This is a genomic window from Neobacillus niacini (assembly GCF_036961885.1).
GTDB classification, from domain to species: Bacteria; Bacillota; Bacilli; order Bacillales; family Cytobacillaceae; genus Neobacillus; species Neobacillus niacini_H.
In genome coordinates this window covers 120440-178110 of sequence record NZ_JBALNQ010000010.1, presented here as the reverse complement: position 1 = coordinate 178110, position 57671 = coordinate 120440, and the positions used below count along the sequence as shown (strand labels likewise).

The following is a 57671-nucleotide window of genomic DNA, read 5'->3' as shown; positions in this document are numbered from 1 at the left end:
CATTTTACAGCCGTTAACCTTCATCTTAGCAGGCAGATGGGCGAAAAAAGTAGATCGGGTAAAAGTGTTAAGAATCGGAGTTTCCTTTTTAGCTGTTTTTTATTTAATGGTGTTAATAACCGGTAAAAACGCTTCAACCTATTTACTCCTTTTAGGAAGTCTGCTGGGGATTGGGTATGGGTTTTACTGGCTTGCCTATAATGTATTGACGTTTGAAATAACGGAGCCAGAAACAAGAGATTTTTTTAACGGATTTTTAGGAATTTTAGGATCAATTGGTGGAATGATTGGACCGATTGCAGCTGGTTTTATTATTACTCGGTTTGAAAAATTCACTGGGTATTCCATTGTATTTGGGATTTCATTAGCCCTTTTTGCACTTGCTGTTTTCCTGAGCTTTTCATTGAAGCCACGACCTGCAAATGGTAAGTACTGTTTTAAAAGAATTCTGGACGAGCGAAAGCATAATGAAAACTGGCGTCTTATTACCAATGCACATTTTTTTCAAGGTCTAAGAGAAGGTACATTTATATTTATTATTTCGGTATTTGTCTACCTTTCAACAGGAAGTGAACTAGCTCTAGGGACGTTTGGATTAATTAACTCGGGAATATCCTTTATTGCTTATTATGCTGCATCTAGGTTAATTAAAAAAAACAAACGGAAAAAGGCCATTCTGCTTGGTGGGATCATTCTTTATTTAGCTGTTTTGTTAATCGTCTGGGATATTAATTATATAAAACTTTTAATTTATGCAGCAATGATTGCAGTTGCCTATCCAATCTTGCTTGTGCCATATATGTCAACCACATATGATATTATTGGAACTGCTTGGAAAGCTGCGGAAATGAGAATAGAATATATTGTTGTCCGAGAAATTTATATTAACATGGGGAGAATTGTTTCGATTTTGTCATTTTTGGCTGCAGTGACCTGGTTTGATGAGAAGCAAAGTATCCCAATCTTGCTTTTATTTCTTGGTGCAGGGCATTCATTCATTTATTTCTTTATTAGAAAAGTCGAAATGCCTACATGATCATGCAATGAGTAATTCATATTACTCATTGCATTTTTTTTATTTATGAGTTTTGTGTGGTTTTTCGTTAATTGTTGTTAATTGGTAAGAGTTTTTCATAGATAGCGGGGGGATTTTCCGCTAAAATAGACCGTATGATGTCGAAAGGACAAGGAAGTGATAAATATGAATAATAAGAAGAAAAAGAAAGCACATGTTACGACTCGCTTAAACATTGTTTTCTTTGTTGTATTTTTGCTGTTTTCTGTTCTTATTTTACGTTTAGGTCTAGTTCAAATCGTCTATGGGGAAGATTTTAAACGGGAAATTGAGCGTACTGAAGATATAACGGTTAATAATCCAGTACCTCGTGGGAAAATGTTCGACCGTAACGGTAAAATTATCGTTGATAATACTCCGTTAAATGCAATCACGTACACAAAATTTCAAGATTCCAGCACAGAGGAAATGCTTGAAACTGCTGAACGATTGGCACTACTGATCGATAAAGATACATCAAAAGTTCGGGAACGAGATAAAAAGGACTTTTGGATATTAAAAAACCCAGAGAAAGCTAAGGAGAAAATTACAGATAAAGAATGGGATTTATACGACCAAGATGAATTAGATGATAAGGAAATATATAATCTTCAGTTAGATAGAATAGATCCTAAAGTAGACTTAGCAAGTTTATCTCAACAAGACATAGAAACTTTAGCTATATTTAGGGAATTTAACTCTGGTTATGCTTTAACCCAACAAATTGTAAAAAATGATAATGTCACTCCTGAGGAATTTGCAGTTGTCAGTGAAAATCTTGAGGCTCTGCCTGGTGTCGATACCACTACTGATTGGGAACGATATTATGCATTTGGAAACACTTTAAAAACAGTACTTGGAAATGTAACTTCTTCTGATGAAGGCTTACCAAAGGATAAACTAGAGGAATATCTAGCTCGTGATTATAGTCGAAATGATCGTGTCGGGAAAAGTTATATTGAACTGCAATATGAAGATGTCCTACATGGGCAAAAAGGCAAAGTGAAAAACGTTACGGATAAAGGCGGAAAGATCCTGTCCACGGAAGTCATTTCAGAAGGTCAGCGCGGAAAAGATCTAGTCCTAACGATTGATATGGCTCTACAACTAGAAATAGAAAAAATCATTGAAGAAGAGCTGTGGAATGCCAAACAAAATCCTAAATCTGCCCTGCTAGACCGTGCCTTTGTTGTCCTAATGGATCCACATACTGGAGAAATATTAACAATGGCTGGCAAACAAATTGGGAAAAACAAGGATACAAATAAACCAGAAATGAATGACTTCGCTCTTGGGAATATAACAACCTCTTATGCAGTTGGATCTGTTGTCAAAGGGGCAACGATATTAACTGGCTACAATACTGGAGCAATCAAGCCTGGTTCAACTCAATATGACTCACCTTTATTAATAAAAAACACACAGCCTAAGTCTTCGTGGAAGAACTTTGGAACCATTAATGATCTTAGAGCCCTCCAGGTATCATCGAACGTATATATGTGGAAAACAGTGATTGAAATGGCGAATGGAAATTATGCTCCGAACAAGCCGCTGCCATTAGACTTAACTGCTTTTGACACCATGCGTCAATCTTTCAGTCAATTTGGTCTTGGGTCAAAAACGGGAATTGATTTACCGAATGAGAGTACTGGTTATGTTGGTCCCTTAAAACAGTCAGGTTTGCTTCTTGACTTGGCGATTGGTCAGTATGATACCTATACGGTTATGCAGTTAGCGCAATATGTTTCAACGATTGCAAATGGGGGATATCGGGTTCAACCTCATCTTGTAAAGGAAGTTCGTGAACCTGTACTTGAAAATAACGAATTGGGTCCGATTATTCAGGAAATAGCACCTAATATTTTAAATCGAATTGATGGTAAGGATGAATGGATTGACCGTGTACAGGAAGGCTTTAGAATGGTTATGCAGGTAGGGGATGGCACCGGTGTTAATACTTTTAGGGGTGCTGAATACAATCCTGCAGGGAAAACAGGAACGGCCCAAGCTTTTTATGATGGTCCAGAACGGAAAAACTTTGGAAAAATACCACCTGAAGTAATGAATCTGAGCCTAGTTAATTATGCACCATTTGATAATCCGGAGGTTGCTATGGCTGTTTTAGTTCCATGGGCATATCAGGGAAACAATGGTCCTGCTACAGCTAATATTATTGGCAGAAGAGTAATGGATACCTATTTTAATCTTAAAAAACAAGATCAAACAGTTGAAGCCGAAAATGTAGAACAAACGAACGAAGCTACAGGAGAATAGTTTGAAAAACATCTGTCTCAGAGAATTGGGCAGGTGTTTTTTTTATATAAAAGGGTATCCTACCTTTAGGAATAAATTATTTATGATTTACAAAAGTCATACACGGATTTACAAAACCTTTACAATTCGTTAAAACAAGCTTTACAGAAGGGGTATATTATTAGTCTTGTAAGGAAAACGAACACAATTCGACAAACCAAATTCTTAGGGGGAATAAAGCAATGAAAAGCTTTAAAAGATTAGCACTAACAGCAATGATGACTGGAGTGCTTGCAGTTACTGCAGCTTGTGGCGCACAAGGAACTGAAGGCGACAAAGAACAAGCTGGTGAAGAAGTAAAGCAACTTCAAGGTGAAATTAAAATAGACGGTTCATCTACAGTTTTCCCGATTATGGAAGCTATTGTTGAAGAATATGGTGCAGTGCAACCTGGTGTTAAAGTTCCTGTTGGTTCATCTGGAACTGGTGGCGGATTTAAAGCTATGATTGCAGGTGAAACTGACTTAGCTAATGCTTCTCGTCCAATTAAAGATGAAGAGCAAGCAGCACTTACTGAAAAAGGAATTGATGTTACTGAATTTAAATTAGCATATGATGGACTTTCAGTAGTAGTTAATAAAGATAATGACTGGGTAGAAAGCTTAACCATTGATGATTTAAAGAAAATTTGGATCGAAGATGGAACAGTAAAAAAATGGTCTGATATCAATCCAAAATGGCCAGCTGAAGAAATTAAACTATACTCTCCAGGTGCAGACTCAGGAACATTTGATTATTTCGATGAAGTAATTCTTGAAGAAGCTCCAATCGTTGAAAAAGCTACTCTTTCTGAAGATGACAACACATTGGTTTCAGGTGTTAAAGGTGACAAGTACGCAATCGGTTACTTCGGATATGCTTATTATGCAGAGAATAAAGACTCATTGAAAGTTGTTAAAATCGATGCAGGCAAAGGTGCTGTTGAGCCTACTAATAAAACAATTGAATCTGGTGAATATGCTCCACTTTCACGTCCATTATTCACATATGTAAAGAACTCTGCTATTAAAGATAACGAAGCAGTATATGATTTTGTTAAATTTGCTATTGAAAATTCAGGAACATTATCAGAGGATGTTGGTTACGTGAAATTACCTGAAGAAGAATACAAAAAAGATTTAGAAAAACTAGAAGCTCTTAAATAAGAATTAGAATAATTCTATAGATGAGAAGCGCGAAAAATGTGCTTCTCATCTTGTCATGCTAATGAAAGGGGTTTTCATTTTGGCTACTCAAAATAAAAATACATTCTCTGTTCAGAAAATGATTCAAGAGAAGAAAAAAAGAAAGAGCGCTGGAGGAATTACCGAAAAAATCATGCCTTATATTTTGTTTTTTACGGCAGCGGTCTCTGTTTTAACAACAATAGGTATTGTTTTTACGCTCATTGTTGAAACGTTCTTATTTTTTGATGTTGTATCGATTAAAGAATTTTTGTTTGGTAAAAAATGGTATCCTTTTTCCGAAACCAATGGTTCATTTGGTATTCTGCCGTTAGTAATGGGAACGCTAAAGGTATCATTTATTGCAGCTGTTGTTGCTGTTCCAATCGGATTAGCTTCAGCCATTTATTTGAGTGAATATGCATCAGATCGAACTCGCAGAATTATTAAACCGATATTAGAAGTGTTAGCTGGAATCCCAACGATTGTTTATGGTTTTTTTGCACTAACCTTTGTTACTCCAATATTACGTGACATTATTCCATCCCTTGAAATTTTTAATGCATTAAGCCCTGGTATTGTCATAGGAATCATGATCACGCCGATGATTGCTTCTCTCTCAGAGGATGCGATGACTTCTGTTCCTAATGCAATGCGTGAAGGTGCCCTCGCACTGGGTTCAACTAAGTTTGAAGTAGCAATCAAAGTTGTATTACCTGCTGCTGTTTCAGGAATAGTTGCCTCCATTGTGTTGGCGATATCTCGGGCGATTGGTGAGACAATGATTGTGGCAGTTGCAGGTGGTTCTACTCCAAATATGGAATGGAATTTGACAGGCTCGATTCAAACGATGACGGCTTATATTGTCCAAGTCAGCCAGGGTGATGTAGGTTATGGGACGACAATCTACTATAGTATTTACGCAGTTGGAATGACGCTTTTTGTATTTACGTTAGTGATGAATTTATTCGCTCAATACATTACCCGTCGTTTTAGGGAGGTATATTAATGAATTTAATTAATCATGAATCTGTTGTTAAGCGGATGAAATCAAGGTTAACAAAAAATATATTTTCAAAATGGATATTTCTTGCATTAACCATGTTTATATTATTAATATTAGGAGTATTATTATATCGGATATTCTCTCAAGGATTTGGCTATTTAGATTTACAATTTTTACAAAGCCTGCCTTCAAGGAAGCCTGAAAATGCAGGTGTTTATGCTGCATTAATCGGAACCATGTGGCTTATGGCTGTTGTTGCACCTGTTTCATTATTGCTGGGTGTGGGGACTGCCATTTATCTCGAAGAATATGCAAAAGATAATTGGATAACCAATTTTATTAAAGTTAATATTTCTAATTTAGCAGGTGTTCCATCTATTGTATTCGGGTTACTCGGATTAACTGTATTTGTACGTGCTTTAGCGCTTGGGACAAGTGTTTTAGCCGCAGGTCTAACCATGAGTCTACTCGTTTTGCCGGTCATTATTGTTGCTGCACAAGAAGCTATTCGCGCTGTGCCTAGCCAATTAAGAGAGGCTTCATTTGGGTTAGGGGCTACTAAGTGGCAAACAATTGTTCGTATCGTACTGCCTGCTGCTATTCCAGGAATACTAACTGGGGCAATTTTGGCACTTTCTCGTGCAATAGGAGAAACAGCACCACTTGTTGTCCTTGGTATGCCATTATTCCTTGCTTTTTTACCAAGAACAGTTTTAGATAGCATGACTGTTCTTCCATTGCAAATTTACAATTGGACTAGTCGTCCTCAAGTAGAGTTTCATGCTTTAGCTGCAGCGGGTATTATCGTTCTACTGTTCATGTTAATTGTTATGAACTCAATTGCTGTATTAATTCGAAATAAATTTCAGAAAAGATATTAAAGGTATGGATTAGGGAGGCAACACTTATGGAATCTACAACAGCTACTGCAAAAATATTAAATACACAAGAAAAGCAAATTGTGTATAAGACAAGCAATTTAGATTTATGGTACGGTGAAAACCAAGCTCTTAAGAATATTAACCTTGATATTATGGAAAATGAAGTTACAGCTATTATCGGCCCTTCAGGATGTGGAAAGTCTACTTATATTAAGACATTAAATCGAATGATTGAATTAATTCCTGGGGTTAGAACCTCTGGGGAAATTATCTATCGAGGAAAAAATATCCTCGATAAATCCTACCAAGTAGAAGAATTGAGAACAAAGGTAGGAATGGTGTTTCAAAAGCCGAATCCATTTCCAAAATCCATTTATGAAAATGTCGCATATGGACCAAAAATCCATGGGATTCGCGACAAGAAAATCTTAGATCAAATTGTTGAAAAAAGCTTAAGAGGAGCCGCTATTTGGGATGAGGTAAAGGACCGTCTTAACCAAAATGCTTATGGGTTATCTGGAGGACAGCAGCAACGTCTTTGTATCGCTCGCTGTCTGGCGATTGAACCAGATGTTATTTTAATGGATGAACCAACTTCTGCACTAGATCCTATCTCAACTTTAAAAGTAGAGGAACTTATCCAGGAATTGAAGAAAGAATTTAGTATCATAATCGTTACCCATAACATGCAGCAGGCTGCACGAATATCTAAAAAAACTGCTTTCTTTTTAAATGGAGAAGTGGTAGAATTTTCAGAAACTAACAAAATCTTCTCGACTCCTAATGATAAGAGAACAGAGGATTATATTACAGGAAGATTTGGATAATGAGGTGAAGAGATGAGTACAAGATCAAAATTTGATAGTAGATTAGCGGATTTAAAAGCAAAACTGTTAGAAATGGAAAGTTTAGCTGAGGCAGCAGTTCGAAATTCACTTAGTGCCCTTCTTAATCATGATATTGAGAAAGCGAATCAGGTAATTGAGGGTGATGATAAAATTGATGAGTTAGAACATGAGATTCACGATCAAGTTTTGATATTGATTGCGAGAGAATCACCTGTTGCAAAAGATTTACGAACACTTAATGTAGCGTTAAAGGTTTCATCCGAAGTGGAACGTATGGCAGATATGGCGGTTAATATTGCAAAAGCAGCCATCCATATTGGCGATGAAAAGCATTTTAAAGAAATATTAGACATCCCGAAAATGATGGACCATGCACTTGAGATGGTGACCATGTCGGTGAAGGCATATATTGATGAAGATGTGATGCTTGCACAGAAATGCGCTGAAAAAGATGATGAAGTGGACAATATGTTTGGAAGATTGGTTCATGAACTTATTACCATGGTCCCGACCAATCCGAACGCTACGAACCAAATCATTCAACTTTCCTTTGTTTGCCGGTTTATTGAAAGAATAGCTGATCACTCAACCAATATTTCAGAAAATGTAATCTACCTAGTTACAGGAAAAAGATTTAACTTAAATGAGTAAGTAATCATATACATTTACTTGAAGATGAGACAATCAAATTGTCTCATCTTTTTATATTTCGACAATTTGCGTTTATTGTACAGTTTGTTTTCTGGTGTTACCATTATATTATCTATGAAAGAATATTTAGATTACTTTTGCATATAGTATTGGTTGCAGATAGGGAGGAGAACAATGAAAGAAGAATTTGTTAATCAGCCAACAATTGATTATTCCCCGCTAAAAGGTGAACTCCAAGTGAAACTTGTAAATCCAAACAAGGTTATCGTATATTGGGAGGCTTCTAAGATTCCTGTGAATATCTTTCATTTATTTTATAATAGAAAATTTGAGGATTTGGTACATATTGTCCGGATTTATGACGTCACAAATATTCATTTCACAGGAAAAAATGCACATCATTACTTCGATATTACTGTACCGTATAAAAAGGGCTATTGGTTTATAAAAGGTTTAACGGCAAATCGGAGCTTTATGGCTGAATTAGGTGTTAGGTTTAATGAAAAAGATTTCTTTCCAGTTCTTCGTTCGAATTCAGTTCAAACCCCTGCTATGGAAGGCAGTGATATTTACAATAATTTAGTACTCATTCAACAAATCGACCATTCTTCACCTAAATGGATTGACCATGTAAGTACGTACAGCTATTATGAAGAATCCGAAAATATGGGGCAGAAAAATGAATAACAATCAAATGAATGGGATGAACCAACAACACCACTACGAGTGGAAATTAAACATACTAATTCTAACCTGGGAATACCCTCCGAACGTCATTGGCGGGCTCTCTAGGCATGTGTATGGTCTTTCTATTCACTTGGCCCAACTAGGTCACGAGGTGTATGTCGTGACCGCTGGGAATGGACGTCTTCCTGTTTATGAAAGGGTAAATGGTGTTCATGTTCATCGAGTTATACCTCTAAACAACCAAGACGATGTTTTTTTAGCTTGGGTAGCTGGACTTAATCTAGCTATGAGCTACCAAAGTGAAAAAATAGCTGAAGAAGTAAAATTTGATATTGTCCATGCTCATGATTGGCTTGTAGGAACCTCCGCGATTACGTTAAAGGACATTCTGTCGATTCCGTTATTGTCAACCATTCATGCAACAGAACATGGCAGGAATAATGGGATCCACACTGATATGCAGCGTTTTATTCATGAAAAAGAACTCCAGTTGGCTGCAGATTCAGATCAAATAATTGTTTGCAGTCATTATATGCGAGAGGAACTTCTAACAGCCTTCCGTCTTTCTGAGAAAAAAATGACTATTATCCCTAACGGCATTGAACAGGTCGACGTGAAGGTAGATCCAAGTGAGATTTATCCATTCATAAAGGACAGAAAATATGTTTTTTCTGTGGGTAGAATTGTGAAGGAAAAAGGATTTAAGACTATTATTGAGGCAGCACAAGTGGCAAAGGATAGTGGGAGAGAGATCTTTTTTGTCATTGCAGGAAAGGGACCGATGCTGGAAAGATATCGAAGGATGGTGTCGGAAAAAAACTTAGATCATTTTGTTGCGTTTATTGGTTATGTTTCCGATGTCCAAAGGAACTCCTTATTAATGAACTGTGAAATAGCTGTTTTTCCAAGCCTTTACGAACCATTTGGAATTGTTGCACTTGAAGCAATGATTCTAGGTAAACCAACGATTGTTTCAGAAACTGGTGGACTAAAAGGAATTATCCATCATTCGATAACTGGTCTGCTGATGGTTCCTGGAGATGCAGAAAGTCTTATTAAGAATATCGACATCCTAATGCAAAATCCAAATAAAGCAGCGGAGATTGGCGCCAAAGGAAAGCAAATAGTCAAGAGCCTTTATGGGTGGAAACGAATTGCTAAACAAACAGAAAAAATCATAGAGGAAACGCTATTAAACAAACGAGGAAATCTAAACGAAAACGCTGAGAAATAAGATGGATTTCGTACTTTAAAAAAACAACTAGCATTTCCTTTTGAAAAATGATATTATAGAAAAGTCGTATGAACGAACTAGCTTAATCGTTTGGAGGGAAATTGACATGCGTGTAAATATTACGTTAGCTTGCACTGAGTGTGGAGATCGTAACTATATTTCAACAAAAAATAAACGTAACAACCCTGATCGTCTTGAGCTTAAGAAATATTGCCCAAGAGAGAAGCGTTCAACAGCACACCGTGAAACAAAATAAGCAGTAGGGCTTCCTGCTGCTTTTTTTGTTGTCTAAAAATAAGGAGATGATGATTTACATGAATGAAAAAAATCTCATCCGTAATCAAATGAAAGAGAGACTTTCGAAACTTCCGAAACCCTATTATGAACATTATTCTTATAAAATAGCTAGCGCACTATATAATCATGAGGACTGGGTGAATGCGAAAGTAATCGGAATTACCATTTCGAAGGAACCAGAGGTTGATACCTATCAAATTATACGAACAGCCTGGGAATCTGGTAAACAAATTGTTGTCCCAAAGTGTCATCCAAAAGAAAAAACACTATCCTTTCATACATTAACGGAATTTTCACAATTAGAATCTGTTTTTTATGGCTTGTTCGAACCAATCGTGGAGAAGACGATTGAGGTAAAACCTGAAGACATCGATCTTTTGATTGTGCCAGGGCTTGCTTATACAATTGAAGGCTATCGGTTAGGATTTGGTGGAGGATATTATGATCGATTTTTAACTGATTTTGATGGAAAGACCATGTCTCTTGCTTTTAACTTTCAAGTTATTTCACAATGTGTATTTGAAAAGCATGATATACCAGTCTCTAAAATAATCACTAATGACGAGGTAATAACTACAAAATGACTCAAACTCTAATTCTTATTGCAATTATTATTTTTGGAGGTTTTGCAGGTTATTTGGAGCGATCTTTAAGTATCAATGGTGCGATTGCTGCTGTATTAGTAGGTTTAGCTGTCTATTTCGGATTTGGTGTTAAAGGGCTTATCCTTCTTGGAATATTCTTTGCTACATCTAGCTACTGGTCAAAATATAAAAGCTCCGCAAAAAAGGAAATCGAAGACAAATTAGCAAAAGGAACGACAAGAGATTGGCGTCAGGTTTTAGCCAATGGCGGCGGTGCTGCATTGTTAAGCATTATCTACTTTTTTCAACAGGACATAACTTGGCTGATTGGTTTTCTTGTTTGTATTAGTAGCTCTAATTCGGATACATGGGCTTCAGAAATTGGTACCTTAAGTAAAAGTAAACCGGTATACATACGTACGTTTAAAAGAATAGATAAAGGAACCTCCGGCGCGGTCAGTTGGTTAGGAACTACAGCTGCATTACTTGGATCAATGTTAATCGCTGTGTCAGGTACTTGGCTTTTTCAATTGGAGGTCTATCACTTCATTATTATTTTCATTTTTGGCTTTCTAGGTAATATCATCGATACGATATTTGGTGCCTATTATCAACAGGTCTATCACTGCAATATATGTGGGATAGAAACCGAGAAAAAGGTCCATTGTAAAACATCTGCTAAAAGAATAAAAGGTTATCAATTAGTGGATAATGATATGGTGAATTTCTTATCTGGATTTATTGCAGCATTTTTAGCAATGACATTCATTTTTATTGTTAATATATAGTTAATTATTAAGATGGATTACGATTCAAAGGAGGAAATAGTATGGTAAAAGTGAATAGAGTTGTCCTCGTTGGAACTGGTTTTGTAGGCTCAAGCTATGCCTTTGCACTATTAAATCAAGGAATAACAGAAGAATTAGTTTTAGTAGATTTAAATGAAGCAAAAGCAGAAGGAGATGCAATGGATTTAAATCATGGTCTCCCTTTTGCTCCTTCTAGTACTAAAATTTGGTATGGCAGCTATGCTGATTGTGATCAAGCTGACCTCGTTGTAATCACGGCTGGTGCTAACCAAAAGCCAGGGGAAACACGCCTTGATCTAGTTGAGAAGAACACCAATATTTTTAAAGGTATTGTTGAAGAAATTATGGCAAGTGGATTTGACGGGATATTCCTAGTTGCAACAAATCCAGTCGACATATTAACCTACGCAGTCTGGAAATTTTCTGGTCTTCCGAAGGAGAGAGTAATTGGCTCTGGTACCATTTTAGATACGGCTCGATTTCGCTTTTTACTTGGGGAATATTATGATGTTGATACCCGTAATGTCCATGCTTATATTATTGGCGAGCATGGAGACACAGAACTTCCGGTTTGGAGCCATGCAGATATTGCAGGAATGAAAATATCGGAATGGACAAATAAACATGAAACAAACCAAGAAGATTTGGATCAAATATTTATTAATGTACGAGATGCTGCCTATCATATTATTGAACGTAAGGGTGCAACCTATTATGGGATTGCGATGGGACTCGTTCGTTTAACAAAAGCCATTTTACGAAATGAAAATTCAGTTTTAACAGTCTCAGCTTATTTAGATGGTGAATATGGGCATAAAGATGTCTATATTGGTGTACCTGCAGTAGTAAATCGCAGTGGAATCAGAGAAGTGGTTGAGTTAGATTTAAATAAGAAAGAAAAGGAAAAATTTGCACACTCTGTTCATGTACTAAAAGAAACCATGGATCCTGTGCTAAGCAAGTTTTAAAAAGGCTGGATAAAAATTGAATTTCATTCACACAATATGGATAGGAGGGATGATAATGTCTCGTATGTTGACATCCATATTTATGATTGGATCAATTGGCTATTTTGCATTCCGGTTTCGATACCGGATCATCAATCTTTTACTCAGGTCCGGCTGGTTGCGTCGGTTTGCTGTAGGCTCATTCATGAGCCTTCCGGGTGTAAAAAGTAAAATAATGCAGACTGTGTTTGGGGGATCAGCGGAAAGACCATCTGAATGGTGAAAGCCAACAGATGGTCTTTCTTTTTGTTGGAAATGGAAATATGCCTATGTTTTCAGCCTGTTTTGTCTTCATTATCATTGATTTTCGTTTATAATATAATAAAAGAGTAAATATATGAAGAATAGTGACTGTATAGAAAGTAGTGGGGGAATTGAACTTTAAAGCAGATTATATATTTTGGAGATTGGCTTATTTCTTGATTTCCGAGCAGGGCTACCGAATTATTCAATTATTTGAAAATCAAAAGGAATTATGGCTGGAAAAAGTCGAAAATAAAAAAGTCCCAATCATTCGTTTGTTACGAGTTGATTTGGACTGGAGTAATTCCATGCAAAGAGACATAGAATTTACAGCTGCTAATGGCGAAAAAGTTCGAAAACAGATTGGGCGTGGTGAACTTTCAGTTGTAAATATCTATATTAGTCAATTTCCACCTGTTGATGATTACGAATATCGGTTAGAGAATCCTTATGTTTTTCCACAAGGAAAGAAAACAATTGTTGGATCAGTATTATTAACAAGTGACCAATATGAATCAGGACTTAAAGTACTATCAGAAAAACTAGAACAGGAAGTCTCCCTCCCAATTAATAATGAGTATTCAGAGCAGGAGGTTGAGTCACAAAAAAATGTAACTTTAGCGTCAGCGATGCAGAAAGCTAAAAAGGAAAAGGAAATATTTACGAATGGAAAGCCATTTTTTACATACTTTTTTATCATAATTCAAATAATTATCTTTTTAGTGCTAGAGCTTCAAGGTGGAAGTACCAATACATCTACATTGATTAAGTTTGGGGCGAAATTTAATCCTTATATCTATGAGGGAGAATGGTGGAGATTTATTACACCGATATTCCTGCATATTGGTTTTTTACATTTAGCGATGAACAGCTTGGCTTTATATTTTTTAGGTCCAGCAGTGGAAAGAATCTTTGGAAATGCCCGATTTTTATTTATCTATCTTTTTGCAGGTGTTTCAGGTGTTATTGCCAGTTTTATCTTTAGCCCAAATATATCAGCAGGTGCAAGTGGAGCAATCTTTGGATGTTTTGGAGCATTGCTTTACTTTGCACTCATTTATCCGAAGCTATTTTTCCGAACAATGGGTTCGAGTGTTATAACAGTATTAATTTTTAATTTAATATTTGGTTTTACCGTTTCGATCGTAGACAACGCAGGGCATTTAGGCGGATTAGCTGGAGGTTTCCTTGCAGCGGGTATCATGCATTTCCCTAAAAAGAAAAAGCCAATTTTGCAGTTATTATTTTTGTTCGTTTCTGCGGCGATACTTTATGGATCGTTAGTATATGGGTTTCAAAATTCTAAAACAGGTGGAAATGAAAGCTCCACTATGATGCTGGCTCAGGAATATATTAAACAGGAAAATTATGATCAGGCATATAACGTTTTAACAAAATATGTGGAAAACTCGAGTAAAATATCTGCGGAAGTATATTTTGCTTTATCTTTTATCGAGATAAAGCAAGGTTTTCTAGAGGATGCAAAATCACATCTACTTTTGGTCATTAATATGGACCCTGATTTACCTGAAGCCTATTACAATCTTGCATTAATCTACCTAGAGGAAAATGACCTTTTAAAAGCAAAGGAAAAAGCGGAAAAGGCGTCAGGATTAAAACCAGAGCAACAGGAGTATGCTGATTTGGTTCAGGAACTTAATCGAATGCTCCCGCCAGCTGCAGAGTGAGAATAAGGAGAATAATTCATCCGAAATTCTCGCAGGTATAGCTAGTAAGAACAGCTTGAGGGTGGTTGGGGCTTAAGGTATACTTTTATTGTAATGGTTAACATTCTTATATAAGAGGGCTAAAATGAAATGAAATCAATTTATGACATTCAGCAATTTTTAAAGCAGTACGGAACAATCATTTATATTGGTGATCGAATAGCTGATCTAGAATTAATGGAGTCGGAATTAAAAGAGTTGTATCATGCTCAATTAATAGATCCGAAGGAATATTCGACTGCACTGTTAATAGTAAGACATGAAATAAGATTTTTAAGAGAAAAAGCTGAAAAGATAGGGGATTAATATGTCAGAACAATGGATAGTAGGTGTCGACCTTGGTGGGACCACTACTAAATTAGCCTTTATAAATATGAAAGGGGATATCCTTCATAAGTGGGAAATCCCTACTGATAACAGCAACGAAGGCCAAAATATTACGATCAATATCGCAAAGGCGATTGATCATAAACTAGTAGAGCTTAAAGAATTGAAATCAAAATTAATTGGAATTGGTATGGGTGCACCTGGGCCGGTAGATTATGAAACTGGTATTATTAGAAACGTTGTAAACTTGGGTTGGAAGGATAACTTCCCTTTGCAGGAAAGCCTTCAAACACTAACAGACTTGCCGGTAGTTATTGAAAACGACGCTAACTGTGCAGCGTTAGGTGAAATGTGGAATGGCGCAGGAAAGGGTGCAAACGATCTAGTGTGCGTGACACTTGGAACGGGTGTAGGCGGTGGAGTCATCGCTAATGGTAATATTGTGCGAGGGATTAATGGCGCAGCGGGGGAAATTGGTCATATTACATCTATACCTTTTGGAGGAGCTCCTTGTAACTGTGGGAAGACTGGCTGTCTTGAAACCGTTGCTTCCGCAACTGGAGTAGTACGGTTAGCTATGAGTGAACTTTTAAAAGCTGACGCTCATGGGCAGCTATCCAAGCTCTTTGTTGCAAATGGGTTGGTGACAGCGAAAGATGTCTTCGATAGTGCTCGTAATGGAGATGACCTGGCGATAAAAATTTTAGATGAAGTCACTTTTCATTTAGGATTTGTTCTAGCTAATATTGCAAATACATTGAATCCAGAGAAAATTGTTCTTGGCGGTGGTGTCTCTAAAGCTGGAGACATATTATTAGATGCAGTGAAAGTGAACTTTTCCATGTTTGCCTTCTCATCCGTTAGAGAGTCTACAGACCTTACGCTGGCAACACTAGGGAATGATGCTGGAGTTATTGGCGCAGCATGGTTGATAAAGAATAAATTAAATCCATAAGAATCATTTACAGTAACCTGCAATCATCTGCAGGTTTTTGTTTTTCTCATTTTCTCCCGGTGCCTAACATATGATTTTATGATGGAAGGAGGGAGAAAAATATGGAAGTCTGGGATCCCAAATTACCTTTTAGCTCAAGAAGCTTACTAAAGCAAATAAATACTCTTAAGAAGCTATATCCATTTATAAATGTAAAAACAATAGGTACCAGTGTTTTAGGGAAACCAATCCAAGAAATAAGAATTGGAAAAGGATTGAAAAAGGTTCACATGAATGCCTCTTTTCATGCAAATGAATGGATTACCACATTGGTGTTAATGAATCTCGTTAATCAATATCTCAGTTCATTAACGAACAGGAGTACAATAAGAGGAATAAATATGATAAATACATTCAATGAAACCGAATTATCCCTGGTCCCGATGGTAAATCCAGACGGGGTCGATTTGGTGTTACATGGGCCACCAACAAGCTGTCATAATGAAGTAATGAGTATAAATGGAGGTAATAATGAATTTGTCCATTGGAAGGCAAATATTAGGGGGGTAGACTTAAATAATCAGTTCCCGGCCAATTGGGAAATTGAACAGGAGAGGAAGGCACCGAAGTCTCCTGCACCAAGAGATTTTCCGGGTCAGTCATCTTTAACTGAACCAGAAGCAATTGCAATGGCAGATTTGGTTAAAAACAGTGATTTCGATCGAATTTTGGCCTTTCATACCCAAGGGGAGGAATTTTATTGGGGATATGAAGGGTTTGAACCGAAGGAATCAGAAGCCCTAGCAAAACAATTCGAACGAGTTAGTGGATACAAGGCAATTCGTAATGTAGACAGTCATGCAGGGTTCAAGGATTGGTATATTCAAGAGTTTAAACGCCCAGGTTTTACAATCGAATTAGGAAAGGGGATTAATCCATTACCCCTATCACAATTTAACGAAATTCTTCAAAAAGTTGAAGGTATTTTCCTAGCCGCACTGTATTTATAAGGCACTTTAGTAAGAAAAGACAGCCATTCATAAATAGTTTCTTACTTTACTTGTAAAATGACAACAATGACATTAAAATAAACTATTGTGTTGATCATTTGTGGATAAGAAAAAGTCGTACATATGCGACTTTTTTCTTATTTCTAGAATATTCCTGTAATTATTGAAACATTTTTGTAAAGAAAACGTACTAATTATATGAAGGAAATGGAGGGAGGGGGAAAATGCAGCATAACAAGGTAATAAAATTTATTGTTCAAATTTCGTTTTTGCTCGTTTTTGCCTCTTTTTTTAGTGCTTGCACGCATGAAAAGGATGCCAAGCCGAACCCTTCAGAAGATGTGGAAAAACAAAATGACCCGCCATCAAAGCCGGTTCATGCATGGAAACTCCCAATTGAAATTCCTGAAGGTGAATTTTATAAAATTGGCGGTTGGCTTACCGACCATGAACTACTCTATATAACAAATATTGAGCAATCATCGTCGGTATACTTTTATGATCTTCTAACAGGTAAAAGCGAATTACTCTATGGTAGTGAAGCGCCAATCGTTAACGTACAAATTAGCCCATCCAAAAAGAATATACTAATACAAACATCCCCTTCCACCTATGAGGGACAAGTTATTATAGTAACTTCGGATGGCTCAGAAATCATAAAAAAATCTATCCCATCCTATGAATTAGGCTTTGAATGGAACCAATTTAATGAATCTCAAATTCTAATTTCTTCCTTTAATGAGGATTGGACATTTCAAATGCTCCTTTTAGATATAGAGCTAAATAAAATATCTGACTTATCGATTCCTCAACCATTTGTTAAGTGGATAAATAAAGAAGAAGTTGCATTTTTAAACTGGGATGAGACTAGTCCAGCTCTTTTTGCACCGCTTGTGAGGAAGCATTTAGGAACCGATGGAGAAGAAGAAATACTAGCCGAAGTCCTCCAATTTTCAAACTATCAAAATATTTTAATGGCAGTGAGTGTAAAGGATAAAGAAAAATTACAGGCCACTTATACCTTTTATGACAAGGAGAAAACGCCACTAAATTCTTTCTCAATACCTCATTTATCAATATTTTCAGGATGGTTAATCCCTTTTTATGATTTCAATGAGAGTACAGGAAAATTCATTACCCTTAAGCCTTTGAAAAGTGCTGAAGCCGATGCTTACTCTGAGGGGTTTGAACTTATAAGCTATGATATCCATAAAGATAAGAGTAATCTAATTTTACAAGGTCTGAAGAATGAACCTTTGCTATTATCACCTTCAGGCGAAGCAGCATTGTATGGAAATCGATATGAACAAATCATTGATTTAACTAAAAAAGTAATTTATCAGTTCGTAAAAAAGTAAAAGACTGCCATTCGGCAGTCTTTCATTTCTTTTAGTGTGTTCCAGTGGGGAACCCACTTTCTATCAAAGTCATAATTGCAAACCAGCCAAAAACAGCTAGTGATGCTACTCCAAAAAATGCTCCTAAGAAATTTTTATTTTTTAGGGCAGTGAAGGCGCCGTAAGCAGCAAGTATGGCAACCAAAGCAAAAATAATAACTACTCCCATTAATAAAGCCCCCTTTATTAGATAATACTTGAGCTTAGCTCAACTTACTTCTTAAGATTGTTATGTAAGAATATTGTATACATTCGTTTCCTATTTTATATTCTTTTTCTTCATTTGTCGAGGGCTAAAAAAGTTAGAAATATAGCATTTATAGTGTAAAATGAGATTAAGGTAAAATAGTTGGAGGTAGTGAAAAAAATGAAATGGTCACAAATCCCCCTTGGGGTGTTACAAACAAATTGTTACATAGTTGAAAGTCCTGAAAAAACCTGTCTGATTTTTGATCCAGGCAGTGATGGGAAGAAGTTAATTAAGTGGATAACGAAAAAGGAACTGAAGCCAATTGCGATTTTTTTAACACATGGACATTTTGACCATATCGGCGGGGTTGATGAGGTAAGAGACTATTACAAAATTCCTGTTTATATTCATGAAGAGGAAGAAGACTGGTTAACCGACCCAGCATTAAATGGTTCCAAGTTTTTTAAAATGCAAGATTTAATAAAAGTGAAAAAAGCAGACTATGTCCTTACAAAAGAAGAAACTATTACTATTGAAGGTTTCTCCTTCACCTTATTAGAGACACCAGGCCACTCTCCTGGAAGTGTATCATACTACTTTGAAAAAGCAGGTTTTGTAGTATCGGGTGATGCTTTATTTCAAAACAGTATTGGACGAACAGACCTCCCAGGGGGTAATAATAAACAACTAATGAAGAGTATTCATGAAAAATTATTGTTTTTACCCGAGGAAACTGAAGTCTTGTCTGGACATGGACCAATAACCTCAATTGGAGAAGAAATGGACAGTAATCCGTTTTTACATGGGTTTTAATGATGATTGATTTTTTAAAGAGTGTAATTGCAAACTCACCAAATCGTTTGATTTCCTATGCAGAATACATTGATGCTGCCCTCTATCACCCTGATTTAGGCTACTATATGAAAAATAAACAAAAAATCGGCAGCCAAGGAGATTTTATTACGACCAGCAATATTTCCGATGTATATGGTCGAATCATCGCGAAATGGTTTGCTGGTATTTGTGAAAAAATAGGTTTAGAGCCTGCTTTTTGTGAGATTGGTGCTGGGAATGGACGTTTTGCCCATGCTTTTTTACAGGACTGGGAGGATTCCATCAAAATTCCGTTAAAGTACATAATAGTGGAAAGCAGTCCGTACCATTTGAAATTGCAGAATGAGTTATTAAAATCCCATTATTCTATTGTCCAAGTAAGTACACTTAACGATCTTGAGCCATTTGAAGGAATGGTCTTCTCAAATGAATTATTTGATGCCCTGCCGGTTCATGTAATAGAGAAAGAGAACGGTCAATTGTTTGAAAAGATGGTAGGTATTAAAAATAATTCGTTGTATGAGGACAAGGTGTCGTTAACAAATCCATCCATTCTCTCTTTTTTGGAGGAAACTGGATTGGAATTAAAAGAAAAGCAGCGACTGGAAGTACCTTTGTTAATGAAAGAGATGGTGCGGGATATTTCAAGGGTTCTAACAAAAGGGATTGTGGTTACAGCCGATTATGGTTATACCAAAGAAGACTGGAACCACCCTTCAAGAATAAAGGGAAGCTTAAGAGGATATTATCAGCATCAAATGATTCATGATGTTTTGGAGCACCCTGGAGAAATGGACATTACTACACATATTCATTTTGATTGGCTGATACAAAAAGGTGAGCAAGAAGGTTTAAATTTTTATTCGAAGCTTAGACAGGATGAGTTTTTACTAAAAGCAGGAATTTTAAAGGAATTAGAAAATCATTATGATCCAAATCCTTTTTCAGAGGTTAGTAAACGGAATCGGGCGATACGAAGTTTAATTATGCCAGCAGGAATTAGCACGTTTTTTCACTTGCTTATTCAACAAAAAGGGATAAAAGATGGTCATCTTTTCGAAGCATAAAAAACACCGGAGAAAAGCTCCGGTGTTTTTTATCTGTTGCTATCTTCTCAATGTCCTCCACCTAGTGGCATCATAAAAGTTGACCAATAAGTGAAGCCTGCGAAGAATACAGTTAAATATCCACAGAAAACATACATATACATACGTTCGGATAGTTTAAGGTAGCTTAACAAAACAAAGAATCCAGTTTGAGCCAAGAACAGCATTGCGGTTTTATCCATATCACCAAGATAGAACATAACGGTAAAAATCCCCGTCCAAAAACCCAAAACTCTGTACATGCGATCCATATGTATCCCTCCTTTTCCCCTATGGTACCATCAGCAATATTATAAAGAAAAGGAGGTCAAAAGTAAATAAGCTTTCAAATTAGTTTGTAACAAGTGCCTGGTAAGAGCAAGTTTCACAACCAGAAATAATATTTTCTTTTTCAATTAACTCCACTGAATCAAACAAAGCCTCAAACATTCCTTTTAGAAACTCATGATGCATGGCACAAACACTTTCGTGTTCCTCAGCCACTTCTTTGAAAGGACAATTATAAATCTGAAAGAAAATTTTTGTTTGATCTCCATTTGCTTCAAATTCTGGGTAGAATCCTGCTAATGTTGCAGCACTTTTTAATATAGATAGCTTTTGATCAAAATCTATTTCTTCTCCAAAGGATCTTCTTGCCTTTTCCTGATCGATTACCTCAGTACCAAATCGCTTTCCAGTCAAGTAAAGAGCTTGTTTACCTGTTTCACCTAATGTGAGCATTGTAGAAATAGCTACTTTAGAAAGAAGCATGTAATCTCGGAAAGGGAAGTGCAATTGAATTACATCATCTGATAGACGATATAATCTGCTTGGTCTTCCACCTTTGCCAGTCTTTTTTGTTTCAGAAACTAACATATTTACATCTTCAAGCTTCGATAAATGTAATCTTGCAACGTTGGGATGGATATTAAAATTCTCTGCCACCTCTTGTACTGTAACTTCTTGGTGACGTTTTGTAATGTACTGATAGATGTAGTATCTTGTTGGATCTGATAAAACATTTGTTATCTTTAATGTTTGTTCCATCTCTGTTCACCTCAAACCCCCATAATTTAATCCAATTATAATACAGCATTTTATACATGGGAATGAGGTTAACAATGTTAACACTATATGTTTAGAAATTGTTCACAATTCTAGACTTTTGGAAGTTTCTATGTTATACAAATTATATACAAAGCATATACAGTATGTATGTCAATAGATATTTTTTAGTTGCAGGAGAATGGAAAAAAAAGAAAATATTTTTTTAAAAAAAGAAGAATCATGAAGGAAAAGCTTGAAAGATGTCGAATTACTACAAAGACAAAATAAAAGGTGGTGTTACATATTGTTAGCGATATCGAAATACTAGCAAATAGAATTATTACAGATGCAGCCCGAAATCAAGCAACAGATATCCACATTGTTCCCAGAAAGAAAGACACACTCATTCAAATCCGCTTAACAAACAAACTTATTCCCCGGTTATCACTTCCAAAAGATGAATGCGACAGATTAATTTCTCATTTTAAATTTACAGCTAATATGGATATCGGAGAACGAAGACGTCCCCAAAGCGGTGCGATTTTTTGTGAGGTCGATGGAAAATTAATGGGTCTTAGACTCTCAACGCTTCCATCCAACAACCGAGAAAGTCTTGTCATTAGACTGCTGCCCCAACAAGAACAGATTCCCTTTCACCAACTTTCACTATTTCCAGGTATGACCAGAAAATTACTAGCGCTCCTTAAACATGCTCACGGTTTAATAATCTTCACAGGTCCAACTGGATCAGGAAAAACGACAACGCTTTATTCCTTGTTAAATGAAACCGCCCATCTTTTTCATCGCAATGTGATCACACTTGAAGACCCCATCGAAAAAAACTACGACTCTGTTTTACAAATACAAGTGAATGAAAAAGCAGGTGTGACCTATGCGGCCGGTTTGAAGGCAATTCTACGGCATGATCCTGACATTATTATGGTTGGCGAAATCCGTGATGCAGAAACAGCCAAAATTGCAGTGCGGGCTGCATTGACAGGACATTTAGTACTGTCGACGATGCATACGAGGGATGCGAAGGGTGCAGTTTATCGACTTCATGAATTTGGGGTCAATTGGTTAGAAGTAGAACAAACCCTTATAGCGGTAACTGCACAGCGATTAGTAGAGCTTACATGCCCATTTTGCCAAGGTGAGTGTTCGCCGTTCTGCTATTCCTATGGAAGATGGAAAAGAGCGAGTGTTTTTGAATTATTATCTGGAAGAAACCTAAATGCTGCGATGAAAGAAGCCAAAGGGGAAGAGATTATCTCACGATACAAGACAGTAAAGGAAGTCATAAACAAAGGAATTGCTCTTGGTTATATTAAAGAATCGGAATATGAACGCTTGGTGTATGATCATGAAGCGCCGTAATTGGTCGGTCAATGAGCAGGCTAAGCTATTAAAGCAAATTGGAGAATTGCTGGCACGAGGTTACCCAATTGCAGAAGCCATTGAATCTATCTCCTTGCACTTATCAAATAGTCGAAAGGAGGAGTTGTATAATTGTTTGATTGATTTAAGAAATGGAATTGCATTTCATGATGTTTTAGGAAATCTTGGCTTTCATAAGGACTTGATTGGTTATGTCTACTTTGCGGAACAGCACGGCAGCTTTGCCGAGGCACTTTTAGAAGGCAGCAATCTGGCCATGGTAAAGGAAAAGGATAGGAAAAAGCTTTTAAAACTATTGCAATATCCAGCCTTGCTAATGTTTATTACGGGTATATTATTTGTGTTTGTCCAAAAATCACTGCTTCCCAAATTTACAAACCTCTTTCAATCGATGGGATTAGAAGCAAACTTTTTTATGAAGGTCCTATACTCCTTTGATGTGTACTTTCCTTCTATAATAGCAGGCTGTTTGATTTTCTTGGGACTGGGTGCAATCTATTATACCTTTGGATATAGAAAAATATCTGTCCTACAGCAAAGGGCACAGCTTGTAAAAATTCCAATTGTAGGTAGCATCTTTAAATTATTGTTTACTCATTATTTTTCCATTCAATTAAGTTTTCTATTAGCAGGGGGAATTTCAGTGCTTGAAGCTCTGCAAATATTTGAGAAGAATCACAGACAACCATTTTATAGCAAGCTGGGGGTTGAAATTAAGAAAAAGCTATTAACTGGTGAAAAACTAGAGTCGATTTTAGCTTGTTTTCCATTCTTTGAAAAGGAATTCGGCATGATCATCAAACATGGGCAAGAAAATGGGAAGCTAGAACAAGAATTACTTTTCTTTAGCCAGCACTGCGTATTGAACATGGAAGAACAAATCGAAAAATGTATAAAAATGATCCAGCCGGTTCTCTATCTTTTTATTGGATTTCTAGTTGTCTCGATGTACTTAGCTATATTGTTACCGATGTTTAATTTATTAGATGGAATATGAAAAATAGGAGGAATGTATGATGAAAAATGAAAAAGGTTTTACACTTGTTGAAATGATGATTGTAATGTTAGTTATTTCGGTTCTATTAATTATTACAATACCAAATGTTGCTAGACATAATACAAATATTAACAACAAAGGCTGTGAGGCATACGTAAAGATGGTTCAAGCCCAGGTACAGTCTTATATGCTTGAAAATAATCAAGTTCCTACTATGGAACAACTTAGTTCAGGGGAGTATTTAAATGCAGACTCAACCGGTTGTCCAAATGGAACAAAAGTAGTAACGATCGATTCAGAAGGAAAAGTAACTGCTGTAGCCAAAACTAATTAATGCTTCACAATCAGAAGGGTTTTACCTTAATTGAATCATTGATTGTTCTCTCCATCCTTTTAATTATTTCCTCGATAACAGCCTTTAATATTAAACCACAATACACTTCAGCAAATGAAAAGGCATTTATTTCCCAGTTAAAAGCAGATTTATATTACGGACAACAATATGCGATATCCCATCAGATGGAAGTAAAAGTTAGCTTCTTTGAGCACGAACATAGGTACACAATCGTAGCAGGCAGTAATCGAATTGTCGAAAGAAATCATTCTCCAAATATTAGAGTAACTCAAGGCACGATCCCGTTATTTTTTAAATTTAATCCGACCGGGAATGTGGATAGATTCGGATCACTCTTTATTCGTACACCAAAAAAACTATTAAGATTAACCGTTTTGATTGGAAAGGGACGGTTTTATGTTATCGAAGAATGATGGATTCTTTTTACTGGAGCTCCTATTATCCTTGTCAGCTTTGTTCATGCTCTGTGTATTTTTTATACCTTTGTTAGCAGATTTAGCCAATCAATACCAACAACTGGTAAGAGATAAAAAGGCTAGTCAACTGCTATTTGAAGAACTACAAAATAACTTATTGGAAGACAGATCAAATTCAACATATTCTATCCTTCATAATGGGATTGAATATCAGGTTTACTGGAATCAAGCGGCTAGTGGTGGACAAAAGGAGGTGTGCGTAAAAGTTGATGAACAAACATGGCTCCCTCGAACTCAAGTCTGTGGAGTGCTCGAATGAAAAGGCCTTTACGCTTCTCGAAGTGATATTTGCACTCTCTATTTTTACAATAATTGTATTTTTTATGGTTCCGTTGTTTCAAATTATGTTAGAAAATAAAGATATAAATGGAAGACTTCAGGAGATGGAATGGGATGTTTTTTGCAGTCAGATAAAAAAGGAAATCCGAATTAGTTCTAAGGTGGAGGTAATTTCAGGCAGGTTAGTGCTAACGAATAATAATGAATCAATTTATTATGAGAAATATGGCAGTAATATAAGAAGGCGAGTAAACTCTACTGGGCATGAAACGTTATTGCAAAATGTATCTTTGGTTACTTTTACAAGAATCAAGAACTCGGTAGAAATTTTTGTAGTTGATGTTTGGGGAAAGGAATATCGTGTTGTGGTGCATTCTTATATTAAGTGGGTTTAGGCAAATGAGGAAAAATGAAAAAGGATTTACATACCCATTGACTTTAGTTGTGCTGATCTTATTTTTAACTGTCTTCTCCTTTCGTGTAGAACAACTGTTAACTGAAAGGAAATTAGCTCGTGAAACAGCTGTAATACTTCAACAAGATTATTATTTTCATTCTTCGACAAAGAAAATAGAAAAATTAATGGAATCGGGTATTGTTTTCCCAGCTAAAGGCTCGTTTACCTATTTGAAGGGTAAAATGGAGTATCAGGCTGATAGTCCAATTGGAACAGTCCAGAAAATTAACTTCACCCTAAAAATGAACACAGGGGAAACGGTGATAGGACGAGGTTTTTTTGATATTGCTTCCAAGAAAATGATAAAATGGACTGAAATTAATTAAAGGTTCTAGTAATTAGCAGTTTGAAATGAATTCACATGGACATACTTTTAGTGAAAAGATTAAGGCAGGTGTGTCCATGAAAACAAATGATTATGTAAAATATATGACGCAAACCTTGGTTAAATATGCGGACCAGCCAAAAGATGAACGAAAACGACTGCGAGAAGAGCGGAAGTTAGCAAAAGCATCTTTTTGGTATCGCTGGTTCGGTATTCTCCCTTATATTTTTTATATTGAAGTTAAGAAGAAAAGAAAAAGGTAAAGAAGCAGATCCAAATCTGCTTCTTTACCTTTTTTTGTCTAGCTCCAGCAACAAGCCTATTCCGCTTTTCTTGTTATACGGCTCTATCGGTTAAATAAAACAACCCACCATTAATAAACGATATATTTATTTTTGGCTCATACTGATCCTGTAATGCCTTTTTCTCGGTTTGATAATTTTCATTATCACCCTCTACATCTTCGTAAAAATGATCGAGGAGCTTTAAATCCTGCTCCCAGCGCTTCCGTGCATCCTCTGCCCAAGAATGGTCATCTTCTTTAATCATTGCCTTCAGATAGGTTTCAATCCTTGATAGCCCACTTTTGGGTCTTACAAGCGGTGATAAAGTAAAGGAATAGTCTGGTATTTTCGGAGTCAGCTGAACATTCTGTAGAATATCATCGAATTCCTCCACCATTTGTCCATTAATTAGCTGTAACCCAATCGATTTATAAATATCCCGTTTACGGTCGCATTGATAGGATATCTTAACATTCATACACAGCCATGGCATTAACGGAGTTTGTTGATTGTTATTTTGATGATTTTCATAAAGCCTAATGTAACTTGCAAGCTTTTTTGTTGATTGAAAAATTTGGTGCAGTCGTGGAGAACCAAAATGTATGGTTTCACCCTTTATATTTTCATTTGCAATTTGTGGGTTTGTAATAAATGTCAGCTTCATGGGATTTGGAACTCCACCAGTTTTTTCTAAGTAATGCCAATAAAATGGCCGATTCATTAGTTCCTTATCGAGCTCGATAGATAACTGTACAGTTATGTAACCTGGGCCATTCTCTGTTATTTGACATTCGTTAGCTTGAAAATAACGAATGAGAAAGTTATGAATTTCCAGCTGCTGCATGTGAGCCTTCCTCCTTAATATCTTTTGCTAAATCAATCATAGATGTAAGGTTTTCCATCTTAATTCGCATTTCGCCCTCAGAGCAGGATTGTCCAAATATATCAATTAAATGATCTTCAATATTTCCGAAGTCTAACTTTGTTAATATATCATCTAAATCGCCAATTACTTTTTCAAATAACTCAATTTTTTCATATAGAAGCTTTAATATATGTTCTTCAACTGTGTTCTGGATCGCGAAATTATAGATCATCACGTCCTTTTCCTGACCGAGACGATGAATCCTCCCGATTCTTTGCTCAAGTCTCATTGGATTCCAAGGTAAATCAAAATTAATAATATGATTACAGAATTGCAGGTTAATTCCTTCCCCGCCAGCTTCGGTCGCAATTAAAACCTGTGCATGCTTTTGGAAAAGCTCGCGCATCCAGTCCTTTTTGCCGCGTTTAAATCCGCCGCGGAACGGGACAGAGGAAATCCCGTTTTGCTTTAAATACCATTGCAAGTACATTTGGGTTGCCCTGTACTCAGTAAAAATAATGACTTTATCATTAATTTTTTGGATTAATTCCAATGCCTTTTCAGCTTTTGAATTCGTTTGGACTGCTTCAACTTTAGAAATTAAATATTGAATTTGATCTTCAAATGCCTGTGTTGGATTCTCCTTTTTTTGCAGCATATTTTTGAGAGTATAAAAAACAGCCTCACGACTGCTACATGCTTCTCGCTGCAAGGTCATAACAGAAAAAGCGCTTGTTTGTATCCAATCCCCTTCGCTTTTTAAATTGGTAATGGCTTCATATAATTCTTTTTCTTCCCGAGTACATTCAATTGCAATCGTTTCAACATGCCTTTTGGTCCATTCAATTCCCGTATCGGCACGACGATTTCGAATCATTACCTTATTTACCAGTTCTTTTAAATGCTCATTATCATTTAAGGAGCGGGCGTCCCGTTTATATTTATCAAAAAATACGGATTCACTTCCTAAATGCCCTGGTTTTAATAGTGAAACAAGATTAAAGATTTCCTCAATACGATTTTGAATCGGGGTTGCAGTGAGGAGCAGACAAAACTTCTTTTTTAAATTTTGAACAAACTCATAGTTTTTTGTCTTATTATTCTTAAGCTTGTGGGCCTCATCAATAATAATTAGATCGTAGTCCAGCTTATTGATAATATCACGATGAGGAGTCCGCTTAGCTGTATCAATAGATGAGACGACAACATCACACTGCTCCCAAACATAGCTTTTCCTTTGGGAAACGGCGGGAATGAAAAATTTACTATTCAGTTCATATGACCACTGTGTCACTAAGGAAGCGGGCACGAGAATTAGAACCTTTTTTACGAGTCCACGAATCATGTATTCTTTCAAAATGAGACCAGCTTCTATAGTTTTACCAAGCCCAACTTCATCAGCAAGAATAGCTTTTCCATTCATATTTTCAATCACTTGTTTTGCCGTTTCAAGTTGATGTGGAAGCGGGGTCAGGTTTGGTAAATGATTTGTTGCTTGTAAGCCTTCAAATTCAGGGATAATTAGATGTTTTTCCACTCCAACTGCGAGTTTAAAAAGTTCCCAATTTCCCCATGGTCCATCGTTCTCAATCCTATGTAAAAATTCATCCTGCCAGGAGGAATCAAATTCTATTTGAACATTCATGGTTTACGCTCCTTTAGCACAAAAATTTATTGCTGAATGCTATCATTTAATGGTAGGATGGATGTAGCTTTTGAAAGTTTAAAATATTGTAATAAAATATTTTTTTATGGATGTATATTTTAGTATGACCCGATTCTGAAATTATTATAATGCGGATGATGGCAAGGGGAGAGACTACAATTGTAGCGCCGAAGGAGCAAGCACACTGTGTGAATCTCTCAGGCAAAAGAACTCTTGTTTGACGCAGCTCTGGAGAGTGCTGACTATTAGAGAGCAGCCACCAAAGGGGAAAGCCAACTAAGGTAAACTTTCAGGTGCAAGGACAGAGACCTTCTTTTTGAAAAGGGGAGGTTTCTGTCCTTTTTTGTTGTTTTTTGCACTTAGAATCAGCAATTGGTAACAATGAATGAAAACATCTTTGTTCAAAGGGGGATTAATGATGACTGAATTAAAACGCACTCCGCTATATGAAGTATATAAGGAATATGGTGGAAAAACGATTGATTTCGGGGGCTGGGCACTGCCTGTCCAATTCTCAAGTATCAAGGAAGAACATGAAGCTGTCCGCACAAGAGCAGGTTTATTCGATGTTTCTCATATGGGAGAGATCATCGTCACGGGACCAGACAGTTTAAGCTACTTGCAAAAGATGATGACAAATGACATTTCAAAAATTAAAAATGGTGGAGCACAGTATACAGCTATGTGCTATGAAAATGGTGGTACTGTTGATGATTTGCTTGTATATAAAATAGAGGACGAGCATTATTTATTGGTTGTTAACGCCTCAAATATTGATAAAGATTATAAATGGCTGGAAGAGCATTTAGATGGGAATGTTTCGATAGATAATCAGTCAGAAAAGATGGCACAATTGGCCCTGCAAGGACCATTAGCGGAAAAAGTTCTTTTAAAGCTTGCCAGTGATAGCGATGTAAGTGGAATTGGCTTTTTTAAATTCCAACAGGAAGTGAAAGTTAACGGTAAAAATGCACTTGTTTCACGAACTGGTTATACCGGAGAAGATGGATTTGAAATCTATTGTGATTCAGCAGATGCTGTTGAACTTTGGAAGGCAATCTTATCAGCTGGAGAAGAGGAAGGTGTTGTACCATGTGGCTTAGGTGCCAGAGACACGCTTCGATTTGAAGCGACTCTTGCACTGTATGGTCAAGAGTTATCACCTGAAATCTCCCCATTAGAGGCGGGAATAGGCTTTGTTGTTAAGTTAAATAAAGAAGCTGATTTTATTGGAAAAGAAGCCCTAAAGCTGCAAAAAGAAAACGGTGCAGCTAGAAAGTTAGTAGGAATCGAAATGATTGACCGTGGAATACCACGTCATGGATATCCAGTCTTTAAAGGCGAGGAGCTAATTGGTGAGGTAACAACAGGTACTCAATCACCGACCTTGAAAAGGAATATTGGTCTTGTCCTTATTAAAAGCGAACATGCAGTTCTTGAGTCCGAAATTGAAGTTGAAATTCGCGGTAAACGATTAAAGGCGATAGTAGTACCAACACCTTTTTATAAACGAGAAAAGTAGACACGAGGGGAGATTAGGTTTATGAAACATCGATATTTACCTATGACTGAAGAAGATAAAAAGGCAATGCTTGCAACAATTGGCGTTAGCTCGGTGGATGATTTATTTAGTGATATCCCAGAAAAAGTAAGGTTTAAAGGCGAATACAATATCAAAGCAGCAAAATCAGAGACTGCCCTAATGAAAGAACTTTTCAAAATGGCATCCCGTAATGCTGATTTAAAAACAAATGCTTCCTTTTTAGGAGCTGGGGTATATGACCACTACATGCCGGTCATCGTCGATCACGTTATTTCCCGTTCTGAATTTTATACAGCTTATACACCATATCAGCCTGAAATCTCTCAAGGTGAACTTCAAGCAATTTTTGAATTTCAGACGATGATCTGCGAATTAACAGGTATGGATGTTGCAAATTCATCTATGTATGATGGCGGCACTGCTCTAGCTGAAGCAGCAATGTTGAGTGCAGGGCATACAAAACGAAAGAAAATCATCGTTTCAGAAGCCGTTCATCCTGAATCCCGGGAAGTCCTCAAAACGTATGCAAAAGGTCAGTACCTTGAAGTGATTGAGGTGCCAGTTTCTAACGGTGTAACAGATATTAATGCTTTAAAGGCTTTGGCGAACGAAGAGATTGCAGCAGTAATTGTTCAGTATCCGAACTTCTTTGGTCGGATTGAGCCATTAAAGGAAATTGAAGAAATTGTCCATGCGAACAAGTCATTATTTGTCGTTTCAAGTAATCCACTTTCTCTAGGGGTCTTAACACCTCCAGGTAAGTTTGGTGCCGACATTGTTATCGGTGATGCACAGCCGTTTGGAATTCCTACTGCGTTTGGAGGACCACACTGCGGGTATTTTGCCGTTACTACTAAGTTAATGCGAAAGGTACCAGGACGTCTCGTCGGTCAGACGACAGATGATCAAGGACGCCGTGGATTTGTTTTAACATTACAGGCTCGTGAACAGCATATCCGCCGAGATAAAGCGACATCAAATATTTGTTCGAACCAAGCGTTAAACGCTTTGGCTGCATCGGTTGCCATGACGGCCCTTGGTAAAAAAGGCGTACGTGATATGGCGGCTGCTAATCTGCAGAAGGCACATTATGCAAAAACTGAATTTAAAGAAGCTGGCTTTGACGTTGTCTATGAGGGCCACTCATTTAATGAATTTGTTGTGAAATTGAATAAACCAGTAAAAGAGATTAACCAAGCGCTGTTACAAAAAGGAATCATCGGCGGCTACGATTTAGGACGCGACTATCCAGAGCTTGCAAACCATATGCTGGTTGCCGTAACAGAACAAAGATCGAAGGATGAAATTGATATTTTTGTAAAAGAAGTGGGGGATTTGCATGCATAACCAAGACCAGGCACTCATTTTTGAATTTAGTACCCCAGGCAGAATTGGCTACAGCCTCCCTGAAATGGATGTTCCTGAATTAGACCTTAGCAGCCTTCTTCCTGAAGGATATTTACGCAGCGAGGAGCCAGAGCTCCCTGAGGTTTCAGAGCTTGATATTATGCGCCACTACACTGCACTATCAAGAAGAAACCATGGTGTTGATTCTGGGTTCTACCCATTAGGTTCTTGTACTATGAAATACAATCCGAAAATTAATGAAAATGTAGCCCGTTTTAACGGTTTTGCTCATGTTCACCCCTTGCAGGATGAAAGTTCCGTTCAAGGTGCTCTTGAGTTATTGTATGATTTGCAGGAGCATTTAATTGAAATTACTGGAATGGATGAAGTCACATTACAGCCAGCTGCAGGTGCCCATGGAGAATGGACTGGATTGATGATGATTCGTGCCTACCATGAAGCAAATGGAGATTTGAAACGTACGAAGGTTATCGTTCCCGATTCAGCTCATGGAACAAACCCAGCTTCTGCATCAGTCGCAGGTCTTGAAACGATTACTGTAAAATCAAATGAATTTGGTTTAGTAGACCTTGACGATTTAAGAAGAGTCGTTGGTGAAGACACAGCAGCGTTAATGTTAACGAATCCAAATACCCTTGGACTTTTCGAGGAAAATATTGTGGAAATGGCTGAAATCGTCCATGGTGCCGGAGGAAAGCTTTATTACGATGGTGCAAACTTAAATGCCGTTCTTTCAAAAGCAAGACCGGGTGATATGGGATTTGATGTTGTTCACTTAAATCTTCATAAAACCTTTACAGGTCCACATGGCGGCGGCGGTCCTGGTTCAGGTCCAGTAGGGGTAAAAGCAGACTTAATTCCGTTTTTACCTAAGCCAATTATTTCTAAGCGCGGCGACGAATATGTGTTTGATTATGATCGTCCCCAATCAATTGGACGTGTAAAGCCATTCTATGGTAACTTTGGTATCAACGTTCGTGCGTATACTTATATCCGTTCTATGGGTCCTGACGGCTTGAAGGCTGTTACTGAATATGCTGTATTAAATGCAAACTACATGATGAGAAGACTTGCTGAGTATTATGATCTTCCGTTTGATAAGCATTGTAAGCATGAATTTGTATTGAGCGGCAGACGTCAGAAAAAATTAGGTGTGCGCACATTGGATATCGCGAAACGCCTGCTTGATTTTGGTTACCATCCACCAACCATTTACTTCCCATTAAATGTGGAGGAGTGTATTATGATTGAGCCGACGGAAACGGAGTCGAAAGAGACGCTGGATGCCTTCGTTGACATCATGATTCAAATAGCCAAAGAGGTAGAAGAAAATCCAGAAATCGTCCAAGAAGCACCACATACAACCGTTGTCGGTCGTATGGATGAAGCTACAGCAGCTCGTAAACCTATTTTAAGATATCAACAAGCATAGTATAGAAGTTAGTAGAGCCAGATTCTAATCTGGCTCTTTTTTTTTGTGGTGTTGGACGGGTTGATTGTGCCGGTAAATCACACAGAGCTAAAATAGGGGAACAATCAGTTAAAGTATTCGGTAATAAAAAAGACCTCCCTAACTGGGAAGTCCTCATCGACTTACTTTTTCGCTTTTATTTTACCAGACCATTTTTTAAACCCGCCTTGCAGCTGGGTAAGGTCCTTATATCCTTTTCGGTATAACATTTGCGCAGCTCGAGCACTTCGCAAACCGTTTTGGTCATATAGATATACAGGTAGATCTGGACGAAGTTCTTTCAGTCTCATTTTTAATTGAGACATTGGGATATTTCGTGCTCCCAAAATATGCCCGGCATCAAATTCGTTCGGTTCACGAACATCAATTAGTTGTGCCTTTCGATAACCGGCACGAAACTCTTCTTCTGTCACCGTTTTGACAATCTTCTTTTGATAAAAATAGTTGAAAACGGTATAAGCCAAAACTACTAGAATAATGACTATTAGGGGATAAAGTGAATTCAATTTCTTTTTGCTCCTTTCAAGCTTGTTACACTATGTTTTATTATATAAGTCAAAACAACAAAGATAAAGAATAAACGACAAAATATTTTACTTTCCCCTCATCATTATAGCAGAAACAACTTGTTTTGAATTCCTATCAGATTTTGGTAGACTAAAACGAGAGTAAACTACATAAAGATGAGGTTTTTATATGAGTAAAGAAGTATGGCGTTTTATCGATTCTGGAAATAGTTCTCCAGCTTTTAATATGGCATTAGATGAAGCATTGCTTGATTGGCATAGCGAAGGAAAAATACCGCCTGTGATTCGTTTCTATGGATGGGAACCTGCTTCTCTATCGATTGGATATTTCCAAAAGGTTGAAAAGGAAATTGACTTAGAAGCCGTTAAAGCTCACGGATTAGGTTTTGTTAGAAGGCCCACAGGCGGTCGTGGTGTGCTTCACGATCATGAGCTTACATACAGTGTGATTGTTTCGGAAGACCACCCGGAAATGCCTAAAACGGTTACTGAGGCGTATCGTGTTATTTCAGAAGGAATCTTAAAAGGATTTCATCAATTAGGACTAGAGGCGTATTTTGCCGTACCAAAAACAGATGAGGAACGAAGTGCACTTAAAAATCCTCGTTCAGCTGTTTGTTTCGATGCACCTAGCTGGTATGAACTTGTGGTAGAAGGCCGCAAAGTTGCTGGCAGTGCTCAGACAAGACAGAAGGGCGTAATCCTGCAGCATGGAGCTATTCTTTTAGATTTAGATGAGGATAAGTTGTTCAGTTTATTTAAATATCCGAATGAGAGAGTTAAGGAACGAATGAAATCGGCATTCAAGAATAAGGCCGTGGCAATTAATGATATTAGTCCTAGAAGGATAACATTAGAGGAAGCAAAAGAAGCTTTTTATAAAGGTTTTGCAGAGGGGCTTAATATCGAACTCGAATCCTACCAATTAACAGAAGAAGAGCTTGAGTACGTTAATAAAATAGCAAAAGAACGTTATGAAAATGATGAGTGGAATTTTAAAAGATAGGCTCTGTTAATTTATTGTTTTTTAAAGATAAGAATTAAGATAAAAAAATTTCATGAAAAGTTCATGAAGCTTAAAAAGATGAGTAATCAGAGAAAATGGGCCCCATGAAGAGTTCATGAAGCCCAAAAAGAGGAGTAATCAGAGAAAATGGACTTCATAAAGGGTTCATGAAGCCCGTAAAGAATAGTAATTAGGGAAAATGGACTTCATGAACTACGCTATTAAAAAATAAAACAAATCAAAAAATGTAATAGCCAAAAAAAGGCGGACACAATGAGTCCGCCTTAACTGTTATTGCTGAGTTACTTTTTCAATTTCCTTAACATATTTCTCGTACCAGATTTTCCATTCTTCTTTTCGGTCGATTGTCCTTCCGTCTAGCAATGCATGAATAACGTCTAAACATACGTGCCAGCCTGCCAGGTCTCTTGGAGTATGGTCGGTTATTTTCGTAATCTTTTCTTTTAGGACAAATAAACATCCATTAGGTTGGTTAGACAATTCAAAGCGAACGATGTCGTCTCCCCATGTATATTCCAAAACAGCTTGATTTTTTAGTTCTAGAATTTCCATTTCCTCAAAAGTTCCATTTCCCATATCAAACTTAATAACTCCTCCTTCGCGCAACTCATCTACACGAAGCTCTGAAAACCATCTTGGCAGTTTCTCGTTATCTGTTAGGTAGGACCAGACCTCTTCTACTGGATGGTTAAGAAGTCGTTCAAATGTGGCCCTATAGCCATTTTCAATCTTAGTAATACGTGCTAACATCAGTTTCCCTCCCCAATTATTGTCTCTGTTAAGTATACCTATTTTTTAATGAATGGTAATCATATGACTTATATTTTGTTGAGGTTTTACCTACTAAATAAAAATAGCAACCCGCGAAATTTGTTAAATTTTACTGTATTTTGCCGAAATTTAATAGATATCTTATCTTTACTCTTGTTTCTAGTTTATTTTAAGTTTGACAAACTAAATGTTTTTTGTATCAAACACAATATGTAGTAGTGTCGAAAATATTTTCGGTACTATATATTGATTAATATGTTTTATCGTGTTAATTTATTTATATCAAGTCAGCTAGATTTAGCATAACTACTAGAATCTCATACAAGATATAGAATTTTCGAAGGAGTTGTTTCCATGTCTGTAGTTTTTAGACAAAAAATGAATATTGATTTTGAAAGGTTGAATGAGGATATCCACTTATTCCCTCAGGTGCACCCAGTGACCCCAGATATGAAAATAACTCATAAGGGTGTTTCACGTTTGGTCATGTTGGACCGTTACACCTTCAAAGACACTGCAAAAATAACCCTAACAAATGGCGACTTTGTTGTACTCACGATAAAAGAGGATCCAAAATTCCCAGCACGCGGCCTTGGATACATCATGGAGATAGATTGGGAGCGTAAGAAAGCAAAGGTTTTAGTAGACGAGGAATTTAGGGGTGTCCTGGATGACCCAGAGGAGAGCACAACTGGTTTAATTTGGCGGTCTCTTGATGTAATTGAAAAGCCTCTTGAATTGTTCTATGAGCAAATTGCAAAAAGAAATGCAACTGGACTAGCATCTGTTGAGGATACAGAAGAGAAGAGAATTGAGTGGTTTGAAAAGTTTTACAATGAGCTTGTTTCGATGAACTTCATTCCAGCTGGCCGTGTTCTTTATGGTGCAGGAGCAGAAACAGATGTAACTTTCTTTAACTGCTACGTAATGCCTTTTGTTCCAGACTCACGTGAAGGTATTTCAGATCACCGTAAACAGGTAATGGAAATTATGAGCCGCGGCGGCGGTGTAGGAACAAATGGATCGACATTACGACCAAGAAATACTTTGGCAAGAGGCGTAAATGGAAAATCATCTGGTTCGGTTTCGTGGTTAGATGATATTGCAAAATTGACGCATTTGGTTGAGCAAGGTGGATCCCGTTAACTCACTCCAACGGCGGGATTAAAATCTCGTGAATTGCTGGAACACCCTTAGAGCCTTATCAACCACAACGTGACTGGCAACGGTGAGCGTGAAGGTCTGAAAATGATAAGGATTGGGCAATCAGCAGCGAAGCATCTTTGGAAACGAAGATGAACGTTCAACGACTATTAAAACTTCCTAATTCTTACCTGAAAAAATTCTTTTTAAAAAGGAGATATTTCTATGGTAGAAACGGAAGGAGTAAACCATAATGGCCGGCAACGACGCTATGGGGCGCGAGACAAGGAAGAATTAATTCGGAAAATTAAATATCTCCATAATTGTGGTTTTAGCCAAGTAGACATTGCCAAAAAGTTAAAATTAAATCGTGGTACTATTAAACGTTGGAATGATGAGCTTAGCTTCTTCAAAGCAAGAACACCTGGAGAAGCAGGTAAGCTTAAAAATAAAGTTCATAAATATGATGAAAACTTCTTTGCGTCTATTAAAAATCCAAATCAGGCATATATACTAGGTTACATTACTGGTGACGGAACAATAGTTGACCGAGGCAAATCCAAGAGACTGGTTCTTGCTTTAGCTGAAGAAGATAATCAACTTATTTATGATATTGCTAAAGAATTCAACATGCAACACAATGTTAAATTTCGAAAAAAAAATAAAGTAAATGAACGGAATAAATATTCTTTAGTAATAAATTCCACGAAAATGTGTGACGATTTAATTAGACTCGGTATTGGTCCAAGGAAAACTGGTAAAGAAAAATGGATATCCTTTCATGATGATAGACTAAATTGGTCCTTTTTAAGAGGTTTTTTCGATGCAGATGGGCATATAAGAGTCTATGAAAGAAATGGATATCTAAAAGCAAGACTTGGATTTACTGGCAATGTTGAAATGTTAAGATCTATTTTAAACTTTCTAAAATCAAAGGGATTTGCAAAAAATGTAAATTCAATTACTGAGAAACAGGGTTGTTCCGATTTATACCTTAGCAGTGTAATTGATATCCAGTTGATTGGAATAGAAATGTATAAAGATGGAGATATAAAGTTAAATCGAAAATTTGAAAAGATATCTTCCTTGATGATATAGTTCTGATCTCATGTGAAAGCATGAGAGCTAGGCAGAAATGACCTAGCCACTCGAGTTTGAGTGTAACAAAAAAGCGTGGAGCACAAATGATAATGTTGGCGGATTAATTGAAGGTGCACTAGTCCGCGTCATTCAGAAAATGAATGACTAGAAAATCGGGTGAATTGCAGGAAAATCCTTAGAGACTTGCAAGCTACAACGTGACTGGAAACGGTGAGCGTGAATGCTTTAAAAATTGCAAGTATTGGACAATCTGCAGCCAAGCGTCATAGGGTAAAGGTTATGGCGAAGGTTCAACGACTAGAGAGTGAGTCCCAACAATAAACTCTCATAAGCGCCCGGCCCCTACCAGTTTTAAGCTGAGGGTGATGATATAGTCTAGTCCGTCTGTCTTAAAGGGGCAGAGTAAATATCCTGAAAGGGACGGTAAGTACGTGGCATCCAGATATTATTGAATTTATTATCTCAAAAATGCAAAACCCTAGAATTCTACGATTTTTAATTGAAAATACAAACGATGAAACCATTAAGAAACATGCTAAGGACAAACTTAAATTCACTCCATTAACTGCCCAGGAGACGGCAATGTACCAAGGTATTGTGAATTATAAACACATTCCTGGACTAGGTGGTTTCGGTGAAGAAATCATTGCTGAGGCTGAAGAAAAACTTCAAACAGGCGGTAACTATACTGTTCATAATTCAGAATTCCTAACTGGAGCGAATATTTCAATCTGTTTAACAAAGGAATTTATGGATGCTGTTGAAAATGATGGTGAGTATGAGCTTCGTTTCCCATATGTTGAACATTATAGTAAAGAGGAAATGAAGAATTACAACGAAGAATGGCATAAAGTAGGAGACGTTCGCGAGTGGGAAAAACTTGGCCACAAAGTACGAGTTTATAAGAAAATCCAAGCAAAAGAGCTATGGAACCTTATTAATATTTGCGCAACCTATTCAGCAGAACCGGGGATATTCTTTATCGATAATGCCAACGACATGACAAATGCAAAAGCTTATGGCCAGCAAGTCGTAGCAACAAATCCGTGTGGCGAACAGCCTCTCGCACCTTTTTCTGTTTGTAACCTTGCAGCTGTTAATCTAGCAGAAATGGCTGATAAGGAAACTAAAACAGTTGATTTTGAAAAGTTAAAGAAAACAATAGCAGTTGGAGTTAGGATGCAGGACAATGTTATTAACGCAACACCATACTTTTTAGAAGAAAATAAAAAGCAAGCACTTGGAGAGAGACGCGTTGGTCTAGGTGTTATGGGACTGCATGACATACTAATCTATTGTGAAACAGAGTATGGTTCTGAAAAAGGTAACCAACTTGTTGATCAGATTTTTGAAACGATTGCAACAACTGCTTATAAAACATCGGTAGAGTTAGCTAAAGAAAAGGGAAGCTTCCCATTCTTAACAGGTAAAACTCAAGAAGAAACTAACCGTCTTCGTCAGGCGTTTATTAACACTGGTTATATGAAGAAAATGCCTGAAGACATTAGACAATCTATTCTTGAGAACGGAATTCGTAACTCACACCTATTAACTGTTGCACCTAAATAACTTGGGCTTTTATGTGGTGACACATAATCGAAACCTCTTTAATTGCTGGGACACCCTAAAGCTGTTTCAACCACAACGTAATTGGTGACAATAAGCGTGATGGTTTGAAAATGAAACAGATAATACAATGGGCAATCAGCAGGCAAGTTATCTTATTTAGTAGTAAGATAAAAGCTTCAACGACTAGAGCGGCAGCTCGTACCTCGCAAGCGATTGGCGTGGGAAATAGGAGGGCACTCTTTGAGTGTTTGATATAGTCTATCCTTGTGTGAAAGCACAAGCAGCTTATAAGCGGTATAAAGAGTAGCGTCTTTATATGAATAAAAGAGACAGGATCTACTGGTACAATGGTGGGGGTTTCAACAGGACTCGAGCCTTACTTCTCCTTCTCATACTTCAGAAGTGGGCGTTTAGGTAAGTTTATTGAAGTAAAAGCAGATATTGTTCAAGAGTATTTAAATGCAAATCCAGAGGCAGAACCGGAAAATCTTCCGCATTGGTTTGTAACGGCTATGGAATTAAAACCGGAAGCCCATGCAGATACACAATGTGTCATCCAACGTTGGATTGACAGTTCCATCAGTAAGACCGTTAACGCACCAAAAGGTTATAGTGTAGAACAAGTAGAAAAGGTATATGAGCGCCTTTACAAAGGTGGAGCAAAGGGTGGTACGGTCTATGTAGACGGTTCACGAGATACTCAAGTTCTAACACTAAAAGCAGAAGATAATCATGTTGATGACACATATGATCAAAAACATACTCATACCCATACAACTAATAAACCACATGTTGTATTAATCGATACGATTAATGATTTACGGTCAACTTCTGTTACGATTGGTTCAGAAGTAGGCGACACATGCCCAGTTTGTCGTAAAGGGACAGTCGAAGAAATTGGCGGATGTAATACTTGCACAAACTGTAACGCTCAATTAAAATGCGGTTTATAATAAAATATATTTATAAAGATTACTTTTAGGGAGTCGGCTTAAAGCTGATTCCCTATTTTGGTTCTCACAGATAATTTTAAGACTAAGTGTAAGATTGAAATACTTTACAGAACATACGTTTCTGTTTTATAATAATATTAGGCAAAAGTTCCAATTCATAAATTTAATTCTTTTAGAAAACAACTGATATGGATATATGGAAGTCATGAATATTTCATAAAATATAAATTTGTTTCTAAAATTATAAGTGGAGGGGTATTAATGGGTAATTAATAAGGAAAATAACTCAATGTTTAATATTAGAAGTTATCCCCAGTATAATAGGTTTGAATTATGTGAATGCGTTATTTGCCAACGTGAGTTTCCCTCACCCTTAAGGTATTCAAAGAGATTATATTCCTGTAGTGATTATTGTGAGAATGTTAGGAATAGTATGGTGAAAACAAAAGGATTTTATCGTCTTTGTAAAGTTTGTGATAAGCCAATTTGGGTTATGGCATGTCATTCTAAAACAAAGTACTATTGTTCAAAAGCATGTAAAAGTCTGAGCCAAACATTCAGTCATTCCTCAATTTCAAAGCATCTAAAGACAGGTAGTAAAAAATACTACGGACCAAATTGGATACAGCAAAGGAAAAGGGCAAGAAAACGTGATAGCTATACATGTCAAAATCCATCTTGCAGAACAACTGAAAAAGAATATGGGCAGGAATTATCAGTTCATCATAAAGTACCATTTGTATTTTTTAATGATTATTTAGAAGCAAATAAATTAGAAAATCTCATTTCTTTATGTGAATTATGTCATAGAAAAGAACATGCTGGAGAACAACATCCTTTAAAATTTGCTATGGAGAAGATTATTTTTGAGAATGCATTGAACAGGCCAGGAGTTAAACAGTTGGAAGTCGCAAAAAAGGTTGTCGATTTGTTACTAAACACTGATGAATCTATAAAGGATATATCTGTGAAATCGGGATTATCATATCATAGAGTTCGTTCCATATACAGGGGAGAAAGATGGAAACAATTATATTCTAAACCACCTAGAGAGGTTAGGCCTAGAGCTATGAGTCTAGCTAAAAATGCGGAAACATCTAGGAAAAAGGTAAAAAAAGCTATTTACTTATTACTTAATACTGATTTAAATATGAAGGAAATAATTGAAACAACAGGAGTATCAAAGACAAATCTTTATAGAATTTATAATGGAGAAACAAATCAGGATCTTTATGAAATTGCACCTCGTTTAGTTAGACCCAGAGGAAATATTAATCAATGATTTATAGGTATCATGTACCTATTACCCTACCCGTATATTATATTTTGATTGTCTACTGTACCACCAATACCACCAACAGATTAATGCTATAATTGGTGCTGTTAGTATCAAGAACACTGTTTAGTAAACGTTTGAATATATTCATCCTTTCAATAAAGAATCTTATGGACAAATTACCTAAGACGAACGCATTTCTTACCAAGCGTTCCACATCGTTCGTTATTTATGTCCTAATAGGGGAACCCTCGTTTTAATAACTATTATCCCAACAGACTTATCAGATAACCACCAATGGTTCCAGTAATCACAATGACCCAAGGAGGCAACTTCCAATAAGCAAGCATACAAAACAATATCGCAGCAAGGGCAAAATCAATTGGAGCCAAAATGGAGCTGGTCCAAATCGGATCATAAAAGGCAGCAATTAATATCCCTACAACAGCTGCGTTAACACCCATTAATGCCCCTTTTATTTTTGGATTACGGCTTAAACTGTCCCAAAAAGGTAATGTACCTAAGACGAGTAAGAAAGCAGGCAGAAAAATCGCAATCGTAGCTAGTATCCCACCTGACCAGCCATTAACCACTGCGCCTATATATGCAGCAAATGTAAACAGTGGGCCAGGTACAGCCTGTGTTGCTCCATATCCAGCAAGGAAGGCTTCCTTAGCTAGCAAGCCATTTGGAACAAATTCACGTTCTAATAATGGTAAAACGACATGACCGCCACCAAAAACTAAAGACCCAGAACGGTAGAAACTATCAAACATAGCCACCCAATTGGAGGTAGTGATATCTCTTAAAATAGGAAGAGCAATGAGCAAACCAAAAAATAGACCTAGACATACGAATGCAAATCTCCGGGAAAGCGGAAAATGCATTGCGGATTGAAGAGAGTCTTTCTGGTCCTTGTAGATAACAAAGCCAACCACTCCAGCTAGTACAATTACAATAACCTGTATATAGGCAGTTTGCCAAAGAAGTGTACCTAATAAAGCAAACAAAGCTATTGATTTACGTGGAAGATCCGGCGTTAACTTTTGAGCCATCCCCAATATGGCATGAGCAACAATTGCTACAGCAACAATTTTCAACCCATGAATCCAGCCTGCATCTCCAATATCCATCCCTTGGAGTAAAAGAGCAAAAAGGATAAGTACAATAACTGAAGGAATCGTAAAGCCAAGAAATGCAAATATCCCTCCTAATAAGCCACCACGCAAAACACCAATCCCAATCCCAACCTGGCTGCTGGCAGGACCAGGAAGAAATTGGCATAGTGCCACTAAGTTAGCATATGCCTGTTCATCGAGCCATTTTCTCTTTCGGACATATTCTTCATGAAAATACCCTAAATGAGCGATAGGACCACCAAAGGATGTAAGACCGAGCTTAGTAGAAACGATGAGGATTTCGAATAGTAAAGAATGCTTTTTTTGTTTCATAGATTCTCCTTTTTGCAACCTAGTTGTAGTTAATTTCATTGTAAATGTTTTCGTAAAAGTTTTATATTTATTGTTTGTAAAGATTTATTAACATTCAAGTAAAATCAGTTGTTGCGAAATTGTCGAAATCTCTTCATACCATCTTCATATAATCTGAGTACTATTGATATAGTAGTAATTAGTATCAACTAGAAAACAGGTGGTCATATGTACAATTTAATGAGCCAATTTAGTTCGTTTGTTAGTAAACCGTTTTTTATTATCGCCAATAACTTAGAATCGTGGCCAGTTCTTTTTGCATTGATATTAGGCATTGTAGGTGCGCTGGCACCCTGTCAGCTGACTGGGAATATCAGTGCATTAACGCTTTACGGTAACCGATCCTTTCAAGAAAAAGTCGTTTGGAGGGATGTTATCTTCTTCACCTTAGGTAAAATCGTAGCCTTTTCGTTACTAGGAGGGCTTGTCTGGATTTTAGGAAGAGAAATTCAAGATAACCTAATAACTTATTTTCCTTGGATTCGTAAAATAATGGGCCCATTATTAATAATCGTTGGGCTATATATGCTAGGATTAATAAAAATCAAAGGAACCATTCATTTATTTAGAGGTTCTAAAAAGTACAAACAAGAAACACCGTTTGGTTCATTTATGTTAGGTTTTAGCTTTTCACTTGCTTTCTGCCCGACCATGTTTATTCTGTTTTTTGTAACCCTTATGCCAGTTGTATTGTCTAACTCATATGGTTTTATCCTGCCTTCCATTTTTGCATTTGGAACTGCTTTACCGCTAATCCTGTTTATTTTTATTATTTGGTACTTAGGCGGTGGTGGTGTATTAATGAAAAAGGGAAGAAAATTCGGAGGCATAATCCAAAGAATATCGGGAATCATTCTGTTATTACTCGGAATAATGGACACACTCACCTATTGGTCACTATAAGGAAAAAAGCAAGTATGAACAAATTGTGAAAGTAAGAAAATAATAAAATAAACTTTTACAAAACGCTTTACATAGGGTAGGGGGGTATGGTTAAATGTAAATAAGAACATTACCTCTATTACGAGGTTAACAAAGTTTAATTAAGAAAGGGTGTATATAAATGGAAAAAGTAACATTAAACGTTCAAGGTATGTCTTGCGATCATTGTGTAAAAGCAGTTGAAGGCAGTGTAGGAGAGCTTAGTGGAGTTAGCGCAGTGAAAGTAAACTTAAAAGCCAATACAGTGGATGTTGAATTTAACAATCAAGAGGTAACATTGGATAAAATTAAAGAAACGATTGATGATCAAGGATACGATGTAAAGTAAAAATTAAAACACGTGCTAATGTTTAGCACGTTCTTTTTACAAAAAAATATACCCTAACTGGGTATAAGGGGTGGCTTTTATGGCTCAAAGTTTAAAAGAAACCAATTTACAGATCTCTGGAATGACCTGTGCTGCTTGTGCGACTAGGATTGAAAAGGGATTAAATAAATTAGAAGGTGTAACAACTGCAACCGTAAATTTAGCTTTAGAAAAGTCTGCAATTAAATACGACCCAGAAAAATTAAAGATCGAGGATATTGAGAAAAAGATAAGAGATCTCGGTTATGAAGTGGTTACAGAAAAGGCAGAGTTTGATATCACTGGAATGACATGCGCTGCCTGTTCGACAAGAATAGAAAAGGGCTTAAATAAATTAGATGGTGTTGTTAAGGCCAATGTTAACTTGGCTCTAGAAAAAGCAACAATTGAGTATAATGGTTCTGCCCTAACTACTAACGATATTATAAAAAAAGTAGAAAACCTTGGTTATGGTGCCCATGTAAAAGAAGATGCAAAAGAAACAAGCGACCATCGTCAAAAAGAAATTAAAAAACAAACGAAAAAGTTTATATTTTCTGCCATTCTTTCACTTCCTTTATTATGGGCAATGGTTGGACACTTTTCATTTACCTCCTTCATATGGGTACCTGAGATATTTATGAATCCATGGTTTCAGCTAGTTTTGGCTACTCCTGTTCAGTTTATTATTGGCGGACAGTTCTATATTGGCGCCTATAAAGCACTAAAAAATAAAAGTGCTAATATGGATGTTCTTGTGGCCCTTGGTACATCTGCAGCCTTTTTTTACAGTTTATATTTATCGATTATGTCGCTTTCAATGGATACACACTCCGTTGAACTTTATTATGAAACTAGTGCGGTCCTAATTACATTAATCATCTTAGGTAAGCTTTTTGAAGCAAAAGCAAAAGGACGTTCCTCAGAGGCTATTAAGAAATTAATGGGGCTTCAAGCTAAGACTGCAACGGTTGAAAGAAATGGGCAAGAACAAGAAATTCCGCTTGAAGAGGTTATCGTTGGTGATATCCTCTATATCAAACCAGGTGAAAAAATACCTGTGGATGGAAAAATTATCGAAGGAAACTCCGCTATTGATGAGTCTATGTTAACAGGGGAGAGCGTCCCTGTTGATAAAAGTATTGGTGATGAAGTGATCGGTGCAACACTTAACAAGAATGGTTTCCTAAAGGTTGAGGCAAAAAAGGTTGGAAGGGACACAGCTCTAGCGCAAATCATTAAGGTGGTCGAAGAAGCACAAGGTTCGAAGGCTCCTATCCAACGCCTAGCCGATAAAATATCTGGAATATTTGTTCCAATCGTTGTGGGTATTGCTGTTATCACTTTTATCATCTGGTATATGTGGGTGGCACCTGGAGATTTTGCTGAAGCTTTAGAGAAAATGATTGCAGTCCTTGTTATTGCTTGTCCATGTGCGTTAGGGCTGGCAACTCCTACATCTATCATGGCTGGTTCAGGCAGGGCGGCAGAATATGGTATTCTGTTTAAAGGTGGCGAACACTTAGAAATGACCCACCGAATTACCACTGTTGTATTGGATAAAACCGGGACAGTAACGAATGGAACACCTGTATTAACTGATATTTTCACAGAGGAAGCTATTGATGAGAATGAATTTTTATCCTTAGTGGCTTCAGCTGAAAAGCAATCGGAACATCCACTTGCACAAGCCATTGTTCAAGGAATAAATGAGAAAGGGATTCCTTTAAAAAATGTTACTGAATTTGAAGCTATTCCTGGCTTCGGTATTAAAGCAATCGTGGATGGTAAAGATCTATTAGTTGGAACAAGAAAATTAATGAACAAATACAATGTACAGGTTGCTGGTGCTCTTGCTCAAATGGATGAATTAGAAAAGGTAGGAAAAACGGCAATGCTTACGGCTATTAACGGTCAATATGCTGGTACTGTTGCTGTTGCTGACACCATCAAAGAAACATCAAAGGCTGCAATTAACCGTCTCAAGGAAATGGGACTTGATGTGATTATGATTACTGGTGATAATCATCAGACTGCCTTAGCGATTGCAAAGCAAGCAGGTATTGATCAGGTAATAGCGGAAGTTCTGCCAGAAGGTAAAGCAGACGAAATTAAGAAGTTGCAAGCACAAGCGAAGAAAGTAGCAATGGTTGGTGATGGAATTAATGATGCCCCAGCACTAGCGGTCGCAGACATTGGAATGGCAATTGGTACTGGAACCGATGTGGCAATGGAAGCTGCTGACATAACTCTTATTCGCGGGGATTTGAACAGTATTGCAGATGCAATCTTTATGAGTAAGAAGACGATAACGAACATTAAGCAAAATCTGTTCTGGGCACTTGCCTATAATTCATTCGGGATACCAGTAGCTGCACTTGGATTCTTGGCACCATGGCTGGCTGGCGCAGCAATGGCCTTCAGTTCCGTTTCCGTTGTGCTTAATGCTTTACGATTACAAAAAGTAAAACTATAAATATGAAACTTCTTAGAAATACCAAAAGGCTGACACATAATTGTCAGCCTTTTTCACATTTTACACTATTCCCAACTAGTATACTAAAACTACAACGATACTCCATAAACTATGAGCTAGGTGAAATATATGAATCATATCTTACTTGTTGAAGATGAGGCAAGTGTATCCACCGTTATTAAAGGATACCTGGAAAAGGAAGGATATAAAGTTCAAAGTGCTGCAACAGGATTAAAAGGGTTAGACATTTTTAAAACGGGGGATTTTAAATTAATTATTCTCGATCTGATGCTACCGGATATTAGTGGTGAAGAGGTCTGCAAAATTATTCGCCAATCCTCTGACGTCCATATTTTTATGCTTACGGCTAAAGGATCTTTAAATGATAAAATTGAGGGTTTAAATATTGGTGCTGATGAGTACTTGGTTAAGCCATTCAGCCCAAGAGAACTAACTGCAAGAGTAAATGCTTTGTTTAGAAGGTTAGGCGCTAAATTTCCCTCATCAAGGGTTATTTTTGATGATGGATATTTACAGATTGATTGTGATAAAAGAGCTGTAAAAGTTAAGAAACAAGAAATACCATTTACACCAAATGAGTTTGATATTTTATGTGGACTTGTAACCGCTAAAGGAAATGTTTTATCAAGGGAACAGTTAATAGATAAAATCTTTGGTGCAGATTTTAGCGGTTATGATCGAACAATCGATGTCCACATAAAAAACATTCGAAAAAAAATAGAAAGTGACACCAAGAATCCTAAATATGTAGTAACAGTTATGAAAGCGGGCTATAAATTTGGTGGTGAAAAGTAAATGCAATCTATCAACAGAAGATTAAGCATTTTATTTATTTTATGCGCAATGGCAGCCATTTTTCTAGTTACGGTATTTGTTAATATGACAGTTTCAAATAAATTTAACGAATACATGATTGATATTCAAAATAAGCGGTACGAAAGAATTGTTTCCTATTTTGAAGAAGCCTACAAGCGAGAAGGGAAATGGACCAAAGCAACGGGCATTGAACTCATGCATGAGGCCTATATGGGAAATTATTGTTTGACTCTTATGGATAGTAATAAAGAGTCTGTTTGGGGAATGGATCCAGAGGATTTATTAAGCCAAATTCATATTGGTGAAATGTCTATTCAAGATGGTGTTTACACTACTAAAACGTTTGAAATAAAAGTTGATGGTAATATTGTTGGGTTTGTCGATATTGGACAATATTCATCTGTTTTGTTATCAGAAGAGGATTTAACCTTTAAAGACTCGATAAATAAGAGTATTGTTTTAAGCGGACTTCTAACACTCATCATCATAGGTAGTTTTAGTCTATTTTTTTCAAAACAATTTTCTAACCCGATTCGGGAAGTTGCGAAAATGTCAGTTAGCTTATCACAAGGGAATTTTAATGCAAAATCAAATATAAAAAGCAATATAGAAGAATTAGAGGATTTGAGAATGAGTATTAATATCCTTGCTGAAAAATTAAATTATCAGGATACACTTAGGAAGAGGTTAGTATCAGATATTACCCATGAGACTAGGACGCCCTTAAATGTTCTACAAAATAATCTTGAAGCTATGATAGATGGAGTTTTTCCGGTAACAAAAGAAGGATTAAATTATTTAAATGAGGAAGTCATTCGTTTCGGCAAATTAATAAATGACCTAAATCTCTTAAAGGAGTTTGAATCAGAAAGTATCAAGCTTAAATATGAAACAATCTTCCTGGATGAATTAATTACTGAAATAAGCAGAGATTTCTTTAGGGCAGCGGAAAATAAGAATATTAACATAGAGTATACTATCCAACCTAATGAAAAATACCGAATTATTGGAGATAAAGATAAAATAAAACAAGTACTAATTAACTTATTATCCAATTCTCTGAAATTTTCTGATAGTAATGGCGAGATCTTTATTAATCTGTATAAAGAAAATAAAGACATCATAGTGGAGTTTGTAGATAACGGTATTGGTATTAATCAGGAAGATTTACCTTTTATTTTTGAAAGGCTATATCGAGGAGATAAGAGCAGGAATCAAATTGAAGGAAATGGTATCGGTCTGACAATTGTTAAGAATATCCTTGACCTGCATAATGCGATGATTAAGGTTGATAGTAAAGAAGGAACCGGAACTACCGTGAAAATCTATTTTACTTCAACAAAATAACACGAATTCTGTGACTAAAAAATGACACTTTCTTTTTCTTCATACTGTCTTCATAAAAATTCACTATTCTAATGTGGAAGTTATTTTACATTGGTGCTTGTTAGGTAGGTCTACTTGTCTAAGGTTTTGATAGTAGAAAAGAAGGGAAGTTTTTATGAGAATGAGTGAAAGAACTAAGACTAAGATACAAAAATACCCTCGAATCTTATTTTTCCTGTTAGCATGGATACTTTTACTAGGAATCGTCACTCAAGTTTCTTTAGCAGGCTTAGCTATTTTTGTTGATGGTGGACTTTGGCAAACACATAGAACGGTTATGAATGTAATTGAGTTTATTCCATCCTTAATGTTTATTTTGGGGATTGTTGGTGGGATCCCTAAATTATATAATGCAGTGAGCTTTGTGTTATTCTTTTTTATCAATTTCCAATATTACACTAATTTCGGTTGGCTTGGTGCGATTCATTCTGCATTTGCACTTGTCTTATTTACGATATCATTGTTTGTTGCTTGGGGTTCTTATCAGGTTGTGGTAAAAGGTAAGAAAGTAAATTATGAGACGAAGCAGCTAACTTAAAAGATAATAAAAAATAAAATTCCCCCCAATTTTCATTAATTGGGGGGTAAAGCATTTTTATTGAATATACTTCGCTCTAACCTCTTCAAGGTCCACTGTATTTAGATTATCCACAACTTCAATGATTCCAAGCAGCTCTTGCTCATTTAAAAAGATACCATAAGATCCACTGTTAGTAATGGTGAATTCAATATTATTTATTCCCTTTGTTCCGGTGAAATCGGTGACGATTTGCTTTGTACTTGAATTCAATATCATGAAATACCCATTAGTAGTATCAAAGGAACTTAAGTCTAACGCCATCTTAGTATTTAACCCTTTATTTACTACCATGATTAATGGTTCAAATTCATAACCAATTCCTTTAATAGAAATTGTCTGCTCGTCGGCAACGACTTCGGCTTTTTTAATTAAGCGGTCTGTCGCTATCTTTGTAAAATCATCTCCATAGATACTAGGCTGAGCAGGTGCTTCAGGTTCTGCAGTAACAGCAGTATCAAGACCAGCACCATCACTATTAGATGCAGATATAGACTCAAGATCATCTACAACTTTTATAACGCCTCGTTTCATTCCCATCCAACAACTAAAGTTTAAATCTTCATCTCCTGGTGTGAATTCAATTAAGTTATTCCCGCTTTGAAGCTTTTGCTGGATATTCATATCTGGAAGTACAATTGAATTGTTACAGCCCGTGATCTCCTCACCTTCGATTACCCACTTAACTGGCATACCTTTTTGTACATAAAGTGTTTTTGGAGTATAGCCGTAAACATTTGCTGTCATATTTAATACTTGAACTCCATCTTGAATGGTTGCTTTAACTGCATCAGATGAACTGCTGCTAACATCACCAAAGGCTCCTATGTTTGCCATAATCGCCATTGGGCTTATATTCATACCAGCAAGGGCAAGACCTCTATTACTCATAATAAGGCCAAGCATAATAATTAAAACACCGCTAAATTTAAGAATTTTCTTTGTATAGCCTTTACTTAATAAACCGGATACTGCTCCAAAAGTCAGCATTAATGGAACGGTTCCGATTGAAAACATAAACATCGATAAAGCACCAGCAGCGGCACTGCCTGTTCCTAAAGCAAAAATTTGCATCGTTTGTAATGGACCACATGGCATTAATCCGTTGAGAAGTCCGACGAAAAACGGTGCGCGCGGTTTGCTCATGGCTTTACAGGCAAAATTAGGTAATTTAATTTGAAATTTCCTAAAAGTCTTAAAGCCTGACATATTAAAGCCCATCATAATCATGAAAATACCCGCAAATAGCTGTAAACCTGCTTTAGCATTAAGAGATAGAGCAAAAACAGATCCAATTGCCCCAATAACGCCTCCAAGAATCGTATAGGCGACTACCCTTCCAGCATTATATAAAAGTGCCGGCTTTATCGCTTCAAATTTATTTTTGCTTTCTTTACCGATACTTTGTGAAAGCATGATTCCGCCGCACATGCCAACACAATGAATTGAAGTAATGACCCCTACAACAAATAATACGGCATAGGAGGCATTATTTAACTGGTCTTCCATATTGTAGTTCCCTGTGTTGATCCCAAGTAATACAACAGCTGCTACCGCAATCATAATGCCTATAAACTTAAAGTCTTTAGGTTTTTCGGTACTATACCCTACGCTTTGTATAGCATTTTTTATTTTATTTAAATCGCATAGTTTATCATCATATTCAATATCTGCAAATTGACCACTGAAACTTGCTTTTACATTTACTACTCCATCCAATTTTTTTACAGTTCGTTCAACCCGCATTTCACAGGATGTACAAGTCATCTCATATACCTTTATGCTATCTCTTTTTATGCTCATAAGAGTTTCCCTGCCTTTACTTGTTAATCAATATTAACTAATGAATAGGTAAAGTATAGAGAATTTATATGTTGATGATATGAAGAAAGAGAGTGCTATAGTGAACAATTTGTAGACAAAATATAAACAAATTATGAACCATGTTTATAAAATAATTGCTCATACTATAAAAAAAGATTGAAAAGAGGAAAACAATTTGGAACCATTTATGCCGCAATTAGTGTATTTTGAACCGAGAGCGCTAGAATATCCGCTCGGAAGAGAACTGAAAGAGAAATTTGAAAAATTGAATCTTGAAATCCGGGAAACTACTTCCCATAACCAAATTCGCGATTTGCCAGGGGATAATGAAAATCAGAAATACCGTAATGCAAAATCAACCCTAGTGGTAGGTATTAGGAAGACTTTGAAATTTGATACATCTAAGCCTTCGGCTGAGTATGCTATTCCTTTGGCAACAGGCTGTATGGGGCATTGCCACTATTGTTATTTACAAACCACTCTTGGGAGCAAGCCTTATATTCGCACCTATGTAAATCTAGATGAAATTTTTGAGCAGGCTCAAAAGTACATGGATGAGCGTAAGCCTGAAGAAACAAGATTTGAGGCAGCGTGTACCTCGGACATCGTTGGCCTGGATCATTTAACGCACTCTTTAAAGAAGACAATTGAGTTTATTGGACAATCTGATTATGGCAGACTCCGGTTTGTGACCAAATTCCATCATGTAGATCATCTCCTTGACGCCAACCATAATGGCAGAACAAGGTTTCGTTTTAGTGTTAATTCGCGGTATGTAATAAAAAACTTTGAGCCAGGGACATCTTCCTTTGAAGACCGTCTATCTGCTGCGAGAAAGGTCGCAAAGGCAAATTATCCATTAGGGTTTATTGTGGCTCCCATTTATTTGCATGAAGATTGGAAAGCGGGCTATCGTGAACTATTCGAGCGGTTAAGTAATGAGCTTGCGGGGATAGAAATACCGGATTTAACCTTTGAACTTATTCAACACCGTTTTACTAAACCAGCAAAAAATGTAATTGCCAAACGGTATCCAAAAACGAAGCTAGAAATGGATGAGGAAAAGCGAAAATATAAATGGGGCCGCTATGGAATTGGAAAATATGTATATCCAACAGAAGAAGCAAATGAATTAGAGGCCACCATACGTAATTATATAAAGGAATATTTTCCAAATGCAGTTGTAGAATATTTCACGTAAAAAATTTCTTTCTTGTACACCGTACTATTTCTGTTAGTTGCCGCTTAAAAATGTAACAATGAGTTACCTTTAGGAGTGACGGCCATGAAAATAGACGGTGTTTTTTCTGGAGGAGGAATTAAAGGCTTTGCCCTTGTTGGGGCCATCCAAGAAATTGAAAATAGAGGTTTTCAATTTGAACGAGTGGCTGGGACGAGTGCTGGGTCGATTGTTGCTGCGTTTATCGCGGCTGGTTATGGAAGTGAAGAGATTGAAAACCTTTTTGATGAACTTGATTTAACAAAATTCCTTGATGCTAGGAAAATGGTCATTCCTTTTCCCTTTGCTAAATGGCTGTTTGTTTATTGGAAGTTAGGATTATATAAAGGGAATGAGTTAGAGAAATGGATTGAAGAAAAGTTAGCTGCAAAAGGTGTAAGAACCTTTTCAGATTTACCACCGCAAAACCTAAGAATTATTGCATCAGACCTTTCAAACGGAAGATTAATGGTTCTTCCAGATGACTTGGTGAAATATGGTGTTTCTCCTGGATCATTTTCCATCGCGAAGGCAGTAAGGATGAGCTGTAGTATTCCATATTTTTTTGAACCAGTGAAATTGAAGTCAATGGATGGGATCAATGTTATAGTGGATGGCGGGGTTTTGAGCAATTTCCCGATGTGGCTCTTCGACCGGGATAATCTGCAAAAAATAAGACCTGTAATTGGGATTAAGTTAAGCGGTAATGAATACGAGCATGAAAAACATCAAATCAAAAATGCCATTCAATTGTTTGGTGCATTATTTGAAACCATGAAGGATGCTCATGATTCACGTTATATTTCTAGAAAACATGAAAAAAATATTATATTTGTACCTAACGAGGGTGCCTTATCAATGGAGTTCCATTTGACTGATGAAAAGAAACAAGAGTTATTCGAGTTAGGAAGAAATGCCGCTAAAAAATTTTTTAAGTCTTGGTGTTATTAGAGGCTCCTTTATGAGAATATGAATCCTCCATAAAAAAAACGAGCGTTTATAAGGACGCTCGATTTTTCTTTTTGCCTTTTTTTCCATCGATGACTGTTAAGTGAACAGGAGATTTCTTTTTTATCATCTTGCTTTTCTTTAAAGATGCGAGCGTGCCAAAGGAAGCACTTTTAGTCTGAGGTTCTCCAGTTTTAGATTGCAATCGCTTTTTTGATTTCTTAGCTGCTTTAATAAACGCTTGCTGCTCTTTCTTCTGAGGATTTGCTCTTACAATTAGACGGAAAACAAAGTATATGGCTACGCCGACTAATGCAAAGACTATAATACTTTTAAGAAAACCAATAGGATCATTAGTAAATGCTCCAATTAGGCCAATTATACCTAGAACAACAACACTACCAACCAAAGGTACGGAAATCCGATTTTTCAAGAACGCCACCTCCCTAAGAGCATCTTAAGCATTTTCCGAATTTTTTAAACACCTAAGTATTAATGTTTTTGCATATTTCTCCAGCCATAGCTGTTATTTAAGCATTCTTCCCATTATTTAAGGGCAATTAATGAAAAAAATGGGTACGTAGAGGTATTTCAAAAGACATATTAGAAAATTTTTTGTTTCTACTTAATTTTATTCTACTTCAAACAAGAAAAACCCTCTACTATAACATAATTTTTCCAATTAAAATATTTAATCTATGCAAGTGAACTGAAAGGAAAGGGCATAATATAGAAGAATTCTGTTGGATTACAATTTAAAATGCAAAAATTATTACATTTATAGGAGGTTATAGTTATGGCTAATGAACCAAAGAAATCAAATTACCCAAAACCCATGTCTTTTACTGCCCATGTATTCTGGACGGGTTTATTTGGTGGCCTTTTTTGGGGGACCCTAGGTTTTTTTGCATCCTACTTTAACTTCACTGAAATTCAACCAAATGTCATTCTTGAACCCTGGGCTTTGGGTAAATGGAAAAGTGAATGGCTTGGAACTGTTATCTCGCTCCTATTACTTGGAATTCTTTCCGTTGGTGCTGCTTTTGTCTATTCCATCGCACTAAAAAAATTCAATGGAATTTGGTTAGGCTTAGGATATGGGATAGTCCTATTCCTGCTAGTATACGTTGTGTTAAATCCAATCTTTATAAGTATGAAGCCATTATTAGATTTAAGTCGTAATACTTTTATTACAACCGTTTGTTTATATTTGGTTTATGGATTATTCATTGGTTATTCCATTAATTATGAATATGAAATCAATCAAATGGAAGTTAATGAGACGGCTTCTTAAAGCTTTATTAGTCTTTAAGTACGTAGTTGTGATAAAATAAATTCTGATATTATTTCATAAAGGATGTTGCTACAGAATCACATATAGGGAGTGGAGAAGATGAGTAAGATAGATAAATTAAGATCGAGTTTTTCTACATATGGTATTGATGGTTTTTTAATTACAAGCCAATTTAACCGTCGTTATATGACAAATTTTACTGGTTCTTCTGGAGCGGTTCTCATTAGTGGAGACAAAGCGCAATTTATTACCGATTTTAGATATGTAGAACAGGCTTCAACCCAGTGTGAAGGGTATGAAGTTGTAAAAATGGCAGGAACGCTTGTTGAAGAAGTAGCTAAACAAGCAAAAATACTTGGTATTCAAAAGCTAGGTTTTGAAGAAGACCATTTAACTTTTTCTACCTATAAAGCATATGAAAAAGAACTTGAAGCAGAACTTGTTCCAGTATCAGGTGTAATTGAAAAGTTACGCTTGATTAAGACGGAACCAGAGATTAAGATATTAAAGGTAGCAGCCGATATTGCTGACGCTGCGTTTAAGCATATATTGGACTTTATCACTCCGGGAAAAACGGAGCTTGAAGTATCCAATGAATTAGAGTTCTTTATGAGAAAGGCAGGAGCAACTTCTTCTTCTTTTGATATTATTGTTGCTTCAGGGCATCGTTCTGCACTTCCACACGGAGTTGCAAGTGATAAAATCATTGAGACTGGTGATTTTGTAACATTGGACTATGGTGCCTATTACAACGGATATATTTCTGATATCACTAGAACGGTAGCAGTGGGAGAACCTGATCATAAATTGAAAGAAATTTATGAGATTGTTCTTGAAGCACAATTGAGGGGAATGGCAGGAATTAAACCTGGAATGACTGGGAAAGAAGCAGATGCATTAACCCGGGATTACATAACTGAAAAAGGATATGGTGAATATTTTGGACATTCAACCGGTCACGGTATTGGTCTAGAGGTTCACGAAGGTCCAACACTTTCTTTCCGATCAGATATTGTTTTAGAACCAGGTATGATTGTTACTGTTGAACCTGGAATTTACATCCCAGGCCTTGGAGGAGTTCGGATTGAGGATGATACGCTCATTACGAAGGACCTTAACGAAGCTTTGACTCATTCAACAAAAGAACTTATTATTTTGTAATTGATATAGGAGGATAAAACATGAGTATTTCTGTTAATGATTTTAAAACCGGTCTAACGATCGAAGTTGATAACGGCCTATGGCGCGTTCTTGATTTTCAGCATGTAAAACCAGGTAAAGGCGCAGCGTTTGTTCGATCTAAGCTTCGTAACCTTCGTAATGGTGCGATTCAAGAAAAAACATTCCGTGCGGGTGAAAAAGTAGAAAAAGCTCAAATTGATAATCGTAAAATGCAATATCTATATGCTAGCGGTGATCAGCATATCTTCATGGATATGGAATCATACGAGCAGGTTGAACTGCCTGCCAACAACATTGAATATGAATTAAAGTTTTTAAAAGAAAACATGGAAGTACACATCATGATGTTTAATTATGAAACTCTTGGTGTTGAACTTCCTAACACTGTTATATTAGAAGTTGCTGAAACTGAGCCGGGAATAAAAGGAGATACCTCTTCAGGCGGTACGAAGTCTGCAACACTTGAAACAGGACTAAATGTTCAAGTTCCGTTCTTCATTAATCAAGGCGACAAATTGATTATTAACACTACAGAAGCTTCCTATGTATCACGTGCATAATTAGTAGTTCAAAAACCTAAGGCCATTATCTATTGGTCTTAGGTTTTTTATTTATGATGATTGTTTAGTACTTCACTTAACGTGAAAACTTCACTAAATAGTAATAATTAGTTTCTATTTTAAGGATAAGTATTTGCTAAACTAAAATAGAATTACATCATATAAATAAAAGGGGTGACACAGAATATGAAAAAAATAGGATCTCTATTGTTTCTTTGTGGAGCAATTGCTCTATTATTAGCAGCATGCGGCAGTTCCAAAGATATAAATGAAACGTTAGATAAAAAACATGAGCCATTTCCAGATTATATTCTTGGTTCGTCAGAATTAGTTCAAGATACCTATGCGATGGTATCAAACTATCCAGAGGTTGTTGCAGGTGTTCCTTGTTATTGCGGATGTTTTGCTTCAGATGGACACAAGAGCAATTTAGATTGTTTTATAGATCAATTTGGAGAAGATAAAGCCGTAACCGCTTGGGATTCAATGGGTATAGCCTGAGACGTTTGTATAGATATCGCCCGGGAGGCGGTAGAAATGAATCTTAGCGGTAAAAGTCCTAAGAAAATATATGATCTAATTACTACAAAATATCAAGATTTTGGAGAGCCAACTCCAACTCCAGAGCCGAAGTAAGGGATTGCCAATGAAAAAACTTTTATATGGCCTTTACATTATTATCATAATTGGGATTATTATTTGTATCATAAATAGTGATATCTTCAGCAATGAGAATAAAAAATCAATAGCTGCGGGAGAAAAGATTTATAACAAGCAATGTTTAATTTGCCATGGTGAAAACGGTATGGGTGAAGGTAAAAATGCTGGAACAGCCATCAATAATCAAAACTATTTGAATACTGTAAGTGATAAAGATATTTTCAATAGTGTTAAATTTGGCAGAGAAGGAACTGCAATGCCGAGTTACGATCCAAGACTGGATGATGAGGATATAAAGAATGTTGTTGCCTTTGTAAGAAATTGGCAGTCTAAGGAAATCGAGTTCGAAGTTCCGAAGACAATTTCTGGTGATGTTGTTAACGGTGAGAAACTCTATAATGTTTATTGCCTTAACTGTCATGGTGAAGCTGGTGCAGGTAAATTGAAAATGGGGACTGCTCTATCAAACCCACAATACTTGAAATATACCACGGATAAGCAAATTTGGATTACTACTGCTTACGGACGTGAGGATACAAGGATGGCTGCAACACTAAAAGGCCTTGACGGAGTAAGACAGCTTAAAGAAGAGGATATAACGGATATTGTTAGTTATATTCGTACGCTTAAACCAAAAGAAGAAATTCAAAATGACTATCTTGAACCTTGAAACCATTAATTTGGTTTCAAGGTTCTTTTACTTTGGCAGTGTTAAACTGGGCTGTTGATTTACGCTACAGGCGCTACGCTT

General features: G+C 36.7%; 58 protein-coding genes, 4 pseudogenes and 1 riboswitch (1 of these 63 cut by a window edge). Of the genes and pseudogenes, 52 read left to right on the top strand and 10 right to left on the bottom strand.

Features of this window, described 5'->3' with window-relative positions; genetic code table 11:
- The 19 genes and pseudogenes from V7124_RS06110 to V7124_RS06020 form a co-directional block, all read left to right on the top strand.
- On the top strand, window positions 1-1036 hold the 3' portion of the coding sequence (locus V7124_RS06110) for an MFS transporter (RefSeq protein WP_335487101.1). 179 nt of this gene lie to the left of the window's left edge; the window shows 1036 of its 1215 coding nt (coding positions 180-1215); its start codon lies off the left edge, out of view; its stop codon occupies window positions 1034-1036.
- A gap of 165 nt (window positions 1037-1201) precedes the next feature.
- Window positions 1202-3328 carry a peptidoglycan D,D-transpeptidase FtsI family protein gene (locus tag V7124_RS06105; protein WP_335409001.1) on the top strand — a complete coding sequence of 709 codons (2127 nt, stop codon included), beginning with the start codon at window positions 1202-1204 and terminating at the stop codon, window positions 3326-3328.
- A gap of 221 nt (window positions 3329-3549) precedes the next feature.
- Window positions 3550-4512 carry a PstS family phosphate ABC transporter substrate-binding protein gene (locus V7124_RS06100; protein ID WP_335409003.1) on the top strand — a complete coding sequence of 321 codons (963 nt, stop codon included), beginning with the start codon at window positions 3550-3552 and terminating at the stop codon, window positions 4510-4512.
- A gap of 55 nt (window positions 4513-4567) precedes the next feature.
- The gene (gene pstC, locus V7124_RS06095) at window positions 4568-5539 is read left to right on the top strand and encodes a phosphate ABC transporter permease subunit PstC (RefSeq protein WP_335409005.1); all 972 of its coding nucleotides are present in this window, start codon (window positions 4568-4570) and stop codon (window positions 5537-5539) included.
- Entirely contained in the window at window positions 5539-6417 is an 879-nt protein-coding gene (gene pstA, locus V7124_RS06090; RefSeq protein ID WP_335487098.1) for a phosphate ABC transporter permease PstA, read from the top strand. The genes pstC and pstA overlap by 1 nt, the downstream gene beginning before the upstream one ends.
- 26 nt (window positions 6418-6443) lie before the next feature.
- Window positions 6444-7244 (top strand): phosphate ABC transporter ATP-binding protein PstB, encoded by an 801-nt coding sequence (gene pstB / locus V7124_RS06085; RefSeq protein WP_335409010.1) that lies wholly within the window; start codon window positions 6444-6446, stop codon window positions 7242-7244.
- A gap of 12 nt (window positions 7245-7256) precedes the next feature.
- Window positions 7257-7916 carry a phosphate signaling complex protein PhoU gene (phoU, locus tag V7124_RS06080; RefSeq protein ID WP_335409011.1) on the top strand — a complete coding sequence of 220 codons (660 nt, stop codon included), beginning with the start codon at window positions 7257-7259 and terminating at the stop codon, window positions 7914-7916.
- A gap of 174 nt (window positions 7917-8090) precedes the next feature.
- The gene (locus V7124_RS06075) at window positions 8091-8603 is read left to right on the top strand and encodes a DUF4912 domain-containing protein (protein WP_335487095.1); all 513 of its coding nucleotides are present in this window, start codon (window positions 8091-8093) and stop codon (window positions 8601-8603) included.
- Entirely contained in the window at window positions 8596-9837 is a 1242-nt protein-coding gene (locus V7124_RS06070; protein ID WP_335409014.1) for a glycosyltransferase family 4 protein, read from the top strand. Before V7124_RS06075 ends, V7124_RS06070 begins: the two co-directional genes overlap by 8 nt.
- 106 nt (window positions 9838-9943) lie before the next feature.
- The gene (gene rpmG, locus V7124_RS06065) at window positions 9944-10093 is read left to right on the top strand and encodes a 50S ribosomal protein L33 (protein WP_066064234.1); all 150 of its coding nucleotides are present in this window, start codon (window positions 9944-9946) and stop codon (window positions 10091-10093) included.
- Between the two features lie 58 nt (window positions 10094-10151).
- Window positions 10152-10718 (top strand): 5-formyltetrahydrofolate cyclo-ligase, encoded by a 567-nt coding sequence (locus V7124_RS06060; protein WP_335409016.1) that lies wholly within the window; start codon window positions 10152-10154, stop codon window positions 10716-10718.
- Complete coding sequence (locus V7124_RS06055; RefSeq protein ID WP_335409017.1) at window positions 10715-11506, top strand: DUF92 domain-containing protein; 792 nt, start codon at window positions 10715-10717, stop codon at window positions 11504-11506. The genes V7124_RS06060 and V7124_RS06055 overlap by 4 nt, the downstream gene beginning before the upstream one ends.
- A gap of 41 nt (window positions 11507-11547) precedes the next feature.
- Window positions 11548-12495 carry an L-lactate dehydrogenase gene (locus V7124_RS06050; protein WP_335409018.1) on the top strand — a complete coding sequence of 316 codons (948 nt, stop codon included), beginning with the start codon at window positions 11548-11550 and terminating at the stop codon, window positions 12493-12495.
- 55 nt (window positions 12496-12550) lie between these two features.
- Complete coding sequence (locus V7124_RS06045; RefSeq protein WP_335409019.1) at window positions 12551-12757, top strand: hypothetical protein; 207 nt, start codon at window positions 12551-12553, stop codon at window positions 12755-12757.
- Between the two features lie 184 nt (window positions 12758-12941).
- Window positions 12942-14465: a rhomboid family intramembrane serine protease gene (locus V7124_RS06040; RefSeq protein ID WP_335487092.1), complete on the top strand. Its 1524-nt coding sequence runs from the start codon at window positions 12942-12944 to the stop codon at window positions 14463-14465.
- Between the two features lie 129 nt (window positions 14466-14594).
- On the top strand, window positions 14595-14810 hold the full coding sequence (locus tag V7124_RS06035; protein WP_335409022.1) for a YqgQ family protein: 216 nt from the start codon (window positions 14595-14597) through the stop codon (window positions 14808-14810).
- A 1-nt stretch (window position 14811) separates the two neighbouring features.
- The gene (locus V7124_RS06030; protein WP_335409024.1) at window positions 14812-15786 is read left to right on the top strand and encodes an ROK family glucokinase; all 975 of its coding nucleotides are present in this window, start codon (window positions 14812-14814) and stop codon (window positions 15784-15786) included.
- Window positions 15787-15911: 125 nt separating this feature from the next.
- A pseudogene (locus V7124_RS06025) lies at window positions 15912-16775 on the top strand (M14 family metallopeptidase); the annotation flags it as partial.
- A gap of 224 nt (window positions 16776-16999) precedes the next feature.
- Window positions 17000-18133, top strand: a complete 1134-nt coding sequence (locus V7124_RS06020; protein ID WP_335409026.1) for a hypothetical protein — start codon at window positions 17000-17002, stop codon at window positions 18131-18133.
- A gap of 31 nt (window positions 18134-18164) precedes the next feature.
- On the opposite strand, the gene V7124_RS06015 is transcribed toward V7124_RS06020, so the two are convergent.
- A complete protein-coding gene (locus tag V7124_RS06015; RefSeq protein ID WP_335409028.1) occupies window positions 18165-18341 on the bottom strand; it encodes a DUF2759 domain-containing protein in 177 nt (58 codons plus the stop codon).
- Between the two features lie 198 nt (window positions 18342-18539).
- On the opposite strand from V7124_RS06015, the gene V7124_RS06010 reads away from it, so the two are divergent.
- On the top strand, window positions 18540-19175 hold the full coding sequence (locus V7124_RS06010; RefSeq protein ID WP_335487089.1) for an MBL fold metallo-hydrolase: 636 nt from the start codon (window positions 18540-18542) through the stop codon (window positions 19173-19175).
- Window positions 19175-20263, top strand: coding sequence for a class I SAM-dependent methyltransferase (locus tag V7124_RS06005; RefSeq protein WP_335487086.1), 1089 nt, complete (start codon window positions 19175-19177; stop codon window positions 20261-20263). Before V7124_RS06010 ends, V7124_RS06005 begins: the two co-directional genes overlap by 1 nt.
- Window positions 20264-20310: 47 nt before the next feature.
- Here V7124_RS06005 and V7124_RS06000 read toward each other — a convergent pair whose 3' ends face one another.
- Window positions 20311-20553, bottom strand: a complete 243-nt coding sequence (locus V7124_RS06000) for a DUF2626 domain-containing protein (protein WP_335409033.1) — start codon at window positions 20551-20553, stop codon at window positions 20311-20313.
- A 79-nt stretch (window positions 20554-20632) separates the two neighbouring features.
- Window positions 20633-21328: a helix-turn-helix transcriptional regulator gene (locus V7124_RS05995; RefSeq protein WP_335409035.1), complete on the bottom strand. Its 696-nt coding sequence runs from the start codon at window positions 21326-21328 to the stop codon at window positions 20633-20635.
- A gap of 291 nt (window positions 21329-21619) precedes the next feature.
- On the opposite strand from V7124_RS05995, the gene comGA reads away from it, so the two are divergent.
- The 8 genes from comGA to V7124_RS05955 all read left to right on the top strand — a co-directional run bounded on the left by comGA (window position 21620) and on the right by V7124_RS05955 (window position 25878).
- Window positions 21620-22705, top strand: a complete 1086-nt coding sequence (gene comGA, locus V7124_RS05990) for a competence type IV pilus ATPase ComGA (RefSeq protein WP_335487083.1) — start codon at window positions 21620-21622, stop codon at window positions 22703-22705.
- The gene (gene comGB, locus V7124_RS05985; RefSeq protein WP_335487081.1) at window positions 22671-23723 is read left to right on the top strand and encodes a competence type IV pilus assembly protein ComGB; all 1053 of its coding nucleotides are present in this window, start codon (window positions 22671-22673) and stop codon (window positions 23721-23723) included. The genes comGA and comGB overlap by 35 nt, the downstream gene beginning before the upstream one ends.
- 19 nt (window positions 23724-23742) lie before the next feature.
- Window positions 23743-24057 carry a competence type IV pilus major pilin ComGC gene (comGC, locus tag V7124_RS05980; protein WP_335409042.1) on the top strand — a complete coding sequence of 105 codons (315 nt, stop codon included), beginning with the start codon at window positions 23743-23745 and terminating at the stop codon, window positions 24055-24057.
- On the top strand, window positions 24057-24491 hold the full coding sequence (gene comGD, locus V7124_RS05975) for a competence type IV pilus minor pilin ComGD (protein WP_335487078.1): 435 nt from the start codon (window positions 24057-24059) through the stop codon (window positions 24489-24491). Before comGC ends, comGD begins: the two co-directional genes overlap by 1 nt.
- On the top strand, window positions 24475-24813 hold the full coding sequence (locus tag V7124_RS05970) for a hypothetical protein (protein WP_335487075.1): 339 nt from the start codon (window positions 24475-24477) through the stop codon (window positions 24811-24813). The genes comGD and V7124_RS05970 overlap by 17 nt, the downstream gene beginning before the upstream one ends.
- Entirely contained in the window at window positions 24764-25228 is a 465-nt protein-coding gene (comGF, locus tag V7124_RS05965; RefSeq protein ID WP_335409078.1) for a competence type IV pilus minor pilin ComGF, read from the top strand. Before V7124_RS05970 ends, comGF begins: the two co-directional genes overlap by 50 nt.
- Before the next feature lie 4 nt (window positions 25229-25232).
- Window positions 25233-25616: a competence type IV pilus minor pilin ComGG gene (comGG, locus tag V7124_RS05960; RefSeq protein WP_335409049.1), complete on the top strand. Its 384-nt coding sequence runs from the start codon at window positions 25233-25235 to the stop codon at window positions 25614-25616.
- 76 nt (window positions 25617-25692) lie between these two features.
- On the top strand, window positions 25693-25878 hold the full coding sequence (locus tag V7124_RS05955) for a YqzE family protein (protein ID WP_335409051.1): 186 nt from the start codon (window positions 25693-25695) through the stop codon (window positions 25876-25878).
- A 73-nt stretch (window positions 25879-25951) separates the two neighbouring features.
- Here the strand turns inward: V7124_RS05955 and V7124_RS05950 are convergent, their stop codons facing one another.
- Together V7124_RS05950 and V7124_RS05945 are read right to left on the bottom strand one after the other, a co-directional pair.
- Complete coding sequence (locus V7124_RS05950; protein ID WP_335487072.1) at window positions 25952-26743, bottom strand: YqhG family protein; 792 nt, start codon at window positions 26741-26743, stop codon at window positions 25952-25954.
- On the bottom strand, window positions 26721-28409 hold the full coding sequence (locus V7124_RS05945; protein ID WP_335487069.1) for a DEAD/DEAH box helicase: 1689 nt from the start codon (window positions 28407-28409) through the stop codon (window positions 26721-26723). Before V7124_RS05945 ends, V7124_RS05950 begins: the two co-directional genes overlap by 23 nt.
- Window positions 28410-28564: 155 nt before the next feature.
- A riboswitch (glycine riboswitch) is annotated at window positions 28565-28653 on the top strand.
- Between the two features lie 195 nt (window positions 28654-28848).
- Between V7124_RS05945 and gcvT the strand changes: the two genes are divergently transcribed.
- From gcvT to gcvPB, 3 genes are read left to right on the top strand one after another with little or no spacing between them, the layout of a single operon-like run.
- Window positions 28849-29952: a glycine cleavage system aminomethyltransferase GcvT gene (gcvT, locus tag V7124_RS05940; RefSeq protein ID WP_335487065.1), complete on the top strand. Its 1104-nt coding sequence runs from the start codon at window positions 28849-28851 to the stop codon at window positions 29950-29952.
- Between the two features lie 21 nt (window positions 29953-29973).
- On the top strand, window positions 29974-31320 hold the full coding sequence (gcvPA, locus tag V7124_RS05935) for an aminomethyl-transferring glycine dehydrogenase subunit GcvPA (protein WP_335487061.1): 1347 nt from the start codon (window positions 29974-29976) through the stop codon (window positions 31318-31320).
- Window positions 31313-32773, top strand: a complete 1461-nt coding sequence (gene gcvPB / locus V7124_RS05930; RefSeq protein WP_335487058.1) for an aminomethyl-transferring glycine dehydrogenase subunit GcvPB — start codon at window positions 31313-31315, stop codon at window positions 32771-32773. Before gcvPA ends, gcvPB begins: the two co-directional genes overlap by 8 nt.
- 161 nt (window positions 32774-32934) lie before the next feature.
- On the opposite strand, the gene V7124_RS05925 is transcribed toward gcvPB, so the two are convergent.
- Entirely contained in the window at window positions 32935-33318 is a 384-nt protein-coding gene (locus tag V7124_RS05925) for a rhodanese-like domain-containing protein (protein WP_335409063.1), read from the bottom strand.
- A gap of 190 nt (window positions 33319-33508) precedes the next feature.
- On the opposite strand from V7124_RS05925, the gene V7124_RS05920 reads away from it, so the two are divergent.
- Complete coding sequence (locus tag V7124_RS05920) at window positions 33509-34345, top strand: lipoate--protein ligase family protein (RefSeq protein ID WP_335487055.1); 837 nt, start codon at window positions 33509-33511, stop codon at window positions 34343-34345.
- Between the two features lie 291 nt (window positions 34346-34636).
- Here V7124_RS05920 and V7124_RS05915 read toward each other — a convergent pair whose 3' ends face one another.
- Window positions 34637-35116 carry an SRPBCC family protein gene (locus V7124_RS05915; protein WP_335487052.1) on the bottom strand — a complete coding sequence of 160 codons (480 nt, stop codon included), beginning with the start codon at window positions 35114-35116 and terminating at the stop codon, window positions 34637-34639.
- A 375-nt stretch (window positions 35117-35491) separates the two neighbouring features.
- Here V7124_RS05915 and V7124_RS05910 point away from each other — a divergent pair.
- From V7124_RS05910 to V7124_RS05885, 6 genes and pseudogenes are all read left to right on the top strand, one after another.
- A pseudogene (locus V7124_RS05910) lies at window positions 35492-36280 on the top strand (ribonucleotide reductase N-terminal alpha domain-containing protein); the annotation flags it as partial.
- A gap of 225 nt (window positions 36281-36505) precedes the next feature.
- A complete protein-coding gene (locus V7124_RS05905) occupies window positions 36506-37378 on the top strand; it encodes an LAGLIDADG family homing endonuclease (RefSeq protein WP_335487049.1) in 873 nt (290 codons plus the stop codon).
- 426 nt (window positions 37379-37804) lie between these two features.
- A pseudogene (locus V7124_RS05900) lies at window positions 37805-38944 on the top strand (vitamin B12-dependent ribonucleotide reductase); the annotation flags it as partial.
- Between the two features lie 116 nt (window positions 38945-39060).
- Entirely contained in the window at window positions 39061-39207 is a 147-nt protein-coding gene (locus V7124_RS05895; protein ID WP_335487046.1) for a hypothetical protein, read from the top strand.
- Between the two features lie 72 nt (window positions 39208-39279).
- A pseudogene (locus V7124_RS05890) lies at window positions 39280-39903 on the top strand (vitamin B12-dependent ribonucleotide reductase); the annotation flags it as partial.
- 436 nt (window positions 39904-40339) lie between these two features.
- Window positions 40340-41185: an HNH endonuclease gene (locus V7124_RS05885; RefSeq protein ID WP_335487043.1), complete on the top strand. Its 846-nt coding sequence runs from the start codon at window positions 40340-40342 to the stop codon at window positions 41183-41185.
- A 260-nt stretch (window positions 41186-41445) separates the two neighbouring features.
- Here the strand turns inward: V7124_RS05885 and V7124_RS05880 are convergent, their stop codons facing one another.
- Window positions 41446-42630: a chromate transporter gene (locus V7124_RS05880; protein ID WP_335487039.1), complete on the bottom strand. Its 1185-nt coding sequence runs from the start codon at window positions 42628-42630 to the stop codon at window positions 41446-41448.
- A gap of 207 nt (window positions 42631-42837) precedes the next feature.
- On the opposite strand from V7124_RS05880, the gene V7124_RS05875 reads away from it, so the two are divergent.
- From V7124_RS05875 to V7124_RS05850, 6 genes are all read left to right on the top strand, one after another.
- The gene (locus tag V7124_RS05875; protein ID WP_335487036.1) at window positions 42838-43572 is read left to right on the top strand and encodes an urease accessory protein UreH domain-containing protein; all 735 of its coding nucleotides are present in this window, start codon (window positions 42838-42840) and stop codon (window positions 43570-43572) included.
- 160 nt (window positions 43573-43732) lie between these two features.
- Window positions 43733-43939, top strand: coding sequence for a copper chaperone CopZ (copZ, locus tag V7124_RS05870; RefSeq protein WP_335487033.1), 207 nt, complete (start codon window positions 43733-43735; stop codon window positions 43937-43939).
- A 79-nt stretch (window positions 43940-44018) separates the two neighbouring features.
- The gene (locus V7124_RS05865; RefSeq protein WP_335487030.1) at window positions 44019-46433 is read left to right on the top strand and encodes a heavy metal translocating P-type ATPase; all 2415 of its coding nucleotides are present in this window, start codon (window positions 44019-44021) and stop codon (window positions 46431-46433) included.
- 129 nt (window positions 46434-46562) lie between these two features.
- Window positions 46563-47249, top strand: coding sequence for a response regulator transcription factor (locus V7124_RS05860; protein ID WP_335487027.1), 687 nt, complete (start codon window positions 46563-46565; stop codon window positions 47247-47249).
- Window positions 47250-48617: a sensor histidine kinase gene (locus V7124_RS05855; protein ID WP_335487024.1), complete on the top strand. Its 1368-nt coding sequence runs from the start codon at window positions 47250-47252 to the stop codon at window positions 48615-48617.
- A 160-nt stretch (window positions 48618-48777) separates the two neighbouring features.
- Complete coding sequence (locus V7124_RS05850) at window positions 48778-49194, top strand: DUF6220 domain-containing protein (protein WP_335487021.1); 417 nt, start codon at window positions 48778-48780, stop codon at window positions 49192-49194.
- Window positions 49195-49251: 57 nt separating this feature from the next.
- On the opposite strand, the gene V7124_RS05845 is transcribed toward V7124_RS05850, so the two are convergent.
- Window positions 49252-51036 (bottom strand): urease accessory protein UreH domain-containing protein, encoded by a 1785-nt coding sequence (locus V7124_RS05845; protein ID WP_335487018.1) that lies wholly within the window; start codon window positions 51034-51036, stop codon window positions 49252-49254.
- Window positions 51037-51232: 196 nt separating this feature from the next.
- On the opposite strand from V7124_RS05845, the gene splB reads away from it, so the two are divergent.
- Both splB and V7124_RS05835 read left to right on the top strand, forming a co-directional pair.
- On the top strand, window positions 51233-52258 hold the full coding sequence (splB, locus tag V7124_RS05840) for a spore photoproduct lyase (RefSeq protein ID WP_335420277.1): 1026 nt from the start codon (window positions 51233-51235) through the stop codon (window positions 52256-52258).
- 84 nt (window positions 52259-52342) lie between these two features.
- Window positions 52343-53227: a patatin-like phospholipase family protein gene (locus V7124_RS05835; RefSeq protein ID WP_335420280.1), complete on the top strand. Its 885-nt coding sequence runs from the start codon at window positions 52343-52345 to the stop codon at window positions 53225-53227.
- Between the two features lie 46 nt (window positions 53228-53273).
- Here V7124_RS05835 and V7124_RS05830 read toward each other — a convergent pair whose 3' ends face one another.
- Window positions 53274-53666, bottom strand: coding sequence for an SA1362 family protein (locus V7124_RS05830; RefSeq protein ID WP_335420283.1), 393 nt, complete (start codon window positions 53664-53666; stop codon window positions 53274-53276).
- 354 nt (window positions 53667-54020) lie between these two features.
- On the opposite strand from V7124_RS05830, the gene V7124_RS05825 reads away from it, so the two are divergent.
- The 5 genes from V7124_RS05825 (at window position 54021) to V7124_RS05805 (ending at window position 57590) form a co-directional block, all read left to right on the top strand.
- On the top strand, window positions 54021-54518 hold the full coding sequence (locus V7124_RS05825) for a YqhR family membrane protein (protein WP_335420286.1): 498 nt from the start codon (window positions 54021-54023) through the stop codon (window positions 54516-54518).
- A 99-nt stretch (window positions 54519-54617) separates the two neighbouring features.
- A complete protein-coding gene (locus tag V7124_RS05820) occupies window positions 54618-55679 on the top strand; it encodes an aminopeptidase P family protein (protein ID WP_335487016.1) in 1062 nt (353 codons plus the stop codon).
- 20 nt (window positions 55680-55699) lie between these two features.
- On the top strand, window positions 55700-56260 hold the full coding sequence (efp, locus tag V7124_RS05815) for an elongation factor P (RefSeq protein ID WP_335420293.1): 561 nt from the start codon (window positions 55700-55702) through the stop codon (window positions 56258-56260).
- 186 nt (window positions 56261-56446) lie between these two features.
- Complete coding sequence (locus tag V7124_RS05810; RefSeq protein WP_335487013.1) at window positions 56447-56896, top strand: PCYCGC motif-containing (lipo)protein; 450 nt, start codon at window positions 56447-56449, stop codon at window positions 56894-56896.
- Between the two features lie 10 nt (window positions 56897-56906).
- The gene (locus tag V7124_RS05805) at window positions 56907-57590 is read left to right on the top strand and encodes a c-type cytochrome (protein ID WP_335487010.1); all 684 of its coding nucleotides are present in this window, start codon (window positions 56907-56909) and stop codon (window positions 57588-57590) included.
- Window positions 57591-57671 lie beyond the last annotated feature (81 nt).

Excerpts from the sequence above, each read along its gene's own strand:
- V7124_RS06105 (WP_335409001.1), top strand. The coding sequence starts at position 1,202 with ATGAATAATAAGAAGAAAAAGAAAGCACATGTTACGACTCGCTTAAAC.
- V7124_RS06100 (WP_335409003.1), top strand. The coding sequence starts at position 3,550 with ATGAAAAGCTTTAAAAGATTAGCACTAACAGCAATGATGACTGGAGTG.
- pstC (WP_335409005.1), top strand. The coding sequence starts at position 4,568 with ATGCTAATGAAAGGGGTTTTCATTTTGGCTACTCAAAATAAAAATACA.
- pstA (WP_335487098.1), top strand. The coding sequence starts at position 5,539 with ATGAATTTAATTAATCATGAATCTGTTGTTAAGCGGATGAAATCAAGG.
- pstB (WP_335409010.1), top strand. The coding sequence starts at position 6,444 with ATGGAATCTACAACAGCTACTGCAAAAATATTAAATACACAAGAAAAG.
- phoU (WP_335409011.1), top strand. The coding sequence starts at position 7,257 with ATGAGTACAAGATCAAAATTTGATAGTAGATTAGCGGATTTAAAAGCA.
- V7124_RS06075 (WP_335487095.1), top strand. The coding sequence starts at position 8,091 with ATGAAAGAAGAATTTGTTAATCAGCCAACAATTGATTATTCCCCGCTA.
- V7124_RS06070 (WP_335409014.1), top strand. The coding sequence starts at position 8,596 with ATGAATAACAATCAAATGAATGGGATGAACCAACAACACCACTACGAG.
- rpmG (WP_066064234.1), top strand. The coding sequence starts at position 9,944 with ATGCGTGTAAATATTACGTTAGCTTGCACTGAGTGTGGAGATCGTAAC.
- V7124_RS06060 (WP_335409016.1), top strand. The coding sequence starts at position 10,152 with ATGAATGAAAAAAATCTCATCCGTAATCAAATGAAAGAGAGACTTTCG.
- V7124_RS06055 (WP_335409017.1), top strand. The coding sequence starts at position 10,715 with ATGACTCAAACTCTAATTCTTATTGCAATTATTATTTTTGGAGGTTTT.
- V7124_RS06050 (WP_335409018.1), top strand. The coding sequence starts at position 11,548 with ATGGTAAAAGTGAATAGAGTTGTCCTCGTTGGAACTGGTTTTGTAGGC.
- V7124_RS06045 (WP_335409019.1), top strand. The coding sequence starts at position 12,551 with ATGTCTCGTATGTTGACATCCATATTTATGATTGGATCAATTGGCTAT.
- V7124_RS06035 (WP_335409022.1), top strand. The coding sequence starts at position 14,595 with ATGAAATCAATTTATGACATTCAGCAATTTTTAAAGCAGTACGGAACA.
- V7124_RS06030 (WP_335409024.1), top strand. The coding sequence starts at position 14,812 with ATGTCAGAACAATGGATAGTAGGTGTCGACCTTGGTGGGACCACTACT.
- V7124_RS06020 (WP_335409026.1), top strand. The coding sequence starts at position 17,000 with ATGCAGCATAACAAGGTAATAAAATTTATTGTTCAAATTTCGTTTTTG.
- V7124_RS06015 (WP_335409028.1), bottom strand. The coding sequence starts at position 18,341 with ATGGGAGTAGTTATTATTTTTGCTTTGGTTGCCATACTTGCTGCTTAC.
- V7124_RS06010 (WP_335487089.1), top strand. The coding sequence starts at position 18,540 with ATGAAATGGTCACAAATCCCCCTTGGGGTGTTACAAACAAATTGTTAC.
- V7124_RS06005 (WP_335487086.1), top strand. The coding sequence starts at position 19,175 with ATGATGATTGATTTTTTAAAGAGTGTAATTGCAAACTCACCAAATCGT.
- V7124_RS06000 (WP_335409033.1), bottom strand. The coding sequence starts at position 20,553 with ATGGATCGCATGTACAGAGTTTTGGGTTTTTGGACGGGGATTTTTACC.
- V7124_RS05995 (WP_335409035.1), bottom strand. The coding sequence starts at position 21,328 with ATGGAACAAACATTAAAGATAACAAATGTTTTATCAGATCCAACAAGA.
- comGB (WP_335487081.1), top strand. The coding sequence starts at position 22,671 with ATGAACGCTTGGTGTATGATCATGAAGCGCCGTAATTGGTCGGTCAAT.
- comGC (WP_335409042.1), top strand. The coding sequence starts at position 23,743 with ATGAAAAATGAAAAAGGTTTTACACTTGTTGAAATGATGATTGTAATG.
- comGD (WP_335487078.1), top strand. The coding sequence starts at position 24,057 with ATGCTTCACAATCAGAAGGGTTTTACCTTAATTGAATCATTGATTGTT.
- V7124_RS05970 (WP_335487075.1), top strand. The coding sequence starts at position 24,475 with ATGTTATCGAAGAATGATGGATTCTTTTTACTGGAGCTCCTATTATCC.
- comGF (WP_335409078.1), top strand. The coding sequence starts at position 24,764 with ATGAACAAACATGGCTCCCTCGAACTCAAGTCTGTGGAGTGCTCGAAT.
- comGG (WP_335409049.1), top strand. The coding sequence starts at position 25,233 with ATGAGGAAAAATGAAAAAGGATTTACATACCCATTGACTTTAGTTGTG.
- V7124_RS05955 (WP_335409051.1), top strand. The coding sequence starts at position 25,693 with ATGAAAACAAATGATTATGTAAAATATATGACGCAAACCTTGGTTAAA.
- V7124_RS05950 (WP_335487072.1), bottom strand. The coding sequence starts at position 26,743 with ATGCAGCAGCTGGAAATTCATAACTTTCTCATTCGTTATTTTCAAGCT.
- V7124_RS05945 (WP_335487069.1), bottom strand. The coding sequence starts at position 28,409 with ATGAATGTTCAAATAGAATTTGATTCCTCCTGGCAGGATGAATTTTTA.
- gcvT (WP_335487065.1), top strand. The coding sequence starts at position 28,849 with ATGACTGAATTAAAACGCACTCCGCTATATGAAGTATATAAGGAATAT.
- gcvPA (WP_335487061.1), top strand. The coding sequence starts at position 29,974 with ATGAAACATCGATATTTACCTATGACTGAAGAAGATAAAAAGGCAATG.
- gcvPB (WP_335487058.1), top strand. The coding sequence starts at position 31,313 with ATGCATAACCAAGACCAGGCACTCATTTTTGAATTTAGTACCCCAGGC.
- V7124_RS05920 (WP_335487055.1), top strand. The coding sequence starts at position 33,509 with ATGAGTAAAGAAGTATGGCGTTTTATCGATTCTGGAAATAGTTCTCCA.
- V7124_RS05915 (WP_335487052.1), bottom strand. The coding sequence starts at position 35,116 with ATGTTAGCACGTATTACTAAGATTGAAAATGGCTATAGGGCCACATTT.
- V7124_RS05905 (WP_335487049.1), top strand. The coding sequence starts at position 36,506 with ATGGTAGAAACGGAAGGAGTAAACCATAATGGCCGGCAACGACGCTAT.
- V7124_RS05895 (WP_335487046.1), top strand. The coding sequence starts at position 39,061 with ATGAAACAGATAATACAATGGGCAATCAGCAGGCAAGTTATCTTATTT.
- V7124_RS05880 (WP_335487039.1), bottom strand. The coding sequence starts at position 42,630 with ATGAAACAAAAAAAGCATTCTTTACTATTCGAAATCCTCATCGTTTCT.
- V7124_RS05875 (WP_335487036.1), top strand. The coding sequence starts at position 42,838 with ATGTACAATTTAATGAGCCAATTTAGTTCGTTTGTTAGTAAACCGTTT.
- copZ (WP_335487033.1), top strand. The coding sequence starts at position 43,733 with ATGGAAAAAGTAACATTAAACGTTCAAGGTATGTCTTGCGATCATTGT.
- V7124_RS05865 (WP_335487030.1), top strand. The coding sequence starts at position 44,019 with ATGGCTCAAAGTTTAAAAGAAACCAATTTACAGATCTCTGGAATGACC.
- V7124_RS05860 (WP_335487027.1), top strand. The coding sequence starts at position 46,563 with ATGAATCATATCTTACTTGTTGAAGATGAGGCAAGTGTATCCACCGTT.
- V7124_RS05855 (WP_335487024.1), top strand. The coding sequence starts at position 47,250 with ATGCAATCTATCAACAGAAGATTAAGCATTTTATTTATTTTATGCGCA.
- V7124_RS05850 (WP_335487021.1), top strand. The coding sequence starts at position 48,778 with ATGAGTGAAAGAACTAAGACTAAGATACAAAAATACCCTCGAATCTTA.
- V7124_RS05845 (WP_335487018.1), bottom strand. The coding sequence starts at position 51,036 with ATGAGCATAAAAAGAGATAGCATAAAGGTATATGAGATGACTTGTACA.
- V7124_RS05835 (WP_335420280.1), top strand. The coding sequence starts at position 52,343 with ATGAAAATAGACGGTGTTTTTTCTGGAGGAGGAATTAAAGGCTTTGCC.
- V7124_RS05825 (WP_335420286.1), top strand. The coding sequence starts at position 54,021 with ATGGCTAATGAACCAAAGAAATCAAATTACCCAAAACCCATGTCTTTT.
- V7124_RS05820 (WP_335487016.1), top strand. The coding sequence starts at position 54,618 with ATGAGTAAGATAGATAAATTAAGATCGAGTTTTTCTACATATGGTATT.
- efp (WP_335420293.1), top strand. The coding sequence starts at position 55,700 with ATGAGTATTTCTGTTAATGATTTTAAAACCGGTCTAACGATCGAAGTT.
- V7124_RS05805 (WP_335487010.1), top strand. The coding sequence starts at position 56,907 with ATGAAAAAACTTTTATATGGCCTTTACATTATTATCATAATTGGGATT.